50 protein-coding genes and 4 pseudogenes (2 of these 54 only partly in view) are annotated in these 57,671 nt (G+C 44.7%); 46 read left to right on the top strand and 8 right to left on the bottom strand.

The features are described 5' to 3' along the window. The 4 genes and pseudogenes from JO375_RS12250 to JO375_RS24780 all read left to right on the top strand — a co-directional run. A protein-coding gene (locus JO375_RS12250) for a glycoside hydrolase family 1 protein (protein WP_229524730.1) crosses the window boundary here: on the top strand, nt 1-692 show its end. 766 nt of this gene lie to the left of the window's left edge; only the last 692 of its 1,458 coding nucleotides appear in the window; the start codon falls outside the window, past its left edge; it ends in the stop codon at nt 690-692. Nucleotides 693-907: 215 nt separating this feature from the next. Continuing rightward, nucleotides 908-1,087, top strand: a complete 180-nt coding sequence (locus JO375_RS12245; protein WP_229524729.1) for an Hsp20 family protein — start codon at nt 908-910, stop codon at nt 1,085-1,087. A gap of 319 nt (nt 1,088-1,406) precedes the next feature. Continuing rightward, nucleotides 1,407-3,800 (top strand): polyprenyl synthetase family protein, encoded by a 2,394-nt coding sequence (locus JO375_RS12240; protein ID WP_229524728.1) that lies wholly within the window; start codon nt 1,407-1,409, stop codon nt 3,798-3,800. A 32-nt stretch (nt 3,801-3,832) separates the two neighbouring features. Further along, a pseudogene (locus JO375_RS24780) lies at nt 3,833-4,147 on the top strand (methyl-accepting chemotaxis protein); the annotation flags it as partial. Here the strand turns inward: JO375_RS24780 and JO375_RS12230 are convergent. Then, the gene (locus JO375_RS12230) at nt 4,139-4,717 is read right to left on the bottom strand and encodes a DUF1697 domain-containing protein (protein WP_229524727.1); all 579 of its coding nucleotides are present in this window, start codon (nt 4,715-4,717) and stop codon (nt 4,139-4,141) included. The pseudogene JO375_RS24780 and the gene JO375_RS12230 sit on opposite strands and share 9 nt — an antisense overlap. Before the next feature lie 525 nt (nt 4,718-5,242). Between JO375_RS12230 and JO375_RS12225 the strand changes: the two are divergent. The 4 genes and pseudogenes from JO375_RS12225 to JO375_RS12205 form a co-directional block, all read left to right on the top strand. After that, nucleotides 5,243-6,880 (top strand): annotated as a pseudogene (locus JO375_RS12225) (methyl-accepting chemotaxis protein); the annotation flags it as partial. 235 nt (nt 6,881-7,115) lie between these two features. After that, the gene (locus tag JO375_RS12215) at nt 7,116-7,649 is read left to right on the top strand and encodes an HXXEE domain-containing protein (protein ID WP_229524724.1); all 534 of its coding nucleotides are present in this window, start codon (nt 7,116-7,118) and stop codon (nt 7,647-7,649) included. A 315-nt stretch (nt 7,650-7,964) separates the two neighbouring features. Beyond that, complete coding sequence (gene comI, locus JO375_RS12210) at nt 7,965-8,057, top strand: competence inhibitor ComI (RefSeq protein WP_007431380.1); 93 nt, start codon at nt 7,965-7,967, stop codon at nt 8,055-8,057. 340 nt (nt 8,058-8,397) lie between these two features. Next, nucleotides 8,398-9,096, top strand: a complete 699-nt coding sequence (locus JO375_RS12205) for a hypothetical protein (RefSeq protein ID WP_229524723.1) — start codon at nt 8,398-8,400, stop codon at nt 9,094-9,096. 408 nt (nt 9,097-9,504) lie between these two features. On the opposite strand, the gene JO375_RS12200 is transcribed toward JO375_RS12205, so the two are convergent. Next, a complete protein-coding gene (locus JO375_RS12200; RefSeq protein ID WP_229524722.1) occupies nt 9,505-9,930 on the bottom strand; it encodes an exosporium protein C in 426 nt (141 codons plus the stop codon). Between the two features lie 587 nt (nt 9,931-10,517). On the opposite strand from JO375_RS12200, the gene JO375_RS12195 reads away from it, so the two are divergent. The 8 genes from JO375_RS12195 to JO375_RS12160 all read left to right on the top strand — a co-directional run bounded on the left by JO375_RS12195 (nt 10,518) and on the right by JO375_RS12160 (nt 15,010). Next, nucleotides 10,518-10,586 (top strand): putative holin-like toxin, encoded by a 69-nt coding sequence (locus JO375_RS12195; RefSeq protein WP_229524796.1) that lies wholly within the window; start codon nt 10,518-10,520, stop codon nt 10,584-10,586. A 117-nt stretch (nt 10,587-10,703) separates the two neighbouring features. After that, on the top strand, nt 10,704-11,261 hold the full coding sequence (locus tag JO375_RS12190; protein WP_229524795.1) for an AAA family ATPase: 558 nt from the start codon (nt 10,704-10,706) through the stop codon (nt 11,259-11,261). Between the two features lie 206 nt (nt 11,262-11,467). Continuing rightward, entirely contained in the window at nt 11,468-11,827 is a 360-nt protein-coding gene (locus JO375_RS12185; protein WP_229524721.1) for a DUF6933 domain-containing protein, read from the top strand. A 406-nt stretch (nt 11,828-12,233) separates the two neighbouring features. Next, complete coding sequence (locus tag JO375_RS12180; RefSeq protein ID WP_229524720.1) at nt 12,234-12,491, top strand: hypothetical protein; 258 nt, start codon at nt 12,234-12,236, stop codon at nt 12,489-12,491. Then, on the top strand, nt 12,481-12,852 hold the full coding sequence (locus JO375_RS12175) for a retropepsin-like aspartic protease (RefSeq protein ID WP_229524719.1): 372 nt from the start codon (nt 12,481-12,483) through the stop codon (nt 12,850-12,852). Before JO375_RS12180 ends, JO375_RS12175 begins: the two co-directional genes overlap by 11 nt. Nucleotides 12,853-13,130: 278 nt before the next feature. After that, nucleotides 13,131-13,598, top strand: coding sequence for a hypothetical protein (locus JO375_RS12170; protein WP_229524718.1), 468 nt, complete (start codon nt 13,131-13,133; stop codon nt 13,596-13,598). 100 nt (nt 13,599-13,698) lie between these two features. Then, nucleotides 13,699-14,298 (top strand): YdeI/OmpD-associated family protein, encoded by a 600-nt coding sequence (locus tag JO375_RS12165; RefSeq protein WP_229524717.1) that lies wholly within the window; start codon nt 13,699-13,701, stop codon nt 14,296-14,298. A 352-nt stretch (nt 14,299-14,650) separates the two neighbouring features. After that, complete coding sequence (locus JO375_RS12160; protein WP_229524716.1) at nt 14,651-15,010, top strand: hypothetical protein; 360 nt, start codon at nt 14,651-14,653, stop codon at nt 15,008-15,010. Between the two features lie 261 nt (nt 15,011-15,271). Here the strand turns inward: JO375_RS12160 and JO375_RS12155 are convergent, their stop codons facing one another. Together JO375_RS12155 and JO375_RS12150 are read right to left on the bottom strand one after the other, a co-directional pair. Continuing rightward, on the bottom strand, nt 15,272-16,144 hold the full coding sequence (locus JO375_RS12155; protein WP_229524715.1) for a sulfurtransferase: 873 nt from the start codon (nt 16,142-16,144) through the stop codon (nt 15,272-15,274). Nucleotides 16,145-16,243: 99 nt separating this feature from the next. Next, nucleotides 16,244-16,998: pseudogene (locus JO375_RS12150) on the bottom strand (DMT family transporter); the annotation flags it as partial. 283 nt (nt 16,999-17,281) lie between these two features. Between JO375_RS12150 and JO375_RS12145 the strand changes: the two are divergent. The 9 genes from JO375_RS12145 (at nt 17,282) to JO375_RS12105 (ending at nt 25,764) form a co-directional block, all read left to right on the top strand. Next, entirely contained in the window at nt 17,282-18,187 is a 906-nt protein-coding gene (locus tag JO375_RS12145; protein ID WP_229524714.1) for a hypothetical protein, read from the top strand. Nucleotides 18,188-18,400: 213 nt separating this feature from the next. After that, on the top strand, nt 18,401-19,114 hold the full coding sequence (dapD, locus tag JO375_RS12140; RefSeq protein ID WP_229524713.1) for a 2,3,4,5-tetrahydropyridine-2,6-dicarboxylate N-acetyltransferase: 714 nt from the start codon (nt 18,401-18,403) through the stop codon (nt 19,112-19,114). Between the two features lie 178 nt (nt 19,115-19,292). Continuing rightward, the gene (locus tag JO375_RS12135) at nt 19,293-20,429 is read left to right on the top strand and encodes an N-acetyldiaminopimelate deacetylase (protein ID WP_229524712.1); all 1,137 of its coding nucleotides are present in this window, start codon (nt 19,293-19,295) and stop codon (nt 20,427-20,429) included. Nucleotides 20,430-20,504: 75 nt separating this feature from the next. Then, a complete protein-coding gene (locus JO375_RS12130) occupies nt 20,505-21,614 on the top strand; it encodes an ABC transporter ATP-binding protein (protein WP_229524711.1) in 1,110 nt (369 codons plus the stop codon). Continuing rightward, on the top strand, nt 21,604-22,416 hold the full coding sequence (locus JO375_RS12125; protein ID WP_229524710.1) for an ABC transporter permease: 813 nt from the start codon (nt 21,604-21,606) through the stop codon (nt 22,414-22,416). Before JO375_RS12130 ends, JO375_RS12125 begins: the two co-directional genes overlap by 11 nt. Beyond that, nucleotides 22,406-23,227, top strand: a complete 822-nt coding sequence (locus JO375_RS12120; protein ID WP_229524709.1) for an ABC transporter permease — start codon at nt 22,406-22,408, stop codon at nt 23,225-23,227. Before JO375_RS12125 ends, JO375_RS12120 begins: the two co-directional genes overlap by 11 nt. Further along, nucleotides 23,224-24,297 carry an ABC transporter substrate-binding protein gene (locus JO375_RS12115; RefSeq protein ID WP_229524708.1) on the top strand — a complete coding sequence of 358 codons (1,074 nt, stop codon included), beginning with the start codon at nt 23,224-23,226 and terminating at the stop codon, nt 24,295-24,297. Before JO375_RS12120 ends, JO375_RS12115 begins: the two co-directional genes overlap by 4 nt. 562 nt (nt 24,298-24,859) lie before the next feature. Further along, nucleotides 24,860-25,294, top strand: a complete 435-nt coding sequence (locus JO375_RS12110; protein WP_229524707.1) for a hypothetical protein — start codon at nt 24,860-24,862, stop codon at nt 25,292-25,294. A 41-nt stretch (nt 25,295-25,335) separates the two neighbouring features. Beyond that, complete coding sequence (locus JO375_RS12105; RefSeq protein ID WP_229524706.1) at nt 25,336-25,764, top strand: hypothetical protein; 429 nt, start codon at nt 25,336-25,338, stop codon at nt 25,762-25,764. A gap of 644 nt (nt 25,765-26,408) precedes the next feature. Here JO375_RS12105 and JO375_RS12100 read toward each other — a convergent pair. Further along, nucleotides 26,409-27,572, bottom strand: coding sequence for an aminotransferase A (locus tag JO375_RS12100; protein ID WP_229524705.1), 1,164 nt, complete (start codon nt 27,570-27,572; stop codon nt 26,409-26,411). A 183-nt stretch (nt 27,573-27,755) separates the two neighbouring features. Between JO375_RS12100 and JO375_RS12095 the strand changes: the two genes are divergently transcribed. The 6 genes from JO375_RS12095 to JO375_RS12070 all read left to right on the top strand — a co-directional run bounded on the left by JO375_RS12095 (nt 27,756) and on the right by JO375_RS12070 (nt 34,709). Next, nucleotides 27,756-29,867, top strand: a complete 2,112-nt coding sequence (locus tag JO375_RS12095) for an endonuclease/exonuclease/phosphatase family protein (RefSeq protein WP_229524704.1) — start codon at nt 27,756-27,758, stop codon at nt 29,865-29,867. A gap of 274 nt (nt 29,868-30,141) precedes the next feature. Further along, nucleotides 30,142-30,543: a VOC family protein gene (locus JO375_RS12090; protein ID WP_229524703.1), complete on the top strand. Its 402-nt coding sequence runs from the start codon at nt 30,142-30,144 to the stop codon at nt 30,541-30,543. Nucleotides 30,544-30,783: 240 nt separating this feature from the next. Then, nucleotides 30,784-32,193: an aspartate ammonia-lyase gene (aspA, locus tag JO375_RS12085; protein ID WP_229524702.1), complete on the top strand. Its 1,410-nt coding sequence runs from the start codon at nt 30,784-30,786 to the stop codon at nt 32,191-32,193. 116 nt (nt 32,194-32,309) lie between these two features. Further along, nucleotides 32,310-32,954 (top strand): restriction endonuclease, encoded by a 645-nt coding sequence (locus JO375_RS12080; protein ID WP_377530302.1) that lies wholly within the window; start codon nt 32,310-32,312, stop codon nt 32,952-32,954. Nucleotides 32,955-33,358: 404 nt separating this feature from the next. Beyond that, the gene (locus JO375_RS12075) at nt 33,359-34,222 is read left to right on the top strand and encodes a 2-keto-3-deoxygluconate permease (protein ID WP_229524701.1); all 864 of its coding nucleotides are present in this window, start codon (nt 33,359-33,361) and stop codon (nt 34,220-34,222) included. Nucleotides 34,223-34,355: 133 nt separating this feature from the next. Beyond that, nucleotides 34,356-34,709 carry a hypothetical protein gene (locus tag JO375_RS12070; protein WP_229524700.1) on the top strand — a complete coding sequence of 118 codons (354 nt, stop codon included), beginning with the start codon at nt 34,356-34,358 and terminating at the stop codon, nt 34,707-34,709. Between the two features lie 182 nt (nt 34,710-34,891). On the opposite strand, the gene JO375_RS12065 is transcribed toward JO375_RS12070, so the two are convergent. Both JO375_RS12065 and fdhF read right to left on the bottom strand, forming a co-directional pair. Then, complete coding sequence (locus tag JO375_RS12065; RefSeq protein WP_229524699.1) at nt 34,892-35,374, bottom strand: DUF1641 domain-containing protein; 483 nt, start codon at nt 35,372-35,374, stop codon at nt 34,892-34,894. Between the two features lie 13 nt (nt 35,375-35,387). Then, the gene (fdhF, locus tag JO375_RS12060; protein ID WP_229524698.1) at nt 35,388-38,330 is read right to left on the bottom strand and encodes a formate dehydrogenase subunit alpha; all 2,943 of its coding nucleotides are present in this window, start codon (nt 38,328-38,330) and stop codon (nt 35,388-35,390) included. Nucleotides 38,331-38,979: 649 nt separating this feature from the next. Here fdhF and moaA point away from each other — a divergent pair. The 8 genes from moaA (at nt 38,980) to JO375_RS12020 (ending at nt 46,522) form a co-directional block, all read left to right on the top strand. Continuing rightward, nucleotides 38,980-39,993 carry a GTP 3',8-cyclase MoaA gene (moaA, locus tag JO375_RS12055; protein WP_229524697.1) on the top strand — a complete coding sequence of 338 codons (1,014 nt, stop codon included), beginning with the start codon at nt 38,980-38,982 and terminating at the stop codon, nt 39,991-39,993. A gap of 40 nt (nt 39,994-40,033) precedes the next feature. After that, complete coding sequence (gene fdhD, locus JO375_RS12050; protein WP_229524696.1) at nt 40,034-40,846, top strand: formate dehydrogenase accessory sulfurtransferase FdhD; 813 nt, start codon at nt 40,034-40,036, stop codon at nt 40,844-40,846. A 133-nt stretch (nt 40,847-40,979) separates the two neighbouring features. Then, nucleotides 40,980-41,228 carry a MoaD/ThiS family protein gene (locus JO375_RS12045; RefSeq protein ID WP_229524695.1) on the top strand — a complete coding sequence of 83 codons (249 nt, stop codon included), beginning with the start codon at nt 40,980-40,982 and terminating at the stop codon, nt 41,226-41,228. 56 nt (nt 41,229-41,284) lie between these two features. Then, a complete protein-coding gene (locus JO375_RS12040; RefSeq protein WP_322098726.1) occupies nt 41,285-41,989 on the top strand; it encodes a molybdenum cofactor biosynthesis protein MoaE in 705 nt (234 codons plus the stop codon). Nucleotides 41,990-42,084: 95 nt separating this feature from the next. Next, nucleotides 42,085-43,164 carry a thiazole biosynthesis adenylyltransferase ThiF gene (locus JO375_RS12035; RefSeq protein WP_229524694.1) on the top strand — a complete coding sequence of 360 codons (1,080 nt, stop codon included), beginning with the start codon at nt 42,085-42,087 and terminating at the stop codon, nt 43,162-43,164. Nucleotides 43,165-43,215: 51 nt separating this feature from the next. Next, nucleotides 43,216-44,055, top strand: coding sequence for a molybdate ABC transporter substrate-binding protein (modA, locus tag JO375_RS12030; RefSeq protein WP_229524693.1), 840 nt, complete (start codon nt 43,216-43,218; stop codon nt 44,053-44,055). 27 nt (nt 44,056-44,082) lie between these two features. Continuing rightward, nucleotides 44,083-44,748 (top strand): molybdate ABC transporter permease subunit, encoded by a 666-nt coding sequence (modB, locus tag JO375_RS12025; RefSeq protein WP_229524792.1) that lies wholly within the window; start codon nt 44,083-44,085, stop codon nt 44,746-44,748. A gap of 238 nt (nt 44,749-44,986) precedes the next feature. After that, complete coding sequence (locus JO375_RS12020) at nt 44,987-46,522, top strand: right-handed parallel beta-helix repeat-containing protein (RefSeq protein WP_229524692.1); 1,536 nt, start codon at nt 44,987-44,989, stop codon at nt 46,520-46,522. Nucleotides 46,523-46,662: 140 nt separating this feature from the next. Here JO375_RS12020 and JO375_RS12015 read toward each other — a convergent pair whose 3' ends face one another. Then, the gene (locus JO375_RS12015; RefSeq protein ID WP_229524791.1) at nt 46,663-47,865 is read right to left on the bottom strand and encodes a macrolide family glycosyltransferase; all 1,203 of its coding nucleotides are present in this window, start codon (nt 47,863-47,865) and stop codon (nt 46,663-46,665) included. A 323-nt stretch (nt 47,866-48,188) separates the two neighbouring features. On the opposite strand from JO375_RS12015, the gene JO375_RS12010 reads away from it, so the two are divergent. From JO375_RS12010 to JO375_RS11980, 7 genes and pseudogenes are all read left to right on the top strand, one after another. Then, the gene (locus JO375_RS12010; RefSeq protein WP_229524691.1) at nt 48,189-48,536 is read left to right on the top strand and encodes a DUF2294 domain-containing protein; all 348 of its coding nucleotides are present in this window, start codon (nt 48,189-48,191) and stop codon (nt 48,534-48,536) included. A gap of 120 nt (nt 48,537-48,656) precedes the next feature. Next, a complete protein-coding gene (locus tag JO375_RS12005; RefSeq protein ID WP_229524690.1) occupies nt 48,657-49,100 on the top strand; it encodes an AAA family ATPase in 444 nt (147 codons plus the stop codon). A gap of 385 nt (nt 49,101-49,485) precedes the next feature. Next, on the top strand, nt 49,486-49,785 hold the full coding sequence (locus tag JO375_RS12000; RefSeq protein WP_229524689.1) for a hypothetical protein: 300 nt from the start codon (nt 49,486-49,488) through the stop codon (nt 49,783-49,785). 738 nt (nt 49,786-50,523) lie between these two features. Beyond that, nucleotides 50,524-50,991 (top strand): annotated as a pseudogene (locus JO375_RS11995) (hypothetical protein); the annotation flags it as partial. A gap of 314 nt (nt 50,992-51,305) precedes the next feature. Further along, nucleotides 51,306-52,781, top strand: coding sequence for an Ig-like domain-containing protein (locus JO375_RS11990; protein ID WP_229524688.1), 1,476 nt, complete (start codon nt 51,306-51,308; stop codon nt 52,779-52,781). A 195-nt stretch (nt 52,782-52,976) separates the two neighbouring features. After that, nucleotides 52,977-53,855: a hypothetical protein gene (locus tag JO375_RS11985; protein ID WP_229524687.1), complete on the top strand. Its 879-nt coding sequence runs from the start codon at nt 52,977-52,979 to the stop codon at nt 53,853-53,855. A 203-nt stretch (nt 53,856-54,058) separates the two neighbouring features. Further along, a protein-coding gene (locus tag JO375_RS11980; RefSeq protein WP_229524686.1) for a fibronectin type III domain-containing protein crosses the window boundary here: on the top strand, nt 54,059-57,671 show its 5' portion. The gene runs 1,019 nt beyond the window's last position; 3,613 of the gene's 4,632 nt are visible here — the first part of the coding sequence; it begins with the start codon at nt 54,059-54,061; its stop codon lies beyond the right edge, outside the window.

Below are 57,671 nucleotides of genomic sequence, written 5' to 3'. Positions count from 1 at the left end.
CATGTCGTCCGGATGATATTCTGCTGGCGCAGCAAAAGGATAACCTGAGTAATTTCCTTTGCTCAGATGTTCAGGTCAGAGGGGCTTATCCCGGATTTGCCAAGCGCTATTTTAGAGATCATAATATTCAGATTGAGATGCAGGATGACGATGAGCGCATTTTAAAAGAAGGCTGTGTAGATTTCTATACCTTCAGCTATTATTCATCTACTTGTGTCAGTGCTGATCCCAACCAGGAGAAGGTGGGAGGAAATTTATCCATGGGATTAAAGAATCCTTATTTGCAGGCAAGTGCCTGGGAGTGGCAGATTGATCCAGAGGGATTAAGATGGTCCCTCAATAACATTTATAACCGCTATGAAATTCCGTTAATGGTGGTCGAAAATGGTCTTGGTGCCGTAGATACCGTGGAAGAAGACGGCTCCATTAACGATGATTATCGAATTGATTATCTGAAACAGCACATTGAGCAAATGAAAGAAGCCATTGCAGATGGAGTAGACTTGATAGGTTATACTCCGTGGGGCTGTATTGATCTGGTAAGTGCAGGAACAGGTGAAATGAAAAAGCGTTATGGCTTCATTTACGTCGATAAGGATAATGAAGGCAACGGTACGCTTGCCAGATCCAGAAAGAAGAGCTTCCATTGGTATAAGAAGGTCATAGAAACGAATGGAGAGCAGTTGGATTAAATCCGGGTGCCTGAGTTGCGAGTGGAGCAGAACCTAATAACGCGGCTTCAAAAAGAGATAAAGCCAGCGCGTGCCGATACCTGATCGGTACGCGCTGATTGAATTTTGTGATTGCGCTGTTGCATTTGTGGTGGCTCTGCTGGCCATTCCAGGAAGACAACTCTCTGATTTGCGATGGAATGTTATATAACATCTTTAATGAGATAGTAAATAAAATGATTCGACGGGAACGTCGTACTGGAGAATTTGTAAGACGGTTCTATGTGGATCAAGTCGATGAGGATGGCATCAAGTCCAAACTGGAACATGGCGTCTTGAAGCTGGAAATTCCCAAACGCCCAGGTGACGAAAACACTCGTAAACGAATACTGATTGATAAAGATCATGGCATATAAAACAGGACTCAGGACTGAACATTTCAGTCCTGTTTTTTGTGCGTGTCTGTTATGCTAGAAGAATAAAATTACATATAAGGGAGAACACATCCTTGAAAGCGATATTGAGAAAACATTGGCCGGATTGGAACGGAACGTTGCAGCAACGAACCGGGGGCTGGTACCCAGGCAGTCCGATTTATCCGGCTTTCTCCTTAAGCAGCATGATAATTTCGTAACCTCACAGATTCTTTTCCGTATAAAGATAAAAACATGATCCGAATCCGTTCCCGCCAGGGAAGAAATGCAACCATGTTTAACAAAAATAGAAGTTGAGGTAATGCAACGTATGAATGAGATATTTATGAATCATGCCACTACAGAATATCGGCTGGCTGAGCAGAAGGCGGTTCAGTATTTTACATCACTTTATACACAGGTTATAAATAAGACTTATGTGACTACCCTGACAGAAGATATTCAAATATGGAAAATGAATCATATTCATCATTCTTCATGGCTGTCTTTTTTTTCGCGGACAAAGAGAAAACCTGATACTCGGGATTATCATAGATATATCCAATGGCTGAATTATACAGGCAAATTGGATGCTTACCTGGATCGAAGCGTCTCCTATATTTATATGAGGGATTTAGGCAAAGCTTTGAATTCTCCTGACACACAGCTCCAGATTCAGCGTGTCATTGTTGATATAAAAAAACACCTGATTCAATCCACCAGTGAAAACGGGAGAGACCAGCCTGAATTTATGAATTTGGCAGGGGTGTACCGATGGGCCCAGAAGGAAGGCATAGAAACTGCTACGATCTGGGTAATCAACAAACTTAGGTCTGTATCCTCCCATATTCCAAAGGAGATGGATGCAGAGCAAGCCCAGCGCAAACTGATTAAGCTCATAATCGGGGTTGTTCTGCATGTGATGGAAGAAATGGATGATAACGTATCACCTGCAGAACGTGCTCGCAGACTGGATGAAGCCATCCGGCTTGGTTATTCCTATGGTCTAACCTATCCATTCATTGACGATCTTTTAGATTCCCAGGTTTTGACTGTTCAAGAGAAAGAACAATACTCCTGCATGATACGTGCCGCGCTTCTTACTGGTACTGTGCCTGAGTTGGACGACTGGAACGGGAACCATATGAAGTTGATTCAATTCATACACGCAGAGCTCTCGGATGCTTTTGAATATATCAAGGAACATCAGCGGCCAGGCACACAGCAGACCTTTTTCGGGCAGGCCTATGTCTTTTTTCATGCTCAGGATATCGACCGTGCGAAGGTACTAACACGAGATGATTATACCAATGAAGAGCTTTATATACCTGTCATTTTAAAATCGTCTTCTTCCCGATTGATTGCCCGTGCTGTGATGGGTGCTCCAGAGAATGAGGGCTTTGAGCAACGGACATTCTTTTATGGTATCTATAACCAGTTAGCAGATGATTTTGCGGATATGGTTGACGATATGAAAGACGGTGCGGTAACCCCCTATACCTACTATTTAAAATACCATGACGAGCGTCCGGATCTGATCAACCCCTTTGAATTATACTGGGCAGTCATTTCCTATTTGATCCATAACGTGTATGATTCCGATGCTATGGCCTGTGAGGTGATACTGGATCGTGCAATAAATGGACTCAAACGTTATAAAGAACGTGTAGGTACTGAAAAATATAACGAGATTATGGAGATCTTTGCATCCGGGAATTCGGAATTCAACCGTCTCATCCAGCAGATGGTGCAAAAAGCGGAGGATGTAGATTTTTTCGATAAACTGCTTCGCGACCAGCTGATTACCCACCTGAGAAACAACTCGAAAGAAAAGGAAGATTTTTTTAATACGATCACAACGGTTCGCCATCAGATTAACAACCAATTGAAAATTAGCAAGCCTCATGGAATACCGGCGATGAAAGAACAGCTTATCGATGCTGCAAATTACAGTCTCGAAGGGGACGGGAAGCGTATACGGCCTATATTGACTTGGGTCATGGGCGTAAACGAATATGGACTGGATGCATCAGCAATCGTGCCGCTACTGCGATCACTGGAGTATATGCATACCGCATCCCTGATCTTTGATGATCTGCCAACCCAGGATAACGCATCTACCCGCAGAGGGCGTCTGACCCTGCATCAGGTGCACAATAGCGCTACGGCGGAGTTAACCGGTCTGTATCTGATCCAGAAGGCGATTGGGGAACAATCGTCACTTGACCAGTTCAATGCTGAGACTGTACTTGCTGTGATACAATACTCGGCTCAAAAGGCAGAGGATATGTGTATGGGGCAGGCGATGGATTTGGATTTCAAAGGGAGGGCATTGACACTCGAGCAGTTGAACATGATGTGCTTTTACAAAACCGGAGTGGCATTTGAGGCTTGTCTGGTTATGCCTGCCATGCTTGCACAGGTCAAGGAGCCGGAAATTGCTGCTTTGAAGAAATTTGCTTATCACGCGGGGATTGCCTTTCAGATTAAAGATGATTTGCTTGATGTGGAAGGAGATCTGCTGCTACTCGGAAAACCTGTTGGCAAGGATTCTGAAAATAACAATTCGAATTTCGTGTCCGTCCTGGGTCATGAAGGTGCCACTAAAGAGATGTGGGAACACTACTGTCTAGCTATGGAAGCGTTAAAAGACATCCCCCGCAACACGGCTTTTCTGAAGCATGTAATGAACTATATGATTAACCGGGACCGTTAAAAAGGTGCGTACTCCATTGCTTAATATAAGCGGCTGCTTATGCTTCAAGCCAAAAAGCTGAAACGTTGAAGCAACAGGCGAGTGTGTCCAAGCAAGCGTCCAAGGAAATTTACCAGAAGGCTAGTGAAAAGATGGCGGAAGTGCTGGAACAGGCCAAGGCGGTAGATTAAATTCGCATGCTTTCCCAATCTATTCTGGAAATTACGGCCCAAGCCAATTTGCTGGCTCTCAACGCATCCATCGAAGCGGCTCGGGCCGGGAAGTCAGGCCGAGGATTTGTGGTTGTGGCAAATGAGATTCGCAAACTGGCAGATGGGTCCAAGCAGGCGGTAGACCAGTTATTCTCTAGGGTTGCCTTCGGCATGCAACTTTTCCTGTTCAGCCACTTGCATCAGCTTAAAAATCTGCCGGGCCGTGTTCACATTCCGCACCGTCATATGCTGATACAGGTTGGTGCCAGCGAGCTTCGTGATCCCGCTTTTTATGACATGCTCTTTGCTGACAGAAAACAGAATGGCTCCGGGCGCATATATTACATGGCCTATTCCCGGCTTCAAAGGAAGCTTGTCCACAACGGAAATATCGTTGATTTCATCCCACAAAAACAATACATCACTTTTCATCTGGGCATCATTCGTCCATTCCTCTGGCAATGCTTCCATGATAGTCCGGATTTCCGTCATATTGCGAACGGTGACCCGAATAGGTAAGCTAAAATCCTCCAGTATTGCTTGTTCCAGTTGCAGCGACAGCTCATGATTAGCTTGACCTTTACTGGAAAAAACGATATTTCCCGAGTTGATGTACGTTGTCACATAGCCCATGCCTGCCTTCTCAAACGTTTGCTTGAGCTTTTTCATGTCAATTTTGTTTTTGCCGCCTACATTAATGCCCCGCAGCAATGCGATATAGATCATACAAGACCACCTCTTCTGTGCAAAAGAATTTTAACAATAAAACGGGCCAGAGCTTTGCTTAAATGCTTCATGTGCTTTATTCCTCTCTGCACAGCTGCTTTTTGATTATTCACCCTCAGTGTCATGGTGATATCGTTTCTAGCTTAAAGGTATCATAATATAGCAATGAAGAACATACGCTTCCATATTTGAATGATAGAATCTTTTAGCGAGAGTCCTCAACACCACACACTCATGGATTCATTCTGCTATCCTGTTGATCCAGCCAGCCTAATTTTACAATATAGAAATATTTTTTTATTGATATTGGATCCAGAATCAAAGACTACCATGGTCCTAATCCTGGTCCGGTCTCGTCAAAAGCGTTGGTTGACAACGCTGTTGCGGCGATTATGAAATGAGCCAAGGCTTAGTACTTAGGGGCATCCAGGTCCCGTGTAATACCTTAATTTGTATATACTAAAAACCTATTAAAACAGCTGCTTACTTCCGACATATTATCTAAGAGCTTTTCGCTCAATATTGTCCAAACCGGATTTCGATATCCAAACACGCCCGTACTTCAAGCCGGCTGTAGAAGCAGATGGTTTATACTACTCAGATCCCTAAATTGACGTCAATTCAGGTAGTGTGCTCATGGGCATTTTCTATCTGATCAAAGACAATAGCAACCAATTAATCGGATTTTCTGCTGTTGATATTGCTTTCAAAGACATCCCTGCCGTCATGCAAAGTTATTCGCTTGGAAGCACAGGCTATTCGATTCTTGCATCCAAAACAGGTGATATTTTATATCACCCTGATCAAAATAAAGTGCTGAAAGAAAAGATTAACGAAAGCACAGGTGAGCTTGGGGAAATCGGGAAGAAAATGATTGCCGGCGATTCTGGAGTACAGCTGATCCATGATAATGGAGAGCGGCGCTATATCGGGTATGCAACCAGTAAAGATACCGGCTGGTCTGTAGGCTTAATCATTTCTGAGCAAGAGGTACTCACAGAGTTAAAAACCTTTACCTGGATTACCATTGGCGGTTTTGCCACGGCCGCAATCCTGCCGGTTGTGATCTGTTATATAACGCTTCGTTATCTGTTGAGATCCATACCGAAGCTGCTCGCAAAAATCAAGCTGATTGAAAATGGGGATTTGACCGTTCAGTTTGATACGGATTCCAACAACGAAATCGGGCAGATTTCTCAAGGAATTCACAATATGACTCAAAAAATTCAAGGAATGCTCCAAATGGTGGGCAGCTCAGCTCACGTCTTGAATCAGTCTTCTCACGGTCTGCAATCCATTTCTTCCAAAACCGCGGTAACGATGAACGATACGGCGACAGCAATCAATGAGATTGCCAATGCGACAAACTACCAGTCCATCGAAACGGATAACATTTTACAAAAAACCGGAGCATTGTCCGGCCAAATTGACGAGATTGCCAATGATACGAAAGCCATTGAAACGATGGTGCAAACCTCTGCCGAGCAAAGCGGATTGGGGCTGGCTGTAGTGGATCAGCTATCCAAATGGGCGGAAGAAAATCACAATTCCACACAAGCGATGTCGTCTATTATTCAGGAGATTGACCTGAGCCGTCATGAGATTTCGAGCTTCGTGGACACAGTCAACCAAATTGCAACGCAGACCAACCTGCTGGCGCTCAATGCTTCCATTGAAGCTGCACGTGCGGGAGAACAGGGCAAAGGCTTTGCCGTGGTTGCCGGGGAGGTTCGCAAACTGGCTGAGTAGACTGCACTCGCAACACAGGAAATCTACAAGAAGGTACGTGTGATTGAAGAAAAAACGAACATATCAGTTGAGCACACAGTTCATAGCCTGAAAATTGCAGAAGAAAATGCGAGATCGGTGGAGAACACCAAGCAAGTATTTTTTAGTATTAACAAAGATTTGGAAGATTTGAAATTACGAATGATTCAGATCAGCAATAACACCTCCAAAATTCACAAGCACAAAGATGAGATTTTGCAGGCGCTGGAGATCATTTCTTCCACTACGGAGGAGAATTCCGCTTCAACCGAAGAGGTTAGCGCCAGCACGCAGGAACAATTGGATAGCGTCAAACAGGTTGCTGAACTATCCAAACAATTAAGTGAATTGTCCAACAAGCTTCAAGATGGGTTGAGTCAGTTTAAAGTTGAGTAAGCATGTCTAGGTATGATTTTGCTTCATTTATAGCAAAGCCCGCGTCCAGCGCGGGCTCAATCTTGAAGAAGCATTTCCACCATATAACATCATATTCAAACGACGGTTCCTATGGAGCCTGGGTCTGTGGGATGGATATCGAAGAGGTATTTCAGCAGCAGACAACCCTTTCGGGGTTCATGAATACAGAAACGTTATATGAAATGTGCTAAAACTATTCAAAAGGTGATCAATGATGATTATTGATGATTCGATAATAACTATGAATTCTTTAATGTGGCTATTTCTGGCCGCGTTTATGATCCATGATTTTGAGGAAATTATATTTGTGGAATCTTGGATGAAGAAAAACTATCAAAGAATTCATAAATTAGTTCCAAGTTCATTAGGTAATATGATTAGAAATATGTCTGACATCAAATCTTCTCAATTTGCAATTGCAGTATTTATCGAGTTTATAGTCTTTATTCCGGTTACCTATTTGGCGGCAGAACATAATAGTTATATTTTGTTTGTAGGAGTGAATTCCTTGTTATTTATCCATGTTTTTACGCATCTAGGTCAATCAATATATCTTAAATCGTATACTCCAGGAGTAATAACAGGGTTAATTGTTGTTTTGCCGTATTCATTGTATTTGTTTTATAGAATGTTAAATGAAGAACTGGTGTCTATGAAAGATATTTTATTATATGCACCATCAGGGTTAATATTAATTCCTTTAGTAATGTTTGGACATAAATTAGGAAAGATAGTAATACGAGAATAAAAAATTATGGTTAATCAAGTAGATACAATTCATATAACAAAATATTCGCGCTGTGTGCCTTTCGGCCCTTGATCTGCCCGGAGCCTTTTCGAAGAAGTTTAGTCAGGCAGATACACCCATTCCCCTAAGATAGGAGCTATCTAAGGAGAATGGACGTCGGGAATACAATAACGTTATATAATAGAAATAAAAAACAAATATGGATCAATAAAGAAAGAGGATAAGAACACTTGTACGCAGGTGTGAATAAAGGTAAAATATAGATACAATTGAATCTTGGGTGGGTATGGTTTCCCTTCGAAAGGAGGTGAAACCATGGAAGTGAAGGATGCGATGACTCTGATGCTGCTATTTGGAACGTTCATTCTTGCACTTTTAACGTACATCAATAACAACAAGAGAAAGTAAAAACCCACCCCAAGGTTATCCGCCAAAGGTGGGTTTTTTATTCCCAATGACTTAAGAAGGGATAAACCATCCAAGCCAATTGTACTGACCAAGTGTTCGACGCACTTGGTCTTTATTTAAGAATATGATAACACATCAGAAAAGATGAATCAAAATAAAATGAGTAATTCCATCATATAACATAATATTCAAGCTGCGGCTCCTAAAGGAGCCTTGGTCTGCAGGGTGGATTTCAAAGAGGTATCAGCAGACATATCCGACTTCGCCAGACGTCGTGAATACAGGGAACGTTAGGTGAAATTATTGCTAATGGATATAAAATAAGAGGGGGCATTATCCCATGATAAGAAAAAGTTGTGTTTTATTAATATGTATTGTATTAATGCTATCTGTAATGTTGATAGGATGTAAAAGAGCTGAATCCAATGCAATTGGTGGAACTCCAAGTCTACAAAATAAATCTATTAACCAAACTCCCTCTGATGGATCGACTGAAATAGCAAACCCCAGTCCTAAAGTGATTTCAAGTGCTGATCTTGATGTGATCTACAATGGTTTAACTCTGAATAATAAAACTCCGTTGAAAGATCTAACATCAAAATTACATATTCCAATTGGTGAAACAAATAAGAATATTAGAATTAGGGCAGCGGGTGAAGTTAATGGAATGTCTTTTGATTGGTATCAAGTTTCCTACCCCGATAAGGAAAATGAAGAATTGAGATTCGACTACTTATATAATGAAACCCTTAAATCAGGCCGTATTGTTTCAATAAATCTGATTAATGTGCCAACAAAACGAGGCATTATTGTTGGCGATACTATTGAAAAAATTAAATTTGCTTACGGTAAAGATGTTGCCGAAGAGCCTCAAACTCAAACAATAAGTGATATTAGTTTTATGGTAGATAATTATGAACTTAGATTCACTATATTGAAAAAGACAGGGAAAATATCGGGAATTTATATTGATTTTGATACGAACAAAGCAATGGAAGAATCAGATATTCCCAATTTAGAGGATTGTGCCTGTTCATGAAGAATCAAAGATTGTAAAGAACTCAAAGTTGGCAATAATTCCATCTAACACCGTATTCACGCTTTGGGGCATTCGCCCCTCGGTCCGCGAGAGGCATTTCGGGGAAGATTATTCAGCGTACACATCCCTCCACCTAACCGCATCGCGGCCGGTCACTTCGTGACCTTAAGGTAGAGGGACGTCGTGAATACAAGAATGTTATAGGAAATCAGAGCAAGAAATTAATTGATGAATTAAACTAACGGGCAGTTATGCTTAGTGGAAATGAGCAAAAGCAGCCCATCCTTTGACTAGGATCAAGCTGCTTATTACTTTTCTATCTCTTTTTCCATCTTAGAGTACCTATTCCCTCAAATTTGAGGTTTTTAAAGGGCTATCATTCAAGTACTGAAAATTGCAAATATGGTATTAGGTTCTCGTTTTAACGGCTAACCCACTAAACGATACAGGCCCAACAACATCGGCTCTTGTATTTGCAGTAAGGTTTTCTGCTGTGACTGTGTAAACATGGGCACCGGCCGTTACATTTCTATCTTCAGCCTGGAACGTAACTGCATAATTTTGTTCAGAACCAGCAGATTCGATACCTTGTTGGGTGTTGAAAATCTCTCTTCCATCGCGGAAGATTCTAAAGAGTATTTGCGCAATACCAGTAACACCTCGAACCCCCACAGTTGCTACTAAATCTACCCGATTAGGTTGAGAATTGACTGGAATCCGTAAAGTGATTGTTGCAAGGAGAGATCTTGCTGGTGAACGTCGGATAATAAATGAGTTTGCCAAGTTGAATCTACGGCGCGGTTGTACGGCAGCTTTATCGAGAATACGTACCAAAATACCAACTCCTCTTGTTTGATATCTCCAAGATATGTTGGACACAAAGAGAATGATTGGGCAATTATGTAAGATGTTTTGATTTGAATTAAATACATTATTAACAATGGTAAAGAGCAAATTACAGGTGGTGGTGAATAATTGTAAGGGGACGTACAAGAAATCCTAACCTACAACGTATTTCATGACTGTAACGTTACAAATAATTATTATCCACCAGGAGCGTCTCAGCAAACATAGAATGACGTTAACGGGAAACAATAGTTAAAAAAAGGATTTTGTATTTCGAAGAAGGCCCTGACATCCTATAACATAATATTCACACTGTGGCCGTTGGCCCTTGATCTGCCAGGAGTTTTTTCGAAGAAGAGGATTCAGGAAGTTCCATCCATTCACCTAAGATAGGAACTATCTAAGGGGAATGGACGTCGCAAATACGAGTACGTTATATAATAGAAATGAAAAACAAATATGGATCAATAAAGAAAGAGGATAAGAACACTTGTACGCAGGTGTGAATAAAGTTAAATTATAGATACTATTGAATCTTGGGTGGGTATGGTTTCCCTTCGAAAGGAGGTGAAACCATGGAAGTGAAGGATGCGATGACTCTGATGCTTTTATTTGGAACGTTCATTCTTGCACTTTTAACGTAAATTAATAACAACAAGAGAAAGTAAAAACCCACCCCAAGGTTATCGGCCAAAGGTGGGTTTTTTATTCCCAATGACTTAAGAAGGGATAAACCATCAACAAGATCAGGAGTGATAATTATCAACTTCATATTAATATTTGGACCTCAAGCCGTCGGCAAAATGACAGTAGGCCATGAGTTGACGAAAATAACAGAATTAAAATTATTCCATAATCATTTGTCAATCGAATTATTTCATCCGTACTTTGGATTTGGTAGTGAAACGTGGAGATTAGCTAATCTTCTCCGAAAGGAGTTTTTCGAATCTTTTGCCAATAGCAATCAATATGGACTAATTTTCACCTATGTATGGGGATTTGATTTCCAGGGAGATTGGGATTTTGTAAATCAAACTTGTGACATTTTTGAATCAAAAGGCGCACGAATATATTTTGTTGAATTAGAAGCAGATATTAAAGAAAGACTAGTAAGAAATACAACCCCATTCAGGCTTGATCAAAAGCCTACTAAAAGGAATATTGAACAATCTGAAAAAGACCTAAAAAACACTATGGAAAAACACAGATTGAACTCCAACCAAGGGGAAATAATAAGAGAAAACTATTTAAAGATTAATAACACCAATTTAAGTGCAGATGAAGTTGCAAAACTAATTAAAAATAGATTTACTTTATAAAGTACTCTATAAAGTTGGTTCAAGAAGGAGCTTACATCTATAACAAAATATACATGCTTTGGGCTATATCGGCCCTCGGTCCGGCAGATGCTTTTGGCAGGGAAATCGAAGCAGGCGGACACATCCGACTCCGTTGGACGTCATGAATACAGAAACGTTATCTGAAACCATTGCAAACCTGTAAATCAATAACAAGGAGAACAATAATGTACGTTATAAGAGCGACACAAAAACTGCTAAAAGAAATGGATTGTAAAGTACAAAAAACAGATATATCTGTTCCATTAAATACATGGCATGCCAATATGTTCACTTTGAATAGAAGAAAAACAATCGTATTCATGAATGACTTATCAAGACTAAGTTTAACGATCGTAGGAGTTAAAAAGGCACAATTAAAAAATGTAGAAGAGTTATTCGTTAATGAACTAAGAAATTATTTAATGAGTGAGGAAATCGAGGAAAAAGTAATCAGCAGGTATATCGAAGAAAATGAAGGTATGATTATCACAACTACTAATAATCGAAGTGTGATAGGAACATTAAATGAATTATCTACACGATGAAAATCATAGAGCGAGAATTTGTTGAAGGAATAGAAAGAAATCAATGGAATAACCGATTCATCTATAAAGCTATAAAATACGAGTATCCCATCGAGGTGTTTAAGAAGGCGATGAAAGAAAACTACAGAGGATAATGAAAGTAAGCGCAAAGAAGCAACGGAATCACATAACATAATATTCACGCTGCGACTCCTGACGGAGCCTTGGTCTGCGAGACGGAATTCGAAAAGGGATTCCAGCAGACAACCCCGGGCGGGGTTCATGAATACCCAAACGTTATATGAAATCGGTGGATAATAAAAAGGGTGTTCAAAATACAAAAGATATATTGTGAACGCTCGACTATAAGTATGATAAAATCAAGATAGAAAGAAGGAATAGGACGAAATTGTAGGAGGTAGAACGAATGAGATGGCAAGAAGTAAGAGAATTATTCCCTGACCAATTTGTTCTGGTTTCCATACTTAATTATCGTGAGGAAGGTAACAAAAAAATAGTAGATGAAGTTGCACCGATTCGCACAATATCAGAAGAAGATGCTAATAAAGAGTTTTTTCAAGCAAAGCCTGGGAATTTAGTGTACCATACTTCAAATCAAGATTTTGTGATTCATCTTCGCAGGGATCCATTAATGAGAGTGAGACGTAATAGTGATGAAAATTAACTATGACGGACAATTAATTACGACGTCACTTACTGTAACATTCAGAGGGAGAGATTTGAGAATAGATGATGTAATTATAGATACAGGATCTTCCCATACTATAATTAGTCCTGATATTTTAGAGAATATCGGTGTGACTTACGAAACAGGGGATTCAATATATGAAGCATATGGGATCGGCGGAAGCATTCCATTCTACACAAAGATTATGGACAGGATTGAAATAGGTACAAGCAGCTTTGAAAATATAGAAATAGATGTAGGCATTCTGCCTAAAGATCATAAAGGTCTACTCGGATTGGATATTCTGAAACAACAAAATTTTATTATCGACTTGAAAACATTAGAATTACGTGTATGACTTTTGGAGAAAGAATATAGTTAGTAAAATCGAAGATGCCGTCGAAATCATATAGCAATGCATCTATGCTGTAGGGCATTGGCCCCTTGGTTATCAGGTGTCACGCACAAAAGCATATTCAGACAACACAGAACTCGACCTAAGATAAGAGCTATCTAAGGTCGGGTTCTGTCATAGATATAGAAACGCTATCTACAATCAAGGCAATGAATGTAACCTATTCAGGGGAGGGAGTTCTTTGAGAATACTTCGAATAATGGATTAAGAAAGACATTGAAATGTTTAGTAAGGTTGTACATAATGCAGCTATTATAAGGGAATGTACCGGTGCGGTCATGGAAGGAAAAAATGAACTAGTAAACTGGTTCACTCAATGGAATAACAGTGATAATAAGGTTGATTACTGGGAAATCAAAGAAATAGGATTTGATGAAGCAAGTAAAGCAGCGTTTGTTGAATGGAGATTCAAGTGTTTATATGATGCTCAAGAATATGGATGGGATGGGGCTAGTATAAAAATGAAACAAAATAAGTTTTTTCCCTACAGAAGCGAAAAAACAAAGAAAGTGCAAGGGAATACAAGGACGGACTTGACAGCAGATAACAAAGTAAGTATTCTCACTGCTGTCCTGACTGTCCTTGGTCTGCCCGGGGCATTTCGAGAAGCGAAATCAGGCAAACAACTTGCGAGACTAAGGGGCAGAGCCACCCGCCGCTCGTGTGGTTTAACCCTCTCAGGTTCGTGAATACAGAAACGTTATACGAATTCAAAAAATATTTTTCTTAAGGTAAAATGAAGATAGACATTCAAAGGGAGATAGATTAAAACAACGGGAGGAAACTAACATGACAAATAGAGATAAAATGAATCCTAAGGTTGACATATATTTAAGTAAATCCAAAAAGTGGCAGGGAGAAATGGAGAAGTTGAGAATGATCATTCTTGACTGCTATCTGACCGAAGAATTGAAGTGGGGTAAACCTTGTTACACGTTTCAGAAAAGTAACATAGTTATAATACAAGGATTTAAAGAATACTGTGCGCTTATGTTTTTCAAAGGTGCCTTGTTAAATGATCCCAATAGGATTCTAGTCAAACCTGGGGAGGATACGCAGGCGGGGCGCCAGATTCGGTTCACCAATATTCGAGAGATAGTTGAGATGGAAACCATCTTGAAAGCCTATATTGTTGAAGCCATTGAAGTGGAAAAAGCCGGTTTGAAAGTGGATTTTAAAAAGAGTACAGAACTCATCATCCCTGAAGAATTTCAAGCTAAATTAGATGAAAACCCTGCCTTGAAAACGGCTTTTGATGCATTGACGCCAGGACGGCAAAGAGCATACATTATGTATTTTTCTGCACCCAAACAATCCAAAACTCGGGAGTCGAGGGTTGAAAAATGTATGCAGGACATTCTCAATGGAAAGGGATTAAATGATCGGTAAATTCGATGAGAAATAAGACTGGAGATAAAGAGCTCACAAGCCTGCGCTTTCGTATGAAAAGGTAATTTTCAGAAAATGGAGTTTACCCCTAACCCCTCTTTTATTTCTCAAAGCGGAAAAATAAAATTTATAAGTAATTGTGAAAGTCTATTATTGGATATATGAACGAAAATATTTCTTGAACTCTCTCCGCTTCGTTCCGAGCCACGTTGCACTCTCGGCATTGCCCCGGGGCGTACAACAGCGACTATACGGAAAGCTCGTTGCGCTTCGCTTCCCCAAATTGGCTTCGCCAACTTCGTATATTCGCAAACGTTAGCTTAAATTGACCGAAGGGAATAAAAAAATGAGGATGAAGGATAAACCGATACTAAGTATTATAGGCTTGGGATTATTTAGTCTGACACTAGTGGCGCACATTTGTTTTAAATCAATAAGAACGACGGATGTAGGGGTGGGCATATTATTATCTCTAGCAAACGCCGTATTGTTAGTCTTTCCATTGCTATGGGGAGTATTGGGTGTGGCAGAATTCTCGAGAATAATGAGTTGGAGCGGGAAAATTAAGAAAAGAGAAGCGAACGAAGAAGTAAATTTAGATAAACACAAGAAAAAAATTAAAATATATCTTTGTATAAATGTAATTTATATATTACTAGTTATATGTCAATTGGGCTATGTCATTTATAGATGGGATGAGGTGAACGTATAGTATATTTTGCAGCAGACCAATTGTCATTTTTTTTGAAGTCCTATTGCTAAGAGAAATGTTTTGATCGCTTTAGCTTCTCCGAGGTGTATCCATTCGCGCTTCATTCATTTCCATATTCCCTCTACTCTCAAGAAACTATTTTCACTCAGTTCAAGTTGATTTTTTGTTAATTTTTGAACAAAGAAAATACACTGCCGCAATCCGTAAATCACTTAGGACAGTGTATTTATCTTTAGAACCTGTATATCCGTTGAAAATTTTTTATTCTTCCCCGGTCGCCACCGGATTTTCCTCATAACTGATCCAGTCGCTCCAGCTTCCCGGATATAAACGCACCTTACTAAACCCAGCTTCATTCAGGGCCAGTACATTGGGACAGGCGGATACGCCGGAACCGCAGTACACGATAATTTCTGCATTTAGGTCAAGGTCGGCAAAGTGCTCTTGCAATTGTCCTGCATTTTTAAAGGTACCTTTTCCGTCCAATACGTCTTTCCAAAAGTAATTTACTGCGCCGGGAATGTGACCCGCTTTAGTATCAATTGGTTCTTCCAGTCCCGCATAACGGCGCGGCTCTCTGGAGTCGATAAGCAGCAGAGGACCTTCGGAACCTTTACCATTGAGCCTGGTTTGCGAAAGCTGCGACGAAATCTCACGAACCTCCTGTATATCCGTTGCAAGCTGGGATTGAATATTCGCTACAAAGGTTGAAGGAATGCGAATCGGCTGGTCTGCCGTAACGGGGAACTTCGCTTCCTTCCAGGCGCTGTAGCCTTCTTCCAGCACATATACCTGCTCGTGCCCGAGATAGCGCAGTAGCCACCAGAAGCGGGAGGCCATCATACCACCATGATCATCATAAGCGATGATGCGTGAAGCGGCGTTGATTCCGGCACGACTCAGACGCGCGGCAAATGTATCTGCATCCGGTAATGGATGGCGACCGCCATGCTCACCCAAAGGGGCTGTGAGGTCTTCTTCCAGATCGAAATGAATAGCCCCTGGAATATGGTCTTCATTAAATTGAGCCCGTCCCGCTCCTGCTTGCCCAAGCTGGGAACGGCAATCGGCAATGATAATGTCCGGCTCATACAATCGGGCCAGCAGCCAGCGTTTGGATACGATGGATTTCATAGCGGATTCCGCCTTTCTTTTTTCAATAATGATATGGCGATTTTCGCAAAATCCTTACATTTATAAACTGAGTATGAATTATGAAAATGGGCGCATAAATTAAGAACTAGCCTTCAGGGGCTGCTCTGTGTCGGGTAATTTACTTTGGTGAACGATCGGCTTTTTAAAATCCGCTCCGTAGCGGATAAAAATCCATACCCCGAGCAGGATGAAGAAGCCTGCGCCAAACTGTAAAACAGATAGCCTTTCTCCCAGCAATACCCAAGCTAGCAGGGAGGAAATCACGGCTTACCAAGTACCGTCATCGACACCGCGGTGGCGTTAATGTATTTGAGCAGCCAGTTAAACAGGTAATGCCCGAATAGCTTAGGTACAATCGCAAGCAGCAGGAACAGCCCCCATTCCCGAGGTGCATACCCGGTAAAAGGAATGGCATTGACCACATTATACAGCGCGAGTGATGTGGCGGCGATGGCGAATACCCAAAATTTATACACAAAAGCGCTCAAGTGCTCGCGCAGGTGCTTGCCTGTCAGCATATGGATGGACACTGCTACCATTCCCAGAAAGGAAAGTGCATCTCCGAGCAGGGCTTGTCCCGAGACATGAAAATCTCCGGCCCCGATGGCCAGTGAGCCGACGAAAGCCAGCCCCATTCCTATGAGCATGACTCGATTTGTGCTCATCCGGAAAAACAAAAAAGAACCGAGCATGACAAGGATCGGCTCCAATGTCATAATAACAGTAGAGCTTGCAACCGTGGTCAGCCGCAGTGAGCCCATCCAGAGCAAAAAGTGCAGCCCTAATTCGATACCGGACCAGAGGATCAGCATCCACTGCTTGCGGGTGAGGCTAATGCTACGATGTTCAGTAATTCAAAGGAAAACGACGGTTTGTGATTCATGTGGCAGCTCCATCCGAATGGAGGGAATTCAGGCGTATTTGTTTCCTTCTTTTGCTTTAGGTTTGATACAGCCCATTATACCGTACCTGACATCCACGCGGTATGAGGATTTTGTAAAATCATGAGAATATAAAAAAGGAGCAGAAGAAGGGCTTTAAAAGGCAGGATTTTAAGTGTCTGGTGCGTAGAACTTTTGCCGAACAAACTCGTCTATTATAGTGGAGGTGGACATTATGAAAAAACGCAACACATTTTCATTCATACTATTGACTGTAGTGGCAGTGCTGGCCCTGTCAGCCTGTGGAACGAAACCGCAAACTAATAACACCGCTCCTCAAGGGACAGACCAACCACAAACGCAACAGCCACAAGTAAAACCGGAGCCAGTCGCTAAGCCAGAGGTCAAACAAGGCACAGGTGTATACAATGGAGCTGCTGATCCGCATACGGTTGAAATCGAAATCAATGGCGAATCCCAATCCTTCCAATTGGCTGACGGACTGGACACGGTAGTGGCCGGACTGAAGGAAGGCGATGCAGTGACGTTTGAATATAGTGAACAAGCTGTTGAGGACGACGCGACCGCGCAGCAGCTCATTTTAACAAAAATACAAAAAACAGAAGCTGCAACAGATGGCAATCAAAACGGTAGCTCTGGTCAACAAGTAGGTGGGGAACGCTCGAAAACGCAAACTTTTGAGCTTACCCTTAAAGGCAAAAAGGAAACGCAGACAGCTACATTGGCACAGGGAGAGGGATATTCGCTGTATGTGTTTGATCCGATGTCCCTGTTTCCCGATCAAAACCGTGTCGCCTTGGCGGTAGATGATAACTATTACGCTGAAATGACGAAGCTGCCCTCCGATTTTAATCTGGATGAGCTCCAGAAGAAAGGCGAACAGGAGTTGGCCTCCATCGGCAAGGTGAAAAAGCTGGACAAAGCAGATGTTCCTCAAGCGCTAACAAGCAGCCGCCTGTTCCTGCAAGCGAGTGGCTCGAAGGTTACACGACAATATATTGTCGTGGAAAATAAAACGGGTGGTTTCATTGTGAAAGTGATCATTCCGCGTGGGGAGTCTGCCGAGGGATTCGAATCCTACATTTATACATCGTTGGAGAGCTTGCAAGCTAATAAATAATCCTTCTTTAATGTCAGGCGGTCGCTGGTTTAAAATTATGAATTTAAGGCATTCAAACTGCCGAAACTTGTTAATATAGGTACTAGGCTAGCGCGCTGAAGATCTAATCAGTAATTGCGAGATACAGCTCTTTTGTGCTATAAAGGATGAGAGAATAAGATCATTCCGGCTTGCGTAGTCGTATGAGGCGATGAAGGAGTTGTTCGATTTATTATGTCCATCGAAATGAATACACAAGAAGTCATCAACGTGATTAAAAACAGCAAGAAAAAGACGCCTGTTAAAGTATATGTAAAAGGGGCTTTGGCTTCCGCATCATTTGGTGAGAATGTTCAAGCTTTTATTTCCGGGGACAGCGGGGTTGTATTTGGCGACTGGGCTGACATCAAGCCTGTACTGGATAGTGCAAACGCTAAAGAAGAAGACTATGTGGTGGAAAATGACCGCCGCAACTCTGCTGTTCCTATGCTTGATCTGAAAGGCATCAATGCACGTATTGAGCCAGGCGCATATATTCGCGATATGGTTGGCATCGGCAATAACGCAGTCATTATGATGGGCGCAGTGATTAACATTGGCGTTACGATTGGTGAAGGCACTATGATCGATATGAATGCTGTACTTGGCGGCCGTGTTAAAGTGGGCAATATGTGCCACATCGGTGCAGGCGTTGTCCTTGCGGGTGTCATTGAGCCACCTTCCGCACAGCCTGTTGTCGTAGAAGACGAAGTATTGATTGGTGCAAACTCGGTCGTATTGGAAGGCGTACGAATCGGTAAAGGCGCAGTTGTTGCAGCCGGAGCTGTCGTAACGGAAGATGTGCCTCCATACTCCGTGGTTGCTGGTACACCAGCACGCGTAATCAAACAGGTCGACGACAAGACCAAATCCAAAACGGAAATTTTGAAAGAGCTACGCGTTCTATAAGATAAAAGATTTTATGTACCATGGGTGAACGATTCCTTGTCAGAGGTATGATGCGCTGACAGTACAACATAGGGACGAAGCACAACGGACAAGGCTCGGCGGCTGCGCCGGGCTTTTGTCCTTTTGTTCTTTTGCCGGATAAGGGCTGATGAGCTGAAAAAGGAGGCGGAGCAGCAAAATGAGTACAGTAGATTACCGTTCTTTTGTTCAAATCCGAAGGGATTTACACCAAATTCCCGAACCGGGTTTTGAGGAATATAAAACACAGCAATATTTGTTGAATTATTTGAAAACGATCCCTCAGGAGCGTTTGGAAATTCGTATATGGCGTACGGGAGTATTGGTATTGATTCATGGAACGGCTCCTGAACGCCGCTATGGATATCGCTGCGATATGGATGGCTTGCCGATTGAAGAAGAGACGAGTTATGATTTTCGATCCACTCATCCCGGCTATATGCATGCTTGCGGACACGATTTACATATGACGATCGGACTGGGGATTGTTACTTATTTTGCAAGCCATCCGATGAAGGATGACTTGGTGGTGTTGTTTCAGCCTGCGGAGGAAGGACCGGGCGGGGCATTGCCGATGCGGGACAGTGCAGAACTGGCAGACTGGATGCCGGATGAAATTGTCGCATTGCATGTGGCACCGGAATATCCTGTGGGCACGATCGCGACTCGCCCAGGTATTTTATTCGCCAATACGTCGGAGCTCTTCATCGATCTGAAGGGCACAGGCGGGCATGCTGCATACCCGCACAAGGCGAATGATATGGTCGTCGCTGCTTGTCAGCTAGTGGGCCAGTTGCAAACGATTGTAGCGCGGAATGTGAACCCGCTGGATGCGGCAGTCGTGACCGTCGGTAAGGTTAGCGGCGGCACGAAGCAGAATATTATCGCGGAAACCGCACGTTTGGAGGGTACCATTCGTACATTATCAGCGGATACGATGAAGCTGGTTAAATCGCGGATTGAAGCGCTGGTGCGCGGTATGGAAGCTGGTTTTGAATGCCAGGCAGAAATTCATTATGGCGCAAATTATTTGCAAGTGTACAATGAAGCCAAGGTGACTGAAGAATTTATAAGCTGGGTCCGTGGACGCCAGGATGTCCAGCTCATTGAGTGCGAAGAAGCGATGACCGGCGAGGACTTCGGGTATTTCCTGGAGCGAATTCCCGGCCTGATGTTCTGGCTTGGCGTTGATACGCCTTATGGTTTACACCATGCCAAGCTGGAACCTGCAGAGGAAGCCATCGAGGTGGCTATTCGTGTGCTGACAGACTATTTTACATGGAAGTCTCAAGGGTAAAGGATACGGCCCGAACAATTAGGTTTAATGAAAAGAATGAAGTGCATGAAGTCGTATCTCTTGAAGGAGGGTGTTATGGGAGAGCAAACGATCATCCGCTTTGAAGGGGTGACCAAGCAATATGACAACGATCACCCGGTGCTGGTGAATGTCAGTTTTGAAATTGAGCGTGGGAAATTTTATACATTGCTGGGTCCGTCTGGCTGTGGGAAAACGACGATTTTGCGTATGATTGCGGGCTTCGCCGAGCCGACGGAAGGCTCTATTTATTTAAACGACAAGCTCATTAATCATGTTCCAGCCAATGAACGGCAGGTCAACACCGTGTTTCAGGATTATGCGTTATTTCCGCACCTGAATGTATTTGAAAATGTCGCTTTTGGTCTGCGCATCAAAAAGATGAACAAAAAAGACATTCAGGAAAAGGTTACACAGGCATTGTCCTTTGTCAATCTGGAGGGCTACGGTGAACGGGAAATTTCCGAAATGTCCGGGGGACAGCGTCAGCGTGTAGCCATAGCACGGGCCATCGTCAATGAGCCGGAGGTTCTGCTGCTGGATGAGCCGTTATCCGCACTCGATCTGAAGCTGCGCACAGAAATGCAGTACATTTTGCGCGAAATGCAGCAGCGCCTTGGCATTACTTTTATTTTCGTTACGCATGATCAGGAGGAAGCCCTGGCCATGTCGGACGAAATTTTTGTCATGAACAAAGGAAAGATTGAGCAAAGCGGCACGCCTAACGATATTTATGATGAACCGATCAATCGGTTTGTGGCCGATTTCATTGGTGAGTCGAATATTGTCCCCGGGCGTATGATTGCAGACTATCAGGTGGAATTTAACGGTCGACAGTTTGAGTGTGTAGACGGAGGGCTGCGTCCGAACGAACCGATCGAAATCGTGATCCGGCCGGAGGATTTGGAGATTACCAGTGTTGCTGAGGGTAAGCTGCGTGTAAAGGTGGACACCCAATTATTCCGCGGGGTTCACTATGAGATTAGCTGCTATGATGATTCGGGGCAGGAATGGCTGGTGCATTCCACCAAAAAAGCGGAGCTTGGCAGTGAAATCGGCCTGCACTTTGACCCGGAAGCGATCCATGTGATGCGTTTCGGGGAAACAGAGGAAGAATTTGATCGGCGTCTGGAAGCCTATGAAGAGGTGGATCAGCATGTCCGGTAATACAAGAGCAGCGTACCTGCTGCCTTACTATTTATGGATTGTGCTGTTCGTAGTAGCACCAGTTGTACTTGTATTTTACTACTCTTTATTTGATGTAGATGGTCATTTTACACTCAGCAACTATGCACAGTTTCTGACACCCGTATATTTGAGCATGACGCTCAGCTCGTTTTGGTTTGCATTTTTAATCACGGTATTTTCGCTTCTGGTGGCTTATCCAGCGGCGTATTTGCTCACACGAACCAAGCATAAGCAGCTGTGGCTCTTGCTTATTATTTTACCGACATGGATTAACCTGTTGCTCAAAACGTATGCTTTTATCGGGATTTTCGGCACCTATGGTCCGGTGAATGCCGTGTTGGGTATGATTGGGCTGGGGGGACAGCAATTACTGTTTACCAGTTCCAGCTTTGTGTTTGTGTCGGTGTATATATTTGTGCCCTTTATGATTTTGCCGATTTTTAACGCGCTGGAGGGATTGAATCCTTCGCTGCTGGATGCTGCGCGTGATCTGGGAGCCTCCAGGTGGACGACATTTCGCCGGGTTGTTTTCCCGCTAACGCTTTCGGGCGTACGATCCGGATGTATGGCGGTGTTCATTCCTGCGCTGTCGCTATTTATGATTACCCGTCTAATCGCAGGCAACCGTGTTATTACGCTGGGAACGGCGATTGAGCAGCATTTTCTGGTGACACAGGATTGGGGCATGGGCTCTACGGTTGCTGTGTTCCTGATCCTGGCAATGGCGATCATTATGCTTGTTGCCTCAGGGACGAAACGGAGGGTGCGACATGACAAATAAAAATCGATTCGGGAATATGTATTTGGTAATCGTCTTTCTCGTGCTGTACGCACCCATTTTGTATCTGATGTACTATTCCTTCAATAGCGGCGGGACGATGCATAAGTTTGAAGGGTTTACGCTCCAATACTATAAAGAGGTGTTTGCAGACACCCGCTTGATCATTATTGTTATTAACACCTTGGTGATCGCGCTGCTGTCGTCTGCGTTGGCTACAATGATCGGCATCATGGGAGCGCTGGCTATTCACCAGATGCAGAATCGTCGGGTCAAACATACACTGCTGTCGCTCAACAATGTGCTGATCGTGAACCCGGACGTCATCATTGGCGCGTCCTTCCTCATTTTATTCACGATGGCTGGAATCAAGCTGGGCTTCTACTCGGTATTGTTATCCCATATTGCATTTAGTGTGCCGATTGCGGTCATTATGATTTTGCCGCGGCTGCAGGAAATGAGTCCGTCTCTGGTCGACGCCGCGCGTGATTTGGGCGCCAGTCGGATGGATGTACTGACCAAGGTGATTTTACCCTTTATCAAGCCAGGGATTTATGCGGGCTTTTTTATGGCGTTAACCTATTCGCTGGATGATTTTGCGGTAACCTTTTTTGTGACAGGCAGCGGCTATTCGACCTTATCGGTAGAAATTTACTCACGGGCCCGCCAAGGGGTTTCCTTGTCCATCAATGCGTTGTCCACGCTCATTTTCCTGTTTACGGTGCTGCTGGTGGTGGGCTATTACTTTATTATGCGCAAGGCAAACCGTAACGGGAAAAAAGAGCCTGCGGCGGAAATGGGGGTGCCTAGATGAAGTCGCTTGTGCGTGTGTTTCTCTCCATTTTTATCATCTCGTTCAGTCTGATGGGGGTGGCTGCTTGGCTTAACTCCAGTCAGGGCTATTCAGGCGGTAACACGCTGACGGTGTACAACTGGGGAGACTACATTGATCCTGAGCTGCTGGAAAGGTTTCAGAAGGAGACGGGGATTACCGTCATTTATCAGACATTTGACTCCAATGAGGCGATGCTGACAAAAATCGAGCAGGGTGGGACCTCGTTTGATGTAGCGGTTCCTTCGGAGTATGCGCTGGCTAAAATGAAGCAGGAGCACCTTTTGCTTCCACTGGATCACAGCAAGCTGCCGAATTTGAAGCATGTGGATGCTCATTTTCTGAATCTTTCATTTGACCCGAACAACGAATACTCGGTTCCGTATTTTTGGGGGACTGTCGGGATTGTGTTTAACCCGGAACTAACCAAAGGAATTGATTTTCACAGCTGGGATGGCCTGTGGAATCCGAAGCTGCGCAACAATTTGCTGCTGGTCGATGGAGCTAGGGAAATTATGGGGATGTCGCTGAACAGTCTCCACTATTCCTTGAATGATACGAACAAGGCGCATTTGCAGCAGGCTTTGGCGAAGCTGGAGAAGCTGGCACCCAATGTCAAGGCTGTTGTCGGTGACGAAATTAAAATGCTACTGGCAAACGAGGAAGCTGCTGCGGGGGTTGTATGGTCCGGCGATGCGTCCGAGATCATGGACCAGAACGACAAGCTGGATTATATCGTGCCGAATGAAGGCTCCAACCTGTGGTTTGATAACATGGTTATTCCTAAAACAGCTACCCATGTGGATGCGGCTCATAAGTTCATCAATTTTATGATGCAGCCGGATGTAGCGGCTCAAAACGCCGAGTTTGTAGGCTACTCCACCCCTAACAAAGACGGTAAAAAGCTGCTGCCTGCAGATATTTCTGGGGATGAGAGATTCTACCCTCCGTCCGAAATTACGGATAAGCTAGAGGTGTATGACAATCTTGGCAAGCGGATGCTGGCTCAATATAATGAACTATTCCTGCAATTCAAAATGCATTTAAAATAGGAGAGCGGCGTGGAATCAGGTCGTGCTTAAAGCAACGCACTCATGAATCCCACACCGAGGTGAGAGGGAGTAGAGGAAGAGCAATCAGGCCGTTGAATCACTTGTATGGGTGGTTTGTTATTGTCCCTTTTGAGTAGACAGTTTGGAATAAATCCCCTTACTGTCTTGTACTCAAAAGGGATTTTTTACGTCCGATATCAAGTTGAAAATATGTTTGGAAATTAGTTTTTTATAAATTTTTCCTATAGAGCTAGATTAAATTAACGGAGGAGATTACTTCAATGAGCATTTCATTAAGAATAGAACGCAAATCCGGTGGTGAGCCGATCGAGTTTGTAAAAGGTGAGATCATTGGCTTTACTTATAAAATAATAGTTCCATAAACCTTTCAGCTAAGTCTCCAAACTTGACTCATTCGCTACATATTCGAAGCAAAATTCCGCTTCATTCGCTTCCTTCAGTTGTGGACAATGCGGATAATTCCAACATGCTGTACACATGGGCAAACACAGAATATAAACCTGATACTGAGGATTACTATCGCAAATGTAATATCCAAATCGTGAGAAATGAAAACACAATTCGAGATATTACGTTTACACACGCTTACGTAGATGAGTATCAAGAACAGATTGATACCAGCAAAGAGATCCTTGAGTTTGAACTTGTTTTAAAACAAAAAGAAGATCAATTGGGAAAAATTCAATACAATCCTCAGTTAGAACCTAAGGAAACAAGAGAAAAGGATCAGTCTGATGTCTCGCAAAAAGTACTGGAAGGCGCATATAGTAAGAATATGTTAGTGTATGCAGGAAATAATACTTTTCCGTTTGAAAATCCGATGGTAGAACTAGAAAAGACTTGGGTGCGAGGTGAAGAACAGATAAAAGATTCGACAGACACTGTAATACATTATCCTGATCGTAAAGCATTTACATTAGTAGCTGTTCCTATAACGCGAAAGAAGTACGGAGACATCACAGCCAATTTACTTTAACATTCACTTGATTACAGACCAGGGAATTTAAACTTTAACGAGTGTCATATGAGGCGCAGCAAGTTAAAAAATCTAAAGAACATAATATGTACGTAATTGATAAAGCAGTTCAAAAAGCTAACGATAAAAAAGTTAGAAGTTTTTCAAGTAATGATTCTATTGCAATTGAGAGTGATAGAGATTTATATAATGCTTTTCATAAAATGAAGTACAAAATAGAGGGAACATATGTAAACGGGCAATGGAAGATTACTACAATATATTATGATAAATATAATTTCGAGTTTAATTTTAAACAAATGTTTACTGGGGACAACAAACTCGGTTGGGCTGCGGCCAATCTAACAAATATAATGGAATCATGGGGAACACTCAATGAGTATACATCTTTTGTTACAGTAACTGAATACAAGAAAAGCTTAGAAGTGAGGTGTAATTTGCAGATGAAGCGTAGATATATCTTTATCTGATCTCTCTACTAGTTATAGCTACAATTTTAATTTTATTGTCAAATTCAGGAAACGATACGATACGCAAGTACCCTTATGGCAAAGATACGTTAGAGTTTTTTGGCGATGGGACTTTTCAGATATACAGAGGAGGAGGATCAGGTGAGCCTCCAATAATACACTCATCAAATTGAAGCTCCAAATTCAGTGATTGATAACGTTTTGTCTTATAAGATAAAAAAAATATTGTATATGTGATTGGTGAAAATAGCTTTATTAAATTGGATTCAAGTACCAACACATACGAGCAAAAGAAACGGATTTCCGACTTTACTTTCCGAAGATAGAGAAATATTCAATGAATTAATAGAAAAATAGAGGAATATCATAAGCAAATGTGGTTGCCAAGGAGCTTTAATTTGTTCACAAAGGTTAAGTTAACGCGGTTTAGTTAAGTATCTACCTCTTTCCCTTACACTGCACACATGTTAGAGATTTGAGGGACTTTAAGGCGGGGAGTAGCGAAGCGGGCCATTTGAATCTGGAGAAGTGGAGCGGTCGCCTTTGCTGTGGGATTCTTATCTATAAATGTTTTATACAATCCAAAGAATCCCCCAGCAACAGCAATCGGAAGATCAAATGGACGCGTAGCGCCTCTCCCCACCTTAACTCCCTACAATTCTTCTAGCAAACCGCTCTATTTTATCCAGCCCTTGTTCAAGCACATCCTGTCCGTAAGCGTAGGACAAGCGAATGTATCCTTCACCATAGGAGGAAAAAGCATCGCCCGGTACGACAGCCACTCCATGCTCTTTCAGCAGCTTCAAGGTGAAATCCATCGAACTTAATCCAAAATGGGCGATGGAAGGGAACAGATAAAAGGCCCCTTCGGGTTTCTCGAGCGGAATCCCCATGTCTGTCAGCCTTTCATGCACATAGTCACGTCGCTTGCGGTACTCTTCGCGCATCGGAAGTGCATCATCCACACCGGCGGTCAGAGCTTCCAGCGCTGCATATTGGCTGATCGAACTGGCACAGGTCACGTTGTACTGATGTACCTTGACCATGTGCTGTGTAATTTCAGCAGGCGCAAGTGTGAACCCGATACGCCAGCCTGTCATGGAATGCGATTTGGACAAACCGTTGATGACGATAGTGCGTTCCCGCATACCCGGAAGAGCCGCAATGGATACGTGGGGTAAGTCGTAAATCAGCTCGCTGTAAATTTCATCTGAAATGACAAACAGATCACGTCCCTTCAGCAATTCCGCGACTGCTTCCAACTCTTCACGACTCATTACCCGCCCGGTCGGATTCGATGGGTAGCCGAGGATGACTGCTTTTGTCCGCTCGGTCAGGTAAGGCTTCAGCACCTCAGCGGTAAGCTTGAAGTCGCTGCTGCGGGTATCGGCGAACACGGGAATACCGCCTGACAAACGGATCAACGGCTCGTATCCCGGATAGATCGGTACAGGCAGAATGACTTCATCGCCGGGTGATAAAATCGTGCGCAAGGTAATATCCAGCGCTTCACTGGCACCGTTTGTTACGATCACCTCATCCTGTCCACGGTAATTCAGCCCGTATTTATGAGCCACAAACGCAGCTGCGGCCTCTCGTAACTCGGGTAGTCCGGGGTTAGGCGTATATGAGGTGCGTCCTTCGTTAATCGTCCGATGGGCGGCTTCCATAATATGCGCAGGAGTAGGGAAATCCGGCTGTCCAATCGTTAAGGACAGGGTTCCGGGCAATGCGGCCACCTTGTTGGCGATTTTGCGGATACCGCTGATTTGAATGTTTTTAACCTGATCATTAAGCAAATGCTCCATAGCGTGTGTGCCACCTTTTTCTGTATTAGAACAAGTTTACAATAATATGATCTGATTTTGCTACGGCAAGAAAAAATTCATTTTTACATAATTCAGATACGGGATTGACTAATTTATGTTATCTTAAATGATGACTTATATTGTAAGCGTAATCAAATCAAAAAATGAGAGGAGTGAGCCCTTTTGAAGCAAGCCTACATAGAAACAATGTTATCCAAAAAATTAAAAGGTCTTGGAATGGTTTGGCTCAGTACCATACTGGTGTTTTCGGGAGGAACGGGATGGTTATGTGGTGGAAGAGCTGAAGCAGAGCCTGCACCTTTGCTCGAACAGGAAGCGCTGCAAAGGCCTGTAACGGTTGGGACAAACGTTTATCAAGAAGTCAATTTGCCGAAAAAGCTTCGCATCCACGACATTCAGGGAGCAGCCCACCGTTCACCGTATGAGAGACAAAAGGTAGCAGAGGTTGAAGGCATTGTTACGATGGTAAAGGGAAGCAGCTTCTATATGCAAGAGGCGGATGATCACGTAGATCAGGATGAAAAAACATCCGAGGCTATTTTAGTGTACAAGCCTGGCAGTGGTGTAAAGCCTGGTGATGAGGTACGGGTTAGCGGCTCGGTGAAGGAGTATATGGAAAAAACCTATGCCAGCAAGCCCATCGACCTGACCACTACAGAAATAGTCGCCTCTTCAGTAACGGTGGTTGCCAAGGATCGTCCGCTGCCGACTCCGGTTCTGCTTGGGAAGCATGGACGTGTGATGCCAACGGCGGTTGTCGATAATGATGGAATGGCGGAGTTTGATCCTCAGGAGGATGGCCTGGACTTTTTCGAAAGTCTGGAAGCGATGCGTGTAGAACTCGACGATGCGACTGTGATCGGACCTTATGGGTATGAAATTCCGGTCAGGATTGATAACGGATCGAACACAGGCGAGGTGCTGACCAAGGCGGGCGGACTCATGCTGACAGACAGAAGTCTGAATCCGCAGCGAATTTTGATTAACGGGAAGCCTTCGGTCCCGGTGAAAACAGGGGATCGTTTTGCCGGGCCCGTCACGGGGATTGTCAGCTACAGCTTCAGCAACTACAAGCTGTTGCCGGAGCGGCTGCCAGATATTATACCGGGCGGTCTCCAGCCAGCCAGCACGAGTCTGAAGCAAGATGATCGCAAGCTGACAGTCGCTTCCTTTAATGTGGAAAACTTTGATCCCGGTGATGGAAAACGGATTGGTCAGCTTGGACAGGCCATCGTTGTAAATTTGAATCACCCGGACATCATAGGTCTGCTGGAGGTTCAAGACAATAACGGTGAGAAGGATGATGGCACCACAGACGCTTCCAAAAGCTTTCGTGTGCTAATTGAAGCCATTCGTTCCCATGGAGGACCGGAGTATGCTTTTACGGATATTGCACCTGAAAATAATAAGGATGGCGGCGCCCCCGGCGGTAACATTCGGGTCGGTTTTCTCTACAACCCGCAACGTGTCACGCTGACGGACAAGCCTAAGGGCGATGCAGTGACGTCTGTCACTTACAATGCCCGGGGACTGTCTCTCAATCCGGGTCGCATTGATCCCTTGAATGCAGCATTTGATGATTCACGGAAGCCGTTGGCCGCCGAGTTTGAGTTTGGAGGTCAGCAGGTGATGGTGGTTGCAAACCATTTTAATTCCAAAGGAGGCGATCAGGCGCCATTTGGAGGGGCTCAGCCGCCTGTGCGAAGCAGCGAAATACAGCGGGCGAAGATTGCGGGGATTGTAAATGGCTTTGTGAAGTCGGTACTGCAGGTAAATCCCAAGGCTAATATAGTAGTGCTCGGGGATTTAAATGATTTTCAATTCTCTCAAACATTGACTTTGCTGCGGGGACAGGAATTGACCAACCTGATCGACAAGATGGATGAAAAGGAGCGATACTCCTATATTTATGAAGGGAATTCGCAGACACTAGATCACATACTGGTCAGCGCGTCCCTGCGTGCAACATCCGTGCTGGGCATCGTTCACATCAATGCAGATTTTAGTGCGGCGGACGGACGGGTAAGCGATCATGACCCGCTGGTTGCCCAAATCGGTTTGCCGCGCAAAACAGACCAACCGCCAACAAACGGTAGAGGCGGACGCAAGGACGACGATGATGAGGAACAGCAGCATAACGAAGGGAACGACAATACCGGGAACGGCAGCAGCGGCAGTGCTAATGGTCGTGCCAATAGACAGAGTCAGACATCCGATGATGATTGGAACAAAAGCAGCCCATCCAATTCAAATGTAGTGACGTCAAGGCAGTAGTGAATGGAGCGGAGCAAAATGATGAACATCCTGTCAGGAGCAGGCATTATAAAGGGAGATCAAAGATAAAAGGGGTGTTTTGCTCCAACTGCATCCACAACGAGGGCAGAAACGGCTACTGTATTATCCCGGACCTTGGATATGCTAAATAAGGAGTAATCGATCAATCCTGTAAATGTCAGATTGATTGACTTTATACGATAGTTAAGTTATCTTTTGTTGAGAAACAGTGTGTAAAATTCAATTTTACGAGGGATGAAGAGGTGAAAATGTCATGGGAGTAACAGCCAAACAAATTTTTGTGAATTTACCGGTTAAAAATCTGCAGCGCTCCGTTGATTTTTTCACGGCTATCGGATTTGAATTTAATGCTCAGTTCACCGATGAACAAACAACCTGTATGGTTGTGAGTGAGCATATCTTTGTCATGCTGCTGGAGGAAGAACGTTTTAAAGAGTTCACTACAAAAGAAATCTCGGATGCAACCAAAAGCACGGAAGCGATTATCGCTTTATCTGTGGAGAGCCGGGCAGAGGTGGACGAGCTTGTTCACAAGGCTTTGCAGGCGGGAGGCAAACCTTCAAACGAACCTCAGGATCATGGCTTTATGTACGGATGGAGCTTTCAGGATTTGGATGGCCATCTGTGGGAGCTGTTTTATATGGCAGAACAATAGCTGAAACCAATGTGGAAAAAAAAGAATGCTGTGGAAAGTAAGAATCCATCGGCTTTATAGAAGCTGGCGTTAATGATAATTTGTCATTGAATTGCGTAACCTTTTTCCGCGTTAATTCAACTGGAAAAGCACGGGAATGGGAACGTATAATGAAGAGAGGGACCCTATAAAGTCTCTGTATGAAAATTCGAGCTCGTCCAGATTAAAGATCGTAACACACACAGCGGAGGAATTGAGAATATGAGGCTGGAGCATGATTTTCTAGGTACCAAGGAAGTGCCATCAGACGCCTATTACGGTGTGCAAACAATGAGGGCAAAGGAAAATTTCCCGATTACAGGCCAACGGTTGCATCCTGAGTTGATTAAGGCTATGGCGATCGTCAAAAAGGGAGCAGCGAAGGTAAATATGGAGCTGACTCGTTTGCATCGTTCCAAAGCAGAGGCCATCATTCAGGCAGCTGACGAGATCATTCAAGGGAAGCTGCACGACCATTTCATCGTCGATCCGATTCAGGGCGGCGCAGGCACGTCTATCAATATGAACACAAATGAAGTGATTGCAAACCGGGCACTGGAACTGATGGGCAAGCAGCGCGGAGATTATCAGGAGATCAGTCCCAATAATCATGTCAATATGGCGCAATCGACGAATGATGCTTTCCCTACAGCAGTCCATTTGGCTGTATTAAGCATGATTGACCAGCTGCTGGTAAGCATGAGTGAGCTTCAAGAGGCGTTTTCCAATAAGGCGAAAGAGTTTGACAGTGTGATTAAAATGGGCCGGACCCACTTGCAGGATGCGGTGCCAATTCGACTGGGACAGGAGTTCCAGGCCTATGCGCGCGTGCTGGGCCGTGATATCAAGCGTGTCCGTGCGACCAAGCAGCATCTGCTGGCGATCAATATGGGCGCAACTGCCGTCGGTACCGGCCTGAATGCTGACCGTCGGTACATTCAGCGTGTCGCTGAGGTACTGGCAGAGATCAGTGGCTTTCCATTAGAAGCTGACGAGAATCTCGTTGATGCCACACAAAATACGGATGCCTACACCGAAGTATCTGCTGCATTGAAAATTTGCATGATGAACATGTCCAAGGTAGCTAATGACATCCGTCTGATGGCCTCAGGTCCACGTGCTGGTCTCGGTGAGCTGAGTTTGCCTGCTCGTCAGCCGGGGTCATCCATTATGCCAGGCAAGGTAAATCCGGTCATGTGCGAGGTCATTAACCAGATTGCTTTTCAGGTCATTGGCAATGACCACACGATCTGTCTCGCTTCTGAGGCGGGACAGCTGGAGCTGAATGTAATGGAGCCTGTGCTTGTTTACAACCTGCTGCAATCGCTGGAAATTATGAAGCAGGGCTTCAGCGTCTTCCGCATCCATTGTGTGGAAGGGATTGAAGCCAATGTAGAGCGGTGCCGTGAATATGTGGAGAACAGCGTAGGCATTATTACAGCCCTCAATCCCCACCTTGGATATGAGGTCGTATCCCGCATTGCTCGCGAGGCCATTACGACAGGAAAATCGGTACGTGAATTGTGTTTGCTGTATAATGTCTTGACCGAGGAAGAGCTGGATATTATTTTGGACCCATATCAAATGACTCAGCCTGGCATTGCCGGAGAATCTTTGTTAAATCGTGAATAATTTTGCGGAGTCTAGAGTTTAGACAGCTTTGAGGCAAGACGAAGATAGCCCCGTCGAATCCGGCGGGGTTTTTAATATGTAAACCTATAAGATGTAATACGTGAGCCAGGTATAGTATGGCAGATTTTCTGTCACGGATTATCGCCTGCACATGTGCAAAAAGGGGAAGAGGAACGTTGCTGGAGCAATTATTGGCATATAAGGAATTAGGGATTGGACTCATTATAATGTTCGTGTTGCTGGTGCTCATCGTCAGAGGACTGATGCGTGGCCACCGGAATCGGATTTTACGCGATCTGGACCCCCGAAAAATCGGCATTCAGGATATCGATCGGATGGAAGACGGCTCGGAATTCGAGCTTTATTTGCAGCGGCTCTTATCCGCCCTCGGCTATCATGATATTTATAAAACCACTGGCAGCCGGGATTTTGGTGCGGATCTGGTGTTTACAGACCGTGCAGGCGACAGAATCGTAATCCAAGCCAAGCGTTATGGTGTACAACATCCGGTAGGATTGGGGGCTGTGCAAGAGATTTATACCTCTATGCGTTATTATGCAGCAGACAAGTCTGTCGTCATCACCTCCGGGCGTTATACCGAATCCTGCAAAACGCTGGCTGCTGTAAACGGGGTTAAATTACTGGACCGTGACGATTTGGTGGACATGATTGATTGGTTCAAAACAAAACGCCGTGAGGAAGCCATGGATTTAATAGAAAGTAAAGTAGATGTAATGGTCACTAAATGGAGTGGAAAATAAATAAGTTTGGGGACTGACGGTTAGGCGATTTGATTCAAGTCTGACAGCAGTCCTTTTTGCATGAAGAGGATAAATAATAATCCATTATATATCCAAAAAAACAATAATATTAAAAATATACTTTTTGTGTTTTATGCATATTATTGTATATTTTTGGTTGTAAATGAATTATATATAATTTTGTTAGTAAGTTTGGGTATGCAGATCGGTCATAAGGTCGATACTTTGGTGTTTTTGAAGATAAATACGAAGATTAAGCGATAGCTGTGCCCTTCCGCGGTGCGGTACATTGACTTCATAATAAGCGACAGCCATATGGCCGACAACGCTGGAGGGTCAAAGCGGGCGGACGCCGGGCCCGGTTTACTTTTTTGGAGAAGAGGGCGCGTAATGAACAAAAAGCCATGGCAAATATATGTGCTGGTTGCGGCAGGAGTAGCTATGCTGTCTGCCTTACGGTCAGGGCGGATACGCCATGGAAGACAGCGGAAGCATTTCTGGAGGACGCCAGAGTCCATCCGGGCAAGCTGAAAATGGGCAATGCAGGCACAGGGAGCATTTGGCATCTTGCCGCCGCAATGCTGTTCCGACACTACAGCAGGCTACCGGGCTGCGTGTCAAGAATGCAGAGACATTTCGCCAAGCAGCTAAAGGAGAGCCATGGCACTTTTGCGAAGCTGACTTCCCGACCTCGGTCTGAGCCGCAAGTAACACGGCCTTTGCACTGCCAAAAACGAAAGGGTGGAACGGGTTATGAAAATCAAACAACGCAGGCTTTTGTGGGTGCAGTTTTACCATTTTTGGTCGGATTTGTTTTGGGGAATCTGGATCTTGATTTTCGCAAATATTTTGGCAACGCCACGCAAGCCCTGATTCCATTTTTCGGCTTTGCACTTGGCTGTTCCATTGATCTGAGTGTTATTGTCCAGACGGGTGTGCTCGGTATTTTATTAGGCATTTTTGTTATCATTATTACTGGCATTCCACTGGTTCTGGCAGATAAATATTTCGGCGGAGGTAATGGTACAGCAGGGATTGCAGCCTCCAGTACAGCAGGTGCAGCGGTAGCCAATCCGGTCATTGTTGCCAATATCAAGCCGGAGTTTTTGCCTGTTGCTCAATCAGCCACGGCATTAGTTGCCGCTTCGGTCATTGTCACCTCCATTTTGGTACCGATTTTGACAGCGTATTGGTCCAATTATATGAAGCGTAAAGGAGAGTCCAAAGATGCAGGACCTCTAAATCCGGGCGCAGATATGCCAAAATAAAGTTCGGATGAGGCTGGCTTTTATATTCATCTCAATTACCCGGGAAATGCTTTTGCAAGTACGCATTAGTTCCTCACATCCAAACTTGTCCTAAAACACTTCTGCAAGCATACATATGTAGCAGAGGAGTGTGATGGATTTGGAACACAAGGTGTGTCGCTACTACCAGTTAAAGCAGAAGCAAAAAGAAATTGAAGGCGAACTGAACGATCTACGTCATGATATTACGACTCATTGCGCACAGCAGGGAATCGCCGAATGTGAAATTGGCAGCTACCGGGTCAAAATTGTGCAGCAAAACCGCAAGGAATATGATCACACCAAGCTATATCATTCTCTGCCTGATCCACAGTTATGGCGATTGTTATCCAAGCCGGATGCTGCGAAGATTGCCAGTCTGCTTAAATTAAAGGTTATTGCAGAAGAGCAAATAAAAGATGCCGTTGCTCTCAAAACGGTGACGCTGCTGCAAGTGGATAAAAAATAAATAAAAGAGCCAGCCCGTTTTTTCGGAGCCAGCTCTTTTATCTATGTGTAATATCAGATACCCTTATCCGTTGTCCCTTTGCTGTAAAGTAGCGATATTTACTCATGAGCGGAAAAAGTTATCCTTTACTCCAGCATACAGTTCTGATGCTCTTGTTATGGACGCGACATCATCTCTATGCGCTACTTATCGGACAACCCTTTTCCCATTCCTTTGAGAAAATGAATGCCGAAGCCCATCGCCCGGTTCACGTCCGGGTCATTCATCGCCTTCATAAGATCGCGCAGCCTGGTTTTTTTATGCTGCTTTAGATGCTCTTCGGCATCGTTCAGACCTGTAGTAACGCTGCTTGCCAGCTTTTTCATCAGCTCAGGGTTGATCTCGGACAGTATTCCGGCTGTGCCCATCAGATTGTTGATGATATTCGTTACAGGCTTACGCGTTGCTTGTCCCACAGCGATTTTGACGATGCTTTCTTTCGCTTTTAGCATTGACTGCGCCGCTTCCAGAAGACCGCTGTCGTGCAGCTCACGTACAATGTCGAGCGTCTTCTGCAAGGCAGCTCCGTTATCCGCCAGATCAGCGGTAAGCTGATCCAGCGCTTGTTGTTGTCGTTCTTCTTCTGTCAAAATACGTTTTCTCGCGATTGAAATAGGCTTAGCCACGAGTTTGACCTCCTTATCTTTGATCTACCAAATCGACATAGCCAGGACGGTTCCACTTACGGTTCACTTCAACCCCGTTTTGCGGATGACGCTGTTTATAGCGTGGATTGATACGCGGCAGCGGATTTTGACCGTCTACCTCCAAAATTTGCATCCGCACCTTGGTTTGTTTATAGGCCGGTGTGCGGGTAATGACATCAAACGCTCCACCGGTTAACAGGTTGACAGCACCGTCATGACTGGTGGAGTGCATAGGCACATAGATTTCAGTTCCCTGTACCCGGTCAGTGACCACAACTCGCAGCTTGACTGCGCCATAAGGCGATTCCAAACGAACCAGCGATCCGTCCTTGACTCCGCGCTCCTCAGCCAATTCAGGTGATACTTCCACAAATACTTTGGGGAGCTTGAGCTGGATGCCTGCTGATTTGGTTGTCATATTTCCTTCATGGAATTGTTCGAGCAGTCGGCCATTATTTAAGGTCAAGTCAAATTCAGCCGGGTACTGTACCGGTGGTACATATTCGAAAAGTCCCAAACGTGCTTTTTTATCGGGGAAATTAAAGCCGTTGGTGTGTAGCAGCGGCGTATTGCTGCCATCCGGTGAACCCCAATGGAAGCTGTTCCAGCCTTCCAATATGTCGTAATTGCATTGAGCGAAAAATGGGGTAAGCGAGGCCATCTCCGCAAAAATTTCACTCGGATGGCTATAATCCCAATCAAATCCCATATACTTGGCAAATTGGCTGAAAATCCACCAATCCGGTTTGCTGTCCCCCACAGGGCGCAGTGCCTCATACAAACGCTGTACACGCCGTTCAGTATTGGTGAAGGTACCGTCCTTTTCAAGTGAAGGTACGGCTGGCAAAATGACATCCGCGAATTGCGCTGTTTTGCTCAGGAATACATCCTGAACGACAAGAAAATCCAGAGACGCCAGCATTTCCTGCGTATGATTGGAGTCCGCATCCACCCATGCCATCTCTTCTCCGGCGATATACATCGCTTTAAGCTCACCTGTTGCAATAGCCTCCAGCATTTGAATGTTATCCAGTCCGCGTTGATCCGGAATCTGTACGCCGTAAGCCGCTTCGAACTTGGCACGAATGGCATCGTTCGTCACAGGCTGATAGCCAGGGAAAATGTCCGGCATGGTGCCCATGTCAGCAGCACCCTGCACATTGTTATGTCCGCGGAGCGGATATGCGCCTGCACCTGGACGCATAAAGTTTCCAGTCACCAGCAGCAGGTTGGCAATGGCGATTGAAGTGTAGGAGCCCGCGATATTTTGCGTCACGCCCATGCCCCAGCAAATGGCGGTGCCGTCGGCTTCGTGAATCATGGTCGCCACCTGAATCAGCGTTTCTTTGGAAATGCCTGTTTCCTGTACGGCAAATTCCAGTGTGTACGTTTCCAGCAACTTCAAATATTCGGGATAGAAGTTGACGTGTTCTTCAATGAATTTCGGATCATGCCAGTTTTGGTCGATGATATATTTGGCTACCGCGGATAACCATACATAGTCCGTACCTTGCTTCGGACGAATGAACAAATCTGCACGATCCGCCATTTCGTGCTTCCGCAAATCCACTGAAATCAGCTTCTGACCGTGCAGCTTATGCGCACGTTTGATGCGGGTAGCCAGCACCGGATGCCCTTCGCCCGGCGCACAGCCGACCAGTATGACCAGGCCTGCCTTGGCAATGTCCTGAATGGTGCCGCTGTCTCCGCCGATGCCTCCAGTGTATTGCAGGCCCCATGATGCAGGAGATTGGCAATATCGCGAGCAGTTGTCAACGTTATTCGTCTGGAACACCTGACGTGCCAATTTTTGCATCAGATAATTTTCCTCATTGGTAAATTTGGACGAGGAAATAAAGCCGAGCGCCTTCCCGCCGTAGGTTTCTTTAATAGCCCCCATTTTACTAGCCATCAGGCTCAGCGCTTCTTCCCAGGTTGCTTCTACAAATTCGTCGCCTTTCCGAATTAAAGGCTTGGTCAAACGCTGATCGCTGTTCACAAAATCCCAGCCGAACTTGCCTTTGACGCATGTCGAAATCCCGTTGACAGGTCCGCCCGAGCTAGGCTGCACCTTCAAAATTTTACGGTCTTTGGTCCATACCTCAAAGCTGCAACCTACACCGCAGAACGTGCAGACCGTTTTCGTTTTTTTCGTACGGGTTTCGCGCATCGCTGCTTCGACTTCGGAAATAGCAAAAATGCTGCTATAGCCTGGCTCCACTTCCTTGATCAAATGGATCATCGGATTTAACAAATCCTTATCCATACCGCTCATGAAGCCAGCCTCACCCAGCATGGATTTTTCCATCAATGCATTGCAGGGGCAGACCGTTACGCACTGACCACAGCTGACGCAGGAGGAATCGTTAATTGCTACTCCGTCATCCCACTTGACGCGAGGGCGTTCAGCTTCCCAGTCCAGAGACAGTGTTTCATTGACCTGCAGGTTTTGACATACCTCTACACACTGGCCGCATGCAATACATTGGTTGGGGTCATAGCGATAAAATGGATGGGACATATCTACTTCCGTCGGGTCCACTTTCGGCCGATACGGATATTTTTGATGTTCAATTTCCATAAGCTCTGCTGTATTATGCAATTTACAATTACCGTTGTTGTTATCGCACACTGTGCAGTAGAGGAGATGGTTTTCTAGCAGCCGGTCCATAGCCTCCGTTTGAGCCGCTTTCGCCCGATCCGAATGCAAATGGATGTTCATTCCGTCTGAGGCCTGTGTCGAGCAGGAACGCACCAGCTTTCCGTCTACTTCGACGATACAGGTGTCACAGGTACGGATCGGATCGACTTGGGGGACGTAACACAGTTGGGGATGGGCAATGTTGTTTTCGTTAATGATTTCAAGAATTGTTGCATTGCTTCTTGCTTTCAGCTCCTGTCCGTTTAATGTAATTTTGATTGTACTATCAATCACGGTTCAGGCTCCTTTCAGATTTTGAATTTGAAAATTAGAAATAAAAAAACTCCACCATAAACACAAGTGCCATCAACTAGCACTTGTGTTTATGGTGGAGTAGTGACCAAGCTCTAAGTCCTGGAGGCCAATCCGCCATAGGAATATGTATTAATAACAAACAGTACGCACCGCCTGTATATCAATCACTGATGAGAAAACAAAAAATATGTCATTTTCTGCATGTCATCTGGTGTAACTATAGCGTAAAATTTAAGATAGTTCAACGTGTATTATTAAAATTTTTGTAACGGATTTTGCAAAATCTTTCATTGATAATGATTATCGTCTGAGAAAATGAAAAAGCATTGACAAACGTTCGAGGATTGCTAACAATAGAAATGTATTCTATTGCAGAGCAGTCATAAATGGAGTGTACGTGGGGAATCGCGTATATTTTATTTGTCGCAGCGCTTGTTAGTTTGATTTTTCTATATCATACGATGTAAGGATTCGTCAAATCCTGATGTAGATAAATTAACCGGCATTTAGCAGACTCTTCGATGATCCAAGGCGAAGAAGTTGTTGTGATGCCGGTTTTTTGGCTCTTAGGCTACATGAAAGCATCAGCCCAAGAAGCCTATAATGATGACGGATTGAGGTGAACGTGATGACCAACCGCAGCGACGATCAATGGAATCGTCCGTTACGGGACTTGAGAATATCCGTCATAGACCGATGTAATTTTCGATGCCGGTACTGTATGCCGGAAGAAATCTTCGGGCACGATTATCCTTTTTTGCCAAAAGAAAAAATATTGACCTTTGCGGAAATTACACGGCTTTCCCGTATTTTTGTCTCTCTCGGTGTAACGAAGCTGCGTATTACTGGCGGTGAACCATTGCTGAGAAAGGACTTGCCTTCGCTCATTCATTCGCTAACCGGGCTCGAAGGAGTTGAGGATATTGCAATGACGACGAACGGCGTATTTTTGTCCAAATATGCTGCGGCACTTCGGGAGGCAGGACTGAACAGAGTGACGGTTAGCCTGGATTCGCTTGACGATGATCGGTTCCGCCGAATGAATGGGGGAAAAAGCAGCTTAAAGGCGGTGCTGGATGGTATTGATGTTGCGGCTCAAGCGGGCATGCAGGTGAAAATAAACATGGTCGTGCAAAAGGGCTTTAACGATCAGGATATTTTGCCCATGGCCGACTATTTTCAAAGGAAAAACCATATTTTGCGTTTTGTTGAGTTTATGGATGTGGGCAACACGAATGGCTGGAAACTGGATCAGGTCGTTTCCAAGCAGCAAATTCTTCATACGATCCATGAGCAAATGCCGCTGGAGCCTGTCCAGCCCCAGTATAGAGGTGAGGTGGCGACGCGTTACAGGTATCGGGACAGAGACGGGGAAATCGGCATCATTTCGTCTGTTACGGACGCCTTTTGCTCCACATGTACGCGGGCGAGAATTTCCGCTGAAGGCACCTTGTACACGTGCCTGTTTGCCTCTCGAGGATACGAGCTTCGCGCGATGCTGCGTTCCGAACAGTCCGATGATGAGATCAGAGCTTACATTGAGCGTGTTTGGAGAGGACGAACTGACCGCTATTCAGAGGAACGACTGACCCATACGCAGCGAGCGTCGTCCAAAATTGAAATGTCACATATCGGCGGGTGAGCCGAGAAGCCAGCCTGCCAGAACCAAAGGAGTTGAGCACATGGAAAATCCAGCTGAGGTAAACCGTGCGATTTTTCGTTATTGTGACGGTGAAATCAAGTGTTTGGAGGACGCTGTGGTGACAGAGCAACCGGTGACCATCAAAATCAATCAGCAAGAATTTGCCACCATGGTGTGCACACCGGAGTATTTGGAGGATATGGCAGTAGGCTTTTTGGCCTCGGAAGGCGTCATTCAACGATACGATGATATTGAGCATATTTGGGTTCAGGAAAAAGAAGGTTTTGTTCATATCAAAACCCGGCGGATGAATGAATTTTATCAACAATTTCATTCCAAACGGTATATTACCTCCTGTTGCGGAAAAAGCAGACAGGGTTTTTATTTTGTGAATGATGCTAAAGTGGCCAAAAGAATGAAGGATATCCATGTGACGCTGGCCTTTGACGACTGCTTCCGCCTGATGAATTTAATGCAAAGCTCGGCACAAACCTTTCAGGAGACCGGAGGCGTCCATAATGCCGCGCTGTGTGACAAAAACGGGATCATCCTGTCAAGAATGGATATCGGCCGCCACAATGCGCTGGATAAAATCTACGGGCATTGCCTGAAAAATAATATTGTATTACATGATAAAATCATTGTATTCAGTGGACGCATCTCATCTGAAATCCTGCTGAAGGTTGCCAAAATTGGCTGTGAAGTTGTTTTGTCCAAGTCAGCCCCCACTGAGCTTGCGCTTGAACTGGCCGAGGATTTGGGGATTACTGCAGTCGGCTTTATACGAAGTCATTCTTTGAATGTGTATACGCATCCTGGACGTATTGATGAACTGGTGGAATCTAAAATATAATATGAGAATCCTCAATGTACATTATTAAGTTAGCCAGCATGGACTAAACCCCTTCCGCGGTACTGGTTCATGTTGGTTTTTCTTGGTGCATATATGGACAGTCTGTGTACCTGAAAAGGGGTGAACATATTAGATGAAATATCACATTCAAGTATTTGCCGGCCTTGCGGAACAGCTGGGAGGGCCTGTGATCACGGTGGTTGCTGATCAGGAAACGATGACTATTACCGCGTTAAAAGGCTTGTTGTCCGAGCGTTTTCCTGAGGCAGCCGCCCAGTTGCAAGGTTCCTTTGTAGCCAGAAATCAAGCCTATGCCGCGCCGGAAGACCTGGTGAGTATACATGATGAGATTGCGATCATTCCTCCGGTATCAGGGGGATAGATTTCATACAGGCTGGTTTATTTCGATAAAGTTACTGCAAAGGGGGTCAGATGTATATGCAGTACCGTATTCAACTATCCGCCGGTATGGCGGAGCAGCTTGGTGACGTAATTACGGTGGAGCTTTCACAGGAAACGGTGACCATTGCAGACCTTCGAACAAAGCTGAAGGAGCAATACCTGGAAGTGGCTTCACAGCTGCAAGGTTCTTTTTTTACTCATCATCAAAGGCTGGCTTCTCCGAACGAGCTTGTGCTTCCATCCGATCCCATCGCTCTTCTTCAGTCGGGACCCGGAATGGAAACGGTTGTTTCAACATGTGGATTTTTTGTGATCACATACGATCCGATTAATACCGATGAAGTCACCTCTAAGGTGCTCGACCCTTCTCATGGGGCCTCTCTGACCTTTCATGGGACGACTCGGGAATATACGCAAGGCCAGCGAACCGTGCTGCTTGAATATGAGGCGTATGTCCCGATGGCCATAAACACGATGAAGCAAATTGGCGACGAAATTGCAGAACGTTGGCCTTCTTCACGAATTGCAATTACACATCGGCTGGGCACAGTGAGAATTGGAGAGGCCAGTGTCGTCATTGCCGTTTCTGCTGCGCACCGCGATACATGCTACGAAACCAGCCGCCATGCCATTGAACGGTTAAAGCAAATCGTACCGATTTGGAAAAAGGAAGTGTGGGAGGACGGCTCAGAGTGGAAGGGACATCAACTGGGTGGCTGGAATCCTCATAATACCCAATAGCTTCAAAGAATAAGAGCGGGGATATCTGGACTTTTAGCATGTCTGATCAACTTGCAGCTATCAATGGATAAGAAGTATGGGGGCGTAAATCAACGATGTCAGTAATAAACAAGGACCAGAAAACGGATGCTGATGTACAAGCACATACGCATGCTTCTCCTGCCCGTTATTCCAGACAGGAATTATTCTCGAAAATTGGAACGACAGGTCAACAAAATATTCGCGGCAAGCACGTCCTGATGGTGGGTGCTGGAGCACTGGGTACCGCCAATGCGGACATGCTGGTGCGAGCGGGCATCGGGCGGCTGACGCTGGTAGACCGCGATTATGTAGATTGGAGCAATTTGCAACGGCAGCAGCTCTATGACGAAGCCGATGCCTGTAATCAGATGCCCAAGGCGATAGCCGCCCAGAAACGATTGCAGCAAATCAATTCGGACGTGGACATCCGTGCGCTAGTCCGGGATGTATCGCTGGAGGAAATCGACGATATCGCCGCAGGGGTGGACCTCATCGTAGATGCCACCGATAACTTCGATACACGTCTGCTTATGAACGATTACGCGGTCAAGCACCGAATCCCCTGGATTTACGGTGCGTGTGTGGGCAGCTATGGGACAACTTTTACCATCGTGCCGGAGCAGACACCATGTCTGCATTGCCTGCTCGGAGCTGTACCGCTCGGTGGTGCGACCTGCGATACGGTCGGTGTGATTAGCCCGGCTGTACAGATGGTGGCAGCTTACCAAAGCGCGGAGGCATTGAAGCTGCTCACCGGGGACGTTTCGGCTTTGCAGAACAGGCTGATTACCTTCGATCTGTGGAACAATCAACACCAGGCGATCCAGGTAAGCGCCATGAAAAAAGCCGATTGCCCGACGTGCGGTGAACATCCAGTGTATCCCTTTTTACAATCGGAGCATCAGGCTAAAACGGCTGTCTTGTGCGGGCGCGATACGGTCCAAATCCGCCCGGCGCCGGGCGCTGCACGTGATCTGAACGAAGCGGCGCGCCTGTTATCCCGTCAGGGGGGCAAGGTGGAGCATAATCCATACTTGGTATCCGTCGTTATCGGGACGCATCGAATCGTTCTTTTTCAAGATGGACGCGTTTTAATCCATGGCACGAAGGACATCGCCGAGGCGAGATCTATTTATCACAAATATTTGGGATGACCACATTTTCGTCGCTTCATTCGGAATTTATAGGGACAGGAGTCGAACAAGTTGAAATTCAAATTCGGGTACATATTCACGCTTGTTGGATTGTCGGCATGGATACTGGCTGGTTGCTCGACTCCGGCTGCACAGCAGCTGTCACAGTCCGCGCAGTCTGCACAGTCTGCACCCAAAACAGAATTGATCGTATCTGCCGCCGCGAGTCTTCAGGATAGTCTGAATACACTCAAGGACCAGTATGAGAAACAACATTCCGATATTAAACTTACCTTTAACTACGCTTCATCCGGCACACTGCAAAAGCAAATTGAGCAGGGCGCACCCGCTGATGTATTTATTTCGGCAGGCATGAAGCAGATGAAAGCATTGACCGATGCTGGTTTAGTAGAAAAGGATAGCGTACTGCTTCAAAATAAACTGGTTGTGGTTGTTCCGCAGGTGAAGGAGAAAGGTACGGGTAACCAAAGCATTACGCTCAATGATCTGGAGGGGCCTTCCTTCCTGAAGCTGGCGGTTGGTGAGCCTACGACCGTTCCTGCCGGACAGTATTCCAAAGAAGCGCTGACGAAGGCTGGGCTTTGGGACAAGTTGGAGCCCAAGATGGTATTCGCCAAGGACGTGAGACAAGTATTAAACTACGTTGAAACAGGTAATGCCGATGCCGGACTTGTCTACCTGACGGATGCCAAATCATCCGATAAAGCTGTTGTTGCGCTGGAAGTACCAGAGGAATTGCATGCACCAATCCTGTATCCGGAAGCTATTGTAAAAGCAACTAAGCACAGCAAGGAAGCAGGCGAGTTTCTCGATTTTCTGCGTACAGATGAAGCCATGGGTGTGTTCAGTAAAGATGGGTTCTCAGCTCCTGCAGAAACAACTGGGAAATAGAATTCATATCTAAAGGAGGGGGTTATGTTGGATTGGTCCGCTTTCCTGCCTCCAGTTATCGTATCCGTCAAAGTAGCGCTCGCCGCCAGCATTTTTGTCTTTCTGTTAGCTATCGTAGTAGCTCGGATCATGGCGAACTGCAAGCTGCGGAGGGGGATCAGTGTGATCGAGACGGTGTTACTTCTTCCGCTTGTCTTGCCTCCAACCGTTGTTGGCTTTATTTCACTCATTTTAATGGGGAGAAGAAGCTGGATCGGTATAGCCTTTGAAAGCTTGTTTCAACAGACGATCGTGTTTACATGGGGAGCAGCCGTAGTGGCCGCCGTGATCGTGGCCTTTCCGTTAGCTTACCGGATGATCAAGGCAGGCTTTGAAGCAGTAGACCCCGATATAGAGCAGGCTGCACGTACGCAAGGTGCCAACGAATGGCAAGTGTTTCGCTATATTACGATGCCACTGGCCCGCCGTACGCTCATCTCGGGATACATTCTCGGATTTGCCCGAGGGCTAGGGGAATTTGGTGCTACGCTGATGCTTGCGGGCAATATTCCTGAACAGACTCAAACCCTGTCCACGGCGATTTACATCGCGTCCGAGGCCGGGAATATGCCGCTAGCCTGGAGCTGGGTAGCCGTCATCATTCTATTCTCTTTTATCATGCTTATGCTTTCAAATCGGCTGGTGAAGGAATAGTCCTCAGCTCACTCCCTCTGCTACGGCAAAACTGGCCGGGCTAACCTCATTAGGGCAGCTGCGGCAACGATTAGGGCGGCTTAGATTACCAAGAACCCCTGCACTTGCTACACCCGCAGGGGTTCTTGTTTCTTTTGGAGCCTACCGCCGGTCGAGACTGTACTCCGTATGTAGGCGGGACAGGCTAAGTAAATTTGTGGTATGATTCACAAGATCAAACACAGGGGGATGAGGAATCATGAAGAAACTCGGGAAAATTTTTCTGGCAGGTCTAGCCATGGTTATGGGACTTGGCCTGGCGACCGGAAATGTGCAGTCCCCCATCGCCTCCGCAGCTGGCACCGAATACTTTGTGGCGACGAACGGGAGTGACTCCAACGCCGGAACGAGCGACGCGCCGTGGAAGACACTCCAGCACGCGGCTGACGCAGCTCCTGCAGGCAGCACGGTTTACGTCCGGGGCGGCGTGTACAATCAGAAATTGAAGATCACCCGCTCCGGCTCCGCTTCGCAGGGCCCTATTGTGTTCACCAACTATGGGACAGAGACCGCCATCATTGACGGCACTGGACTTTCGGTCAGTGGCACCGAAGGGATGATCGAACTAGCCAATGTCAGTTATGTTACCGTTCAGGGGTTTGAAATCCGTAATTTTACTACGGCTTCCAAGAACACGGTGCCTGTAGGCATTTATGTCCACGGTTCAGGCGGCTTCATTAAGTTGTCCAACAACAAAATCCATGACATCAAAAATACGGTCACCCTGACCAGCAAGGATCTGCTGGGCCGGGACGCCCACGGCATCGCTGTTTATGGCACGAAAGCTCCGGCTTCGATTCATGACTTAACGATCAGCGGCAATGAGTTGTACAATCTCGTGCTGGGCTCCAGCGAATCGCTCGTTTTAAACGGCAATGTGGACGGCTTTGCAGTGACCGGTAACCTCGTTCACGATAATGACAACATCGGGATCGATCTCATCGGCTTTGAGGGAACTGCGCCGAATACCGCTTACGATCAGGCACGAAACGGGTTGGTAAGGGGCAACCGGGTGTACAATAATTCTGTTCAAAATAACCCGTCTTACAAGAGCGATGGCAACTCGGCCGGCGGCATTTATGTGGATGGAGGCAAGGACAGCATTATCGAGCAGAACTATAGCTACAACAACGACATCGGCATCGAGATTGCTTCCGAGCATGCCGGTAAGGCCACCAGTAATATTACGATCCGTAGCAACGTGATTTATAACAACAGGCTGACCGGCATCGCTATGGGCGGTTACGATGATGAGCGCGGCTCGACGGTGAACTGCAAGATCGTAAACAATACGCTGTACAAGAACGATATATTGGGTGGCGGAAGCGGCCAGCTTTTCGTTCAGTACGATACACGAAGCAACGTAATCAAGAACAACATCTTCGTGGCGAGCTCTACGGATGTGCTTATTTACAATGAATATTCCAAAAATGCTGGAAACGTGCTGGATTATAACTTGTATTTCGCCCCCGGCGGGAGCGATGAAGCGAACTGGACATGGAAAAATAAAGAATATACGGGTTTCTCCGCTTATAAAAAGGGAACCGGTAACGATGCACATTCTTTGTCCATCAATCCTGAATTTGTAAATGCTGCGGGAGGCAATTTCCATCTCCAGTCTTCGTCTCCGGCAATCGATGCTGGTGATACAGACCGTGCCATCATCGGAACGCTGGATATTGACGGAAAGCCTAGAGTCAAGGGAGCCGCTGTGAACATCGGCGCCTTCGAGTAAGCCTCATATTCAATGACAAACAGTGCATACCGACACGATATGGTACGCACTGTTGAACGTTTTTACTGTGTTCCTTGCATAGAATCAAAAAATTCCGGATTACGTACCGTGATATTCTGACTGGAGTCGTTTTTTTATAGTTAGATATGATATTGACTTTTAAATTTGAAAATCTCATCAACAGCTTGATGATATCCTCCTGATTTTCGGAAGGATTCGCTAATATTTGCAACAGCTTTTTTGAAAGAGGAGAGGCTTAGTACATGATCTACAGCTTCACGTAGCTGATTTGCAGTCAAGCTTTGCATTTGTAATTTAATGCCTGCTCCAATATTGGCAACTTGCTCCGCAACGATCGGCTGATCCGCGTTTTGCGGGATTACAATTAGCGGCACTCCGTAATAGAGACCTTCATGGGCACTGTTCATTCCACCATGTGTAATAAATAATTCAGTGCATTGCAGTACATCCGTTTGTGGAACATAATTTTTTACGATGAAGTTTTTGGGAATTTCCCCTAAATCAGTGATTTGGATTTTATCCCCAACAGACATGATAATCGTATGATCGGTGTCCCCCAATGCCTCAAAACAAAGCTTATAGAAATTAAGAGCTTGGTTAAAGACTGTACCCAGTGAAATGTAAATTGGTTTTTTCTCCTTGATTGCCGTAAAGTCGAAGTTTTCTTGCGTTAATCGTGAAGAGATGGATGGACCTACGAATTTATAAGATTGGTCGAATGCCTCTCCATAAGGTTGAAACTCCCTTGTTGTATAAACAATGGTAAGTGGTGCAGGATTGCAAAACACTTCGTATGGAGAAGGGATCTCCACATCATATTTTTCCTTCACCATTACCGTCAGGCTTTGAAATTTATCGTTTATAGGTTTAACTATTTCTGTAGGAATTTTTACAGAAAGTTGTTCCAACATTTGATCGAATGATACTTTTGTCTGCGCAAAAGAAGTACAAGAGTTGATTGCAGGAAGCTTAAGAATTTGAGCAAGCAAACGTCCACAACCAAACATGGAATCATGGATGATGTAATCATAATGCTCTCCTTTGATCTGTTCAAGAACGCTTGGTATAACGATATCTGCCGTAAGCAAAAGACCATTGATTCTTTCGGGTAAATAATCTCTTCCACCTGAGATAAAGGCTTTTATAAATTTTTGATCGTCAAATGTTCGTACTGAAGCTCCCGTCTTCTCAATACGCTCGCGAAAAGCTTCTACCGAAAAGTACACGACCTCTTCTCCACGAGAAATAAGCTCTTGTACGACTCCAATCGTTGGATTGATATGTCCCTCTGCTCCACCATTTATAAATAAAACACGCGCCATTTCTACCACTCCTTGGGTATACTGTTCTCTAAAAAATCTCGAAACTCTAATTACCATATTTTTACCATATTTCATCGGTTAATTCAATAAAAAAGGATGCTCCCGCGTCTTTGCTTGAGTTACGTCCTCCTCATGATACTACCATTTCGAATTATTATTAGCACATACACGATTAGCATGTAGTACTTTGAAAAGATCTATAGCTCAACAGCAAAAGTATGTTACAAGAAACACTTGCGCAAAATCTCTGTTTTATGTGAGAGGAATCGGTTATGATGGAAATAGTAACAAGGATTCTAGCAGATTTAGGAGAGCGGTGCGAGATGAGAAAGGAAACGGGTTTTAACGAAATTATTCGAAAAGTACGTAAAGAGCTATTTGGGAAAGGTCCGGAACGCATACATACCACCTTTGTAGATAATATGGCCATTACGATGCTATATGGTAATTTAACTCCATCCGAGAAGTTTTTGGCGCAAGAGCTTTCCGGGAAAGAGATGGTGCATGCAGCCCGGACCAGGATGGTGCAGAAAATCTATCCCGTACAATTCAATAAAGAATTGGAGGATTATATGGACTCCCGGCTGCTGTACCTCTTTTCGGACATTAAAGTGGAAGAGGATATAGCCATCTCTGTTTTTGTGTTTGCGGACAATATTACAGCAAAATAGGGCCGAGGTGAACACCTAAGCGACAATGCTCCAATGCATGTTGATCATGGGACACCCGTTTTTTCGCAAAACAGAGGTTACATTAACCGATATGCATATTTGAATAGGGATGTGTGAGATTTGGAGTGTGTCATTTTTATTGGAATCCAGGCTTCGGGGAAGTCGACATTTTATAAAGAACATTACTTCAATACACATATGCGGATCAATCTCGATATGCTGAAAACACGGAATAGGGAAAATATTTACCTTCAAGCCTCCATCGAAACCATGCAGCGCTTTGTGGTAGACAATACGAATCCAACAGTCGTGGAACGGAAGAGATATATAGATGCTTGTAAAAATAAGGGGTTTAAGATTATTGGCTACTATTTTGAACCCAATTTTGTAGAGTCCATCAAGCGCAATGAAAAGCGAACAGGTAAAGAACGAATCCCTGAAATGGGTATAAAAAGCGTAACGAGTAAACTTGAAGTGCCAAGCTACGAAGAAGGGTTTGATGAGCTCTATAGTGTGATTTCCAGTGAAGGAACGTTTCAGATCAAAAAGTTGCCGGAGAACTAAGCGGGATTATTGGCTGCATTTTGTTTCTGTAAAGGAAATCTACGAAGGCAGCGTGGGGGAGGATGCTCAACCATTTCATGCCTAATTTACCAAGGAAGATCTGCTGGGTTTTGATGTCATTGACGGTAAATATAAATTTGAGACAGACTGGAACTACTTTATTCTTCACCAGAAAGAGCAGCTGTAAGCTGTCTATGAAACGGAGATAAAGCATATCAGCGCATGAAGAAAGAAATCATGTCACTGGATGGATTGGAACATGTAAACATAGCCAACGAATAAGACTATCAAGCTCGCAAAGCGTTTTTCTAGAAAAACGAAAACATTTACCCCTATTCCTCCTTTGGAAATGCCAAAGAATCTCTAGATGAACCTACCCACGATTTTGAGGAAAGCAATCCGGCAGTTGCGACTGAGCTTTCCTGAAGTTAACGTTTTTTTGGATGATATCGCATTTCAGTCTAATGAGGCTCAAAGCTATTTAAAAGAATATGGGGAGTCTCTGAAAGAGATGCGTCCGTTTGAGCAGACCAATATACTCCAGGTGTCGAAGCGACCCAATGGTGAGACTTTTACCTATATCGGTTCCTTCACCGGATATTATTTTCAGGTGTTTGGGGTGGATACCGTCTATTTATTTTACGATCAAGAATTAAGGAAAGCGGTAATTAGCTTTGAATATTAAGAAAAAACGCGTAAACTGGTGCGAACCCCAAGCACACATAAAAATCCCGGATCATTCGCACCTCAAGCGGGACGCGAGATTTCAGGGATTTGCACCCATTTGTCTCCATTTTTTTGAGTCGAAAAAAGACATTCGCACTAAACACGCCGGGGAACCTTGCCACGTAAGGCTTCTCAATGCGCACTGTCGCTCCCTATATGGGAGCGTGGATTGAAATCAATAGATAGCTCCATAAGTACGATTCCCGGAGAGTCGCTCCCTATATGGGAGCGTGGATTGAAATAAGCTGTAATTCAAAAATACGCTGTTACGGTAGAGTCGCTCCCTATATGGGAGCGTGGATTGAAATACGGGTGAAGGTCTTGCCCGAGGTATTGAAGGGACGTCGCTCCCTATATGGAGCGTGGATTGAAATCGCAATCCAGGTTTTAAGAGGACTGAGAAGCAAATGAAGTATTTTTTAGCGGCCTGCCACTGCCTCATTGTTTCTGTTGATCGCGGCTCAGGGAAGAATCTCTAACGGTTAGATCAGCCTGCGAACCCAAGCACCGATTGGATACAAGGAATTCCAAATGAAAATCCTCAAGAACTATCTTCGATTAAAACCAGAATTTGATTTATGATACAGGTAGAATCCTAGAATTCTACTGTATTTATGGAAATAGAGAGATTTTTTCAACTTATTTGAGGAGATTCAGTATGAAAAGGCTCAAAAAGGTGTTTCAGTTACACTAAGCTCGATATTCACCCAATCATTTGTATACATTAACCATCAAACCAGTGCTTCGGGCTGGCAAAATTGAAATTACCGGCTATAACTCCAATGGTTATTATGATTATCCGACGTATTCTTATGGTCGCCATTACCGCATTAACGGAGGCAGCAATCTGATTGTGAATGGTGTCGTTAAAACAACAGACGGCCAGCTGGTTCCCAATGCCCCTGTCACGGTCGTATGGCTGGACAAGAACTGAAGCGAGGCTAGCGGCAACCGTACCCGAACGGCTTCTACGTATACGAACGATAATGGGACATTCAGTGTGACCCTTGCTCTCCCGCAATCGACAGGGAAAAATGTAGAATATATCAGTGCAATCGGCTCCACACACTATTTTGATCTTTCAGAAGCAGCTGCTCAGGTCGATGGGACTTCTATTAGTACCACGGATATCATTTATCTTTTTGCATACAGTTTGAGAAATTAAAATCTTATAAGGTAGTGTAATTCATAGGAGTCGCTTTTTTAGAATGGCCGGCTGATGCTTTCCATTTTATAAAAGGCGGCTCTTTTGACTACATATCAAAATATTTACTTTTGTGAAAAGGAAATCGAAACATGCAAAATGCGGACATAGGTAATTGCTTCCTGTTGCCAGATAATCGAATTAAAAATATTTAGCACAGTATATTCCATTAGAACCAGAAATGGTTTATGATAGGGTCATACAGCCTAGAAGATGCCCTGGTTTATCTGGGGAATAGCGGGAATTCCTTAAACCATTTGAGAGGGGATTTCAGTATGAAAAGGCTCAGAAAGGCTATTTCAGTAATGCTATGCACGATGCTTCTGTTCGCTATCGGGGCAACTGCAAATGCAAGTCCAAGCACAGAGGGAGTACCGGATCAAGTGATTAAAACGGAATCAGAGATTCCGCTAACAACTGTGAAAGAAGACAAAATTGAGCATTTGACACGGTCAGACAAGCCAGACAGCGTTACGTCTTCGGTTTATGTATTGCAGGACAATCTCAACTTTAAGGCACCAGAGACAACCTCATTGAAAAAGGAAACCGTTTCTTCGCTGAAAACAAGCCTAATGGCTGCATCGGCCACAGCTTCTACAGCTACGTACTCCGGTACGATTACGCAGGAGGGAGATACACAGTTTTTATATCCGATTTATTTGCAGCCCGGTGAACTGTTGCAGGCTCGGTTGGATGGTCCATTTTCGGCACAGCTTGACTATGACTTATACTTATACGAGTTTGATATGACGACAGGTGATATTAATCCAAATGCCATTGACGCCTCCACCTATGGTACTTATTTTAACAAGTATGAACAGGGGTCTGCATCACTTCCTGAAAGCGTAGGAACGCGCAATGCCGCTGGATTTGAAAAAGCTTATGCGATTGCAGTTCATTCCAAGAAGGGATCAAGTATAACTGACCCTTTCTATCTAACCGTGGATGTAAGCTCCCAGTATGATGCCTATGAACCGGATGAGAGTGCTTTTCATGCATACAACTTTACTTTTAGTACGGGTGGATCATCGCTTAATTCGCGCTCCATTAATTCAGGCATTGATAACGACTGGTACCGAATCACGATCCCTGCCAGCCGTAATTATGATGGATTAAATGTTAAGCTGGACAGCACCTCAGAAAGCTACGGATACAAAGCAGAAGTTTACGGAGCCCTTACCGGCAACCAAATGGTGCTTCTGCCGCAAACGAATCACAATGTGTCCTTGAATACAGGTACCTACTATGTGCGAGTGTACACTACCAACCAATATTCACCCGACCATTTATATACACTTACACTCAAACCGGTGCTTCGGGCTGGTAAAATTGTAATTACCGGTTACGACTCTATCAACGGTCCGAATGACTATCCATCCTACTCTTATGGTCGCCATTATCGGGTTAATGGAAACACCAATTTAACTGTAAAGGGGGTTGTTACTACAACGGATAATTATCCAGTAGCAAATGCGCCAGTTAATGTGACATGGTTGAATCAGAACTGGACTGAAAGCAGTGGAAATCGAACTCGTACAGGCACAGGTTATACGGATCAAAATGGAACCTTCAGTTTGACTCTTTCCCTGCCGCATTCAACGGGAAGTATTGCGGAATACTTGTCTGGACCAATAAGGTTTACACATTACTATGATCTTTCAGGTGTAGCTGCCCAGGTGTCAGATACTTCGCTTACAGCCACAGATATTGTATATCACTTTGCCTATAGTATTTATGGTGGTCGTAGTTAATGAGAGCATCAAGTAACTAGTTGCTTTAACATTTTATATCTAAGCAAAGGAAGCTTGCTTCAGAATTGTTCATTTTTAGGACAAGGCATATATTCATTCCATATATGCTTTGTCCGATATATATAGCAACAGGGTTACATTTCATTATACATACGCCTCAGATTACCTGTTATAAAAATGACAGGAGGAAACAGGATGAATTTTGAACCTCTTAGAGCGCAACAAGCAGTTGTTCACTCTAGTAACGTACGAATCAATCCGACAACCAAGCAAGCCTCATCCCCCCAACTGCATGAAGAAAACCGTACCAAATTTGAAGTTCAAGACTCTGTGGAAATTAGTGAGGCCAGCAGACAGCTAGCCGAAGGAGCTATTGTATCGCATGCTATCAAGTATTTCGGTACAACACAGATCAACGATTCATTAAACCGGGTTTTGGAAGGTCAGCCGGAAGAAGTGTCCAATGCAGTGTACAATATGATTCAATCCAATTTTATCGTCGACGGAACGGTAATGGATGAGAAGCAGCGAGCTGTATTGCTAGAGATGGGAGTTTCCCAATCCAAGTATATTGCAGATCATTACATGGAAGGCGATAAGGCCAAGGAATTTTTGAAAACAATGGATCAGATAGCGTCTATTGCCTTGACACGATCCGTTGATCCGGAGAGCGGGGATATCAGCTATACGACTCCAGCAGATCGTCCGCTGGGAGCCCCTGAGGATTACGTCAATCTGTCAGAAGTGATGAAGCAGGTGGACCCTCAAAAATACGCAGCATTTATGCATAACATTAATGGTGGAGGAAATGGATTGGACCAACTGTTGGATTTTGCACGCAAAGTTCCTCAACATCCCGATTGGATTAACAAATATAAGGAGCGCACAGCCCAGACTGAATGGTTGCTAAATAATGCACAGGTAAATAACCGGTTTGATAAAGCTGATACGACTTCCGCTTCTGCATTTATGAACAGCATGCAAAACCTGCTTAACGAAGCTTCCGCTACGCAGGATTCTTACATGCAGAATATGCGGGGATTTTTCCGGAACCTGGGCGTTCAGGTTCGTTAAAGCCTTTAAAGTTTTATCCGAGATGGGAAATTCCTGTTTACATCCTGCCTGGGACCAAGTATAATGAATTCAAAACATACTCGTGATATTGAGGAAGCACCTCGAACTTAGGTATTATTGCCTTTGTTTGGGGTGCTTTTTCTATGTTAGTTGAAGCGAGTCTGTAAAGCTCTATGAAAATACAATAAAGAAAGGAGAAATGTATGGATCGAAAAAATATGCGAAGGGCAAGGAATCATAGTAAATGGATGTATGGATTATTGGCTGTACTTCTGTTATTGATGATGATTCCCATATTTCCAGAAAGGGTATTAGCCGCTACCCAAGAGGTTATTGGGGGTCCTTTTTGCCAAAACAATTTACCGGATGGGGGTGATAGTTGGGGCTCTTCGTCGGGAAGGAGGGGAGGAGCAACGGAAGTTTATAGCGGCACGGGTTCGACAAGATATAAATGTGAGGGGAGTGCGCAGCCAACCAATCGTTTTGTTGATATTGGAAGATCGATTAAGACTTCTGATTACAGGATATTTGTTTATATTGAAGGTTCTTACCATACAGAAATATATGCATCTAATACGGCGGACGGGAACACTTGGCAGCCTAACGGAACCAATTTAAATACATGGACCAGTGTAACGAAATTCTATGCCGGTGGCATTTACCAAGGGAAATGGGTAGAGGTTACGAATTCCATTACATTAAGAGATGTTCGGTACTTTAGAGCCATGGGGTACAATCAGCAAACCAGTAATGAAATATCCAGGTTTGGAATCCATGTGATTCCCAAATCGGATTTGATGCCTCAACCGCCCCGGATTCAGGCAGGCGCAGAGGGCCAAACAGTTACAGGATGGAGTAAAGAATCTGTAACCGTGTGGATAGATGGGAATGTGGCGCCTGAAGGCCTCAAGTACTATGAGTATAGCCTGAATGGAGGTCCATTCCAGCCATATGCGGGACCCTTTACTGTATATGAACATGGCATAAATACAATCTATGCCCGGACAGTCGATATGAACAATCAGTACAGTGGTCTTTCCTCCGCGAATGTCCGAATAGACAAGATGCCCCCGACTCCACCAATCATAAGTGCAAAGGGAAACAGCAATGACTATACTATTTCATTGCAACTAGGAACAGACGATTATTCCGGACTGGCCCGTACTCAATTTCGGATAACGGGTGCTGTGAACCAAGATTGGCAAGACTATGATGAAGCGTTTCATGTGAATAAAGATGGCAAAAGCACGGTGTATGCACGCTCCATAGACAACGCTGGGAATGTGAGTCAAAAAGTAAACAAAGAAATTACCATTGATAAAAAGGGACCGACTGCCCCTGCTATTCGGGCTAGTGAAGCAGGTCCGACGATTCGTGATGTGAATATTGCCATTGATTCAGGGAGTGATCCTGCAAACGGAATCAAGATGACACAATATCGCTTGAGTCCGACAGGGGAGTGGGAGCCATATCATGGCGTTTTGACATTAACCACTGAAGGGAAGTACGAAATATCGGCCCGGACGGTCAATAACCTTGACGTGCCTGGTCCAATCGTGACCCAATCAGTCATCATTGATCGAACCAAGCCAACGCCTCCAAAAGTTGTGTTTTCCGAGGTAACGATGTTTACCCGATTTACCAATAAGCCAGTGCAATTTACTCTATCAGGTGCGACGGATACTTCAGCAGTGCATTATGAATACCAATTGGATTCTGGCGGATATGCATCTGGTTCATCGGGAATATTAAATCGTTCCGGCATCGTAAAAGTGACTGCTCAAGCTGTTGATACAGCTGGAAATCGAAGTGATCCGGTGTCGGCAACGTCTTATATCGATTTGGAACCCCCGACGATCCAACTGACACCGGATTCACGCGAATGGAAGGATTCCAGTATTCATGTGGGAATACGATTTGTCGATCAGCATTCGGGGATCGAACCAGCGACAATGCAGTATAAAATCACGAACAATCCTGATTCACCCGAAAATTGGGATACAGCGACCGATACAGCAATCCAGTTGAATCTTTCAAACGAGGGTGAATGGTACGTTCATGCCAAGGTCGCAGATCGGGCGGGCAACATTTCTGAAACAGTCAGCAGTGCACTTCGTATTCAAAAGCAGCCTGAGCCGGTTGTACTCTCAGCGACATCCGTACGAAACACAGAGGTCGATTTGCAGTGGACGCTCCCATCCAGCTTGAGTGATGGTTATGTCTATACCATCCGAAATCTAACAACTGATGAGGTGTGGGAGGTTGCGCATCCGACCAATTCGTTTACCAATAAAGGACTTGGCGGGGGACGGCAATACGAATATGAAGTACGTTCCAGTAATCATGTGGGAGGCAATGCATATTCCAATCGAGTTCGGATATTCACACTGCCCGATGCCCCTCAGCATGTCAAGTTAACTCCTGTCGCTCGTCATCCAGCAGAAATCATGGCCGACTTTACGCCGGTTGCTTCGGCTAACAAATATAATGTTACAGCAACAGAGGTAAGTACGGGTGAAGTCATATTTAAGGATACAGTTACAAAGGATGTTTATAATCCTATTACGGGAATGAAGCCAGGTAAATATTACGATGTATCTGTATCAGCAATCAATGACACTGGTGAGGGGGCAGCAAAGCATGTATCTTTTTTAAGCCTACCAGACAGCCCAGCCGGATTCCAAAATGTTACTGTAAGAGAAGATGGAGTCGAATTGAAATGGAAAGATGTAGTCACAGCCACATACTACGCCCTAGAACGAGATAACGTATCAGTCTATAATGATGTTTATACGGAATTTACAGATACCGATCTTCAGGCGGGAACAGAGTATGCTTATCGCATTTCGGCTGAAAATACAACGGGATTCGGAGACTATGCTCACCTTGGAGTCATCACATTACCAGCTCGGGTAACTACGCTGGCAAGTGTAACGAAGGATGTATATTCCATTGGTGTAGCGTGGCAGGATGTGCAGGGGGCTGACGGATACATCTTGGACTTGAACAATGAACCGATTATGCGGATTCCCCGGGGTATCCATTCTTATACTTTTGAGGGCCTGCCAGCAGGGCGGCCTGCAAGTATTCGAATCCGGGCCTACAATCGGAGTGGTATAGGTGGTAGTGCGTCTATCAATGAATTGACACTACCTGTTTCGGCGGTACAGCTTGCAGCTGTAGATGTTCGGGAGCACGAGGCCACATTGAAATGGGACCCGGTTGATGGAGCAACTCAATATAAGGTAACGATCAACGATCAAGATTATTATACCACCGAGCCACGTGTAGTTGTATCTGATTTAGAAGGTGGAAAAAACTACAATTTTCAAGTGAGTAGCGGCAACAGTAGTGGCTTCAGCCAGCCAGCGTGGGGTGAACTGCTGACGATTCCGCCTCAAGTGCGAAACATCAAGGTTACAGAGCTTGGGAATGAGCAGATTATGCTGAGTTGGGATGAAATCAAGGGGGCTCACCAATATGTTGTAACTCGCGGAGATACGGGGGAAATTACAGATGTTAAGGACACTACTGTTACGCTTTCAGGGATTCAACCTGGCATAATATATTCGTTTGGCATTCAAGCAATGAATAAGAGCGGTGCAGGTGACATAGCTCCCTTTACGTATCGTGCGTTGCCGGATGGAATACCAGACAATGGATTAATTGTGAAAGACGTGACAGATACGAATTTGATTGTTATGTGGAAAGAAGCTCCAGGTGCGGATGCTTACAATGTATACCAAAATGGGGCACTTATCGGTCATACGAGCCATCATGAGTTTGATATAGGCGGATTAGACAGTTCTACAGTGT

The sequence above is a fragment of the Paenibacillus farraposensis genome, assembly GCF_020736845.1.
Lineage (GTDB): Bacteria > Bacillota > Bacilli > Paenibacillales > Paenibacillaceae > Paenibacillus > Paenibacillus farraposensis.
This window is presented reverse-complemented; position numbering and strand designations above follow the sequence as displayed.

Coding starts and splice junctions, on each gene's coding strand:
- aspA (WP_229524702.1), top strand. CDS start 30,784: ATGAGGCTGGAGCATGATTTTCTAGGTACCAAGGAAGTGCCATCAGAC.
- JO375_RS12240 (WP_229524728.1), top strand. CDS start 1,407: ATGCAACGTATGAATGAGATATTTATGAATCATGCCACTACAGAATAT.
- JO375_RS12155 (WP_229524715.1), bottom strand. CDS start 16,144: ATGAAATCCATCGTATCCAAACGCTGGCTGCTGGCCCGATTGTATGAG.
- JO375_RS12040 (WP_322098726.1), top strand. CDS start 41,285: ATGCAGTACCGTATTCAACTATCCGCCGGTATGGCGGAGCAGCTTGGT.
- JO375_RS12180 (WP_229524720.1), top strand. CDS start 12,234: ATGAGATGGCAAGAAGTAAGAGAATTATTCCCTGACCAATTTGTTCTG.
- JO375_RS12135 (WP_229524712.1), top strand. CDS start 19,293: ATGAGTACAGTAGATTACCGTTCTTTTGTTCAAATCCGAAGGGATTTA.
- JO375_RS11990 (WP_229524688.1), top strand. CDS start 51,306: ATGAAAAGGCTCAGAAAGGCTATTTCAGTAATGCTATGCACGATGCTT.
- JO375_RS12125 (WP_229524710.1), top strand. CDS start 21,604: ATGTCCGGTAATACAAGAGCAGCGTACCTGCTGCCTTACTATTTATGG.
- JO375_RS12205 (WP_229524723.1), top strand. CDS start 8,398: ATGATAAGAAAAAGTTGTGTTTTATTAATATGTATTGTATTAATGCTA.
- JO375_RS12130 (WP_229524711.1), top strand. CDS start 20,505: ATGGGAGAGCAAACGATCATCCGCTTTGAAGGGGTGACCAAGCAATAT.
- JO375_RS12165 (WP_229524717.1), top strand. CDS start 13,699: ATGACAAATAGAGATAAAATGAATCCTAAGGTTGACATATATTTAAGT.
- JO375_RS12215 (WP_229524724.1), top strand. CDS start 7,116: ATGATTATTGATGATTCGATAATAACTATGAATTCTTTAATGTGGCTA.
- JO375_RS12175 (WP_229524719.1), top strand. CDS start 12,481: ATGAAAATTAACTATGACGGACAATTAATTACGACGTCACTTACTGTA.
- JO375_RS12230 (WP_229524727.1), bottom strand. CDS start 4,717: ATGATCTATATCGCATTGCTGCGGGGCATTAATGTAGGCGGCAAAAAC.
- JO375_RS12160 (WP_229524716.1), top strand. CDS start 14,651: ATGAAGGATAAACCGATACTAAGTATTATAGGCTTGGGATTATTTAGT.
- fdhD (WP_229524696.1), top strand. CDS start 40,034: ATGGAAAATCCAGCTGAGGTAAACCGTGCGATTTTTCGTTATTGTGAC.
- JO375_RS12115 (WP_229524708.1), top strand. CDS start 23,224: ATGAAGTCGCTTGTGCGTGTGTTTCTCTCCATTTTTATCATCTCGTTC.
- JO375_RS12080 (WP_377530302.1), top strand. CDS start 32,310: ATGGCAGATTTTCTGTCACGGATTATCGCCTGCACATGTGCAAAAAGG.
- JO375_RS12035 (WP_229524694.1), top strand. CDS start 42,085: ATGTCAGTAATAAACAAGGACCAGAAAACGGATGCTGATGTACAAGCA.
- JO375_RS11985 (WP_229524687.1), top strand. CDS start 52,977: ATGAATTTTGAACCTCTTAGAGCGCAACAAGCAGTTGTTCACTCTAGT.
- JO375_RS12145 (WP_229524714.1), top strand. CDS start 17,282: ATGAAAAAACGCAACACATTTTCATTCATACTATTGACTGTAGTGGCA.
- JO375_RS12015 (WP_229524791.1), bottom strand. CDS start 47,865: ATGGCGCGTGTTTTATTTATAAATGGTGGAGCAGAGGGACATATCAAT.
- JO375_RS12020 (WP_229524692.1), top strand. CDS start 44,987: ATGAAGAAACTCGGGAAAATTTTTCTGGCAGGTCTAGCCATGGTTATG.
- JO375_RS12170 (WP_229524718.1), top strand. CDS start 13,131: ATGTTTAGTAAGGTTGTACATAATGCAGCTATTATAAGGGAATGTACC.
- JO375_RS12045 (WP_229524695.1), top strand. CDS start 40,980: ATGAAATATCACATTCAAGTATTTGCCGGCCTTGCGGAACAGCTGGGA.
- dapD (WP_229524713.1), top strand. CDS start 18,401: ATGTCCATCGAAATGAATACACAAGAAGTCATCAACGTGATTAAAAAC.
- JO375_RS12245 (WP_229524729.1), top strand. CDS start 908: ATGATTCGACGGGAACGTCGTACTGGAGAATTTGTAAGACGGTTCTAT.
- JO375_RS12090 (WP_229524703.1), top strand. CDS start 30,142: ATGGGAGTAACAGCCAAACAAATTTTTGTGAATTTACCGGTTAAAAAT.
- JO375_RS12075 (WP_229524701.1), top strand. CDS start 33,359: ATGGCAAATATATGTGCTGGTTGCGGCAGGAGTAGCTATGCTGTCTGC.
- JO375_RS12010 (WP_229524691.1), top strand. CDS start 48,189: ATGAGAAAGGAAACGGGTTTTAACGAAATTATTCGAAAAGTACGTAAA.
- JO375_RS12185 (WP_229524721.1), top strand. CDS start 11,468: ATGTACGTTATAAGAGCGACACAAAAACTGCTAAAAGAAATGGATTGT.
- JO375_RS12100 (WP_229524705.1), bottom strand. CDS start 27,572: ATGGAGCATTTGCTTAATGATCAGGTTAAAAACATTCAAATCAGCGGT.
- comI (WP_007431380.1), top strand. CDS start 7,965: ATGGAAGTGAAGGATGCGATGACTCTGATGCTGCTATTTGGAACGTTC.
- JO375_RS12120 (WP_229524709.1), top strand. CDS start 22,406: ATGACAAATAAAAATCGATTCGGGAATATGTATTTGGTAATCGTCTTT.
- moaA (WP_229524697.1), top strand. CDS start 38,980: ATGACCAACCGCAGCGACGATCAATGGAATCGTCCGTTACGGGACTTG.
- JO375_RS12070 (WP_229524700.1), top strand. CDS start 34,356: ATGGATTTGGAACACAAGGTGTGTCGCTACTACCAGTTAAAGCAGAAG.